Origin of the sequence: Xanthobacter tagetidis, assembly GCF_003667445.1 — a bacterium.
GTDB lineage: Bacteria > Pseudomonadota > Alphaproteobacteria > Rhizobiales > Xanthobacteraceae > Xanthobacter > Xanthobacter tagetidis.
In genome coordinates this window covers 1-56205 of record NZ_RCTF01000004.1, presented here as the reverse complement: position 1 = coordinate 56205, position 56205 = coordinate 1, and the positions used below count along the sequence as shown (strand labels likewise).

The window sequence follows — 56205 nt, the reverse complement described above, 5'->3', positions numbered from 1 at the left end:
TCGGAGCCGGGAAACCAAAGCTCCTCCCCCATCTCCTTCAGCAGGCTGGCGAAGGTTCCGAGCATGAGGACGAGGTTGCTCGGGCTGCCGGTGGCGAAGGCGCACAGGAAATGCGGGCGGATGGTGGACCAGGTCCAGCCGGAGCGCGCGCAACGGCGGATCAGGTCTTCCTGCTGGCGCAAATAGAAACTCGAATCCGCGTGCGCCGGGTCATCTTCCCGCGTGGGAATGCGCACAGGACCGACATGGGTTCCGTACCATTTCAGCCCATGCATCAGCTGCACATGGCGAAGACGCGGGGCGCCGTCGACCAGCGCGTCGAGGAGATTGGCGAGCATCTCGCCGTTCACGTCGACGTTGATTCCATAGCCTTTGGAGAGCTCGCGCGCGCAAAAGAAGACATGGGTGATGTCGGTAAAGGCGTTGGCGTGCGAGAGGCAGTGGTCGTGGGCTTTCAGGTCGAGCGACACGTGCGCTGAGCCGGACACCGTGGGCGGTCGGCGGGACAGGGTGGTCAGCTGCCACCCCGGCGTTTCTGCGACCCGTCGGCAAAGATTCTCGCCGAGCAGGCCGGAGGCGCCGACCACCAAAGCGCGCCGCGGCGCCTCCGGCTGGCTCGGCGTGGCCGGGTGAGCGGCGGTGTCCAGCCTCCCATGCGGCGCGGCAAGGGTCGAGATGTCGTTCGCCATGGCTCACGCCCCGACCGGATCGGGATCGTAGTTGGGCATCGGCCCGGCGATGGGCGGCATGTCCCAGCTGCCTGCGGTCATGCGGGCCGCGTCCGCGGAGACCGCCGCGTCGATTACCGTCGGCCCGCCGGCGCGCAGCCCCTCCGCGATCGCCGCGCCGAGGTCGGCCGGCCCTTCCGCCCGCAGTCCCTGCGCTCCCATGGCACGCGCGAGAGCGGCAAAATCGGCGCTCCTGAGGTCGCCGGTGCGCATGTTGCGGAAGCGCGTCAGGAATTCGGCCTGCGGGCCGAGGAAGCCGCGCTGGAGGTCGCGGATGGAGACGTAGCCGCAATTGTTCCACACCACCCAGACGATGGGCAGTTCGTACTCCACGGCTGTGGCGATCGCGCTCGCATGCATCAGCATGCCGCCGTCGCCGACCACCGCGACCACGGGGCGATCCGGCATGGCGAACTGGGCGCCGATGGCGCCGCCCACGCCGAAGCCCATGGTCGCCCCGCCGCCCGATTGCAGGAAGCGCCCGCCGCGCCGCATGGGCATCTGCTGGACGCACCAGGAATGGTGGGCGCCGATGTCGGAGAGGAGCACGGTATGATCCGGAACCGCGGCGGCGATCTCGGCCACGACGCGGGCCGGGTGCATGGGCGCGCGCTCCTCGCTCGCGGCCTGTCCGCGCACGTCCGCCTGCCAGCGCGCCTTCCAGAATTGGGCGCGCTCGCGCCAGGCGCGGCGGGCGGGGCTATCGGCAATGGGGCGGACCAGGGCGCGCTCACGCAACAGGCGGCAGAACAGCGCCGCGTCGGCCACCACGCCGAGGCTGGTGGGATAGTTGCGGCCCAGCGCGGCCGGGTCGCAATCCACGTGGATCAGGCGCGCCGGCGGGAAATCGTGGGTCACGCCGGCGTGCCAGCTGCTTGTGCCGCGGTCGCCGAAGCGGGTGCCGATGGCGAGCACGAGGTCCGCCTCGCGGGCGGCGCGGTTGGCGGGATAGACGCCGTCGCGCCCGGTGGGGCCGAGATGGAGCGCCTCGTCGTCGGGCAGGACGCCCTTGCCCTGAGGCGTGGTGGCGACCGACACGTCCAGCATCCGCACCAGTGCCGCGAGCTCGGCGCCGGCGCCGCCGGTGAGGCTGCCGTGGCCGGCCAGGATCAGCGGGCGCTCGGACGCCTCCAGGAGGTCGAGCGCCCGGTCAAGCGCTTCCGGCGGCGGCGCCGAGCGCACGTCGACGCCGCCGCGCCAGGCCTGCATGTCAGGCGTGGCGGCGGGCGCGGTCTCCAGGAACACGTTGAACGGCACGTCGAGATGCACCGGTCCTGGCCGTCCCGCCAGCATGGTCCCGAAGGCGTGGCGCATCATGGAGGGCAGCATGTCAGGCCGCGTCGCCTGATAGCTGCGCTTCACGTAAGGGCGCATGGCCGAGACGAAATCCGCCTGGTGGTGGTGACCGAACTCCTGGAACGGTCCCTTGTTGAACTGCTGGGTGGGGATGTTGCCGGTGATGGCGAGCACGGCGGAGGAATCGAACATGGCGTTGGCGATCGCCATCTGGATGTTCACCGAACCCGGACCGCACGAGGTGAAGGTGGCGCCGGGGCGGCCGGTGAGCCGGTAATAGGCGTCCGCCGCGAAGCCTGCGATCTGCTCGTTGTGCACGGTGATGGTGGCGATGCGGTCGGACCGCGTCCGGGCCGCCTCCATCAGGCCGACGATGCCGTGGCCGCAGAGGCCGAAAAGGTAGGGCACCTGCTCAGCGATGAGGTGCTCGACGATGATCTCGGCACCGTTGCGCTCTGCCAGATTGAGGTCAGCCATGGACCCACTCCTCGGATGTGTCTTGATCGGACGATGACGAAAGTTCGACCGCGTGCGCCGCCAGCGCTTCGAGCGAGAAGAACACCTCGGCGCCGGCGGCTTCCAGGTGCTTGCGCTTGGACTGCAGGGTCCCGGCCGCGCCGAAGGTGAGGGCGCCGGCATGGCCCATCGCGACGCCCTGCTTGCTCTCGCGGCCGGCGAGCAGCGCCAGCACCGGCTTCGGGAAGCTTTGGCGGATGAGGGCGTCGGCGAACTCCTCCTCTTCGGTGCCGCCGACCTCGCCCACGAGCAGGATGCCGCGAGTGGCGGGATCCGCAGCCAGCGGCGCCACGAGGTCGGCGAAGCGCACGCCCTTCACCACCTCGCCGCCGACGCCGATCCAGATGCTCTGGCCGAGGCCCCGCGCGGCGAGCCGGTAACCCACTTCATAGGAGAGCGTCCCGCTCTTGGTGAGCATCGCCCAGTCGCCGGGGTGAAGCGAGATGTCCGGCAGGAAGCCGAGCTTGGCTTTTCCCGGCCGCGCCATTCCGGGGGTCGAGGGACCGATCCAAACGGCGTCATTCTCATCGGCGATGGCCTTCAGCTTGAGGGCGTCGTGCACCGGTACGCCCTCGGCGATGGTCACCACCACGCCGATACCCGCGGCAATCGCCTCGCTGGCGGCGTCGAGCACATCTTCTGGCGGCACCATGACCACCGAGGCGCGGGCGCCGGTGGCGGCCACCGCTTCGCCGCAGGTGGCGAAGACAGGCACCGGCATCTCGTCGATGCTGCCGGCGCGGGCCGAGGTTCCGCCGACGATGCGGGTGCCGTAGGCGCGCATGAGCGCAGCGTGGCGGCGACCCATGCGGCCGGTGATGCCTTGGATGATGACCGGGGTCGACCGGTCGATGGCGAACAGATCGGAAATCATTGACGGGAGACCGCAATTACGTGCTGGAGGGCCTGGTCGAGATCGGCATAGGTGGCGAGGTCCGGCCGCACGGCCGCGAGATGCGCGCGCGCGGCGGCCTCGCCGGGGCCGATCAGCCGTGCGACGACGGGAATGTCGGGTCGCGGAAACCGCGCCAGGGCCTCCGTGAGCAGGCGGGCGAACTCGGAAAGGTCGGTGATGCCGGCAAAGATGTTGACGAACAGCACCTTGAGGCCCGGCTTGGCGGCGAGCCAGTCGAGCACCCGGATCAGGCGGTCGGGCCGTCCGCGCATCTGCCCCGTGCGCAGGTCGCAGAAGTTCAAGGGCCGCCCGCCCCGCGCCGTCAACTCGTCGATCAGCATCATCGAAAGGCCAGCGCCTGTGGTGACGAGGCCGATGTCGCCATCGGGATCGAGATCGATGAAGTCGAAACCCTCGTTCATCTTGCGCCACACGTCGGCATAGACTTCGGGGCGTGCCTCGACGAAACGCCGGATCTCGCTCTGCCGCGAAATGGCGTTCGCGTCTACGACCACCTTGGCATCGCCGGCGACAGCGCGCCCGACGTCCAGAAACAGGGGGTTGATCTCCGCGAGCAGCAGCTCGCGCGCGAAGAACAGCTCGGCCAGAGCCGGCGCCACCATGCGCAGGGCGGCCGCGCTCTGCGGCCCGAGTCGCGTGGCGAGGCGCTCGATCCCGACGCCAACGGCCTCGGGATCGGCCACGCAGACCTCGCAGAGCAGCGCTCCGTCGTTGCGCGCCGCGGCCTCCACGTCCACGCCGCCCTGGTCGCTGAAGGACAGCCGCGCCGCTCCCGCGGCGGGATCCACCATCAAGGAGAGATAGGCCTCCGTGCCGCGCGCTGCCTGTTCCACGAGGCAGGCGTGCACCCGGTGGCCCAGGAGCGGCCGGCCGAGCAGGCGTTCGAGCGCCTGGTCGACCGCCTCCTCGGTGGCGCAGAAGACCACGCCCCCAGCCTTGCCACGCCCCCCTGCCGGCACTTGGGCCTTCACGAGCCAAGGACCGCCGCCGGGAAGGGCGGGGCGCTCCCGGCCGGTGACGACGATGCCCTCGGGAACGGGAATGCCGCCGGCCTCGAACAAGGCCTTGCCGTCGCATTCGATCAGCAACATGTCCTGGTCCTCAATGATTGATGACGACGAAGCGCTCTTCCGTCATGTCGCGGATGGCGTAGCGCGGGCCCTCGCGACCGGAGCCGCTGTCCTTGACCCCGCCGTAGGGCGCCTGGTCCGATCGCCAGGTGGAGGTGCCGTTCAGGATCACTCCGCCAACCCTGAGCGCGCGCGCCAGCGACATGCCCACGGCGAGCGAGCCGGTGAAGACGCCCGCCTGGAGCCCGTAGCGCCCCCGGTTGATCCACGAGACCGGCTCGGCGAGGTCGTCATAGGCGATGAGATTCACCACCGGGCCGAAAACCTCCTCGTCGAAGGTGGGGCCTCCTTCCGCGTCGAGCCGCAGCACCGTCGGCTCGACCAGCGCTCCGGTGCGTCCGCCGCCGCGCAGGACCTCGGCTCCGGCCTTCACCGCTGCCTCGATCCGCCGCGCGATGGCCTCGGCCGCCGACACGGAGATCACGGGACCGACGTCGGTCGCCTCGTCGAGGGGATTTCCGACCTTCAGCCGATCCACCTGCGCGAGCACCATCGCCGTGAAGCGATCGAACATCGGCCGCGCGACGCACACGTTCTGCACCGAGATGCAGCTCTGGCCGGCGAGGCGCATGGCATTCGACGCGCACAGGCCGGCCGCGACTTCGAGGTCCGCATCGGCGTGGACGATGGTGAAGCCGTTGCCGCCCAGCTCCAGCACCACCGGCTTCAGCGGCACGGCGGCGCGGATGCGCGCGCCGACAGCGGTCGAGCCGGTGAACGAGACGGCGTCGATGCCAGACGCCTCCACCAGAAGGCGACCGGCGGCGTCGCCATAGATGCTGTTCAGCCAGCCATCCGGAAGCCCGGCCTCGCACAACGCTTCCACCAGTGCCGCGACCGTTGCGGACGCCTGCGGAGCGGGCTTGAGCACCACCGCATTGCCGGCCGCAAGGGCCGGTCCCACCTTGTGGCAGACGAGGTTGAGGGGGGCGTTGTAGGGCGTGATGGCTGCGATCACCCCGAGCGGGAAGCGCAACACCAGGCCGAGCTTGCCTGCGCCGATGTCGGTCGCGTCCATGGGGATGTGGGCGCCTTCGATGCGCACCGCCTCCTCGGCGCATAATTCCAGCGTCTCCGGGCAGCGTGCCACCTCGCGCCGGGCATCGCGGATCGGCTTGCCGGTCTCCAGGGCCATGGTTAGGGCAAGGCTCTCGGCGCGGGTCCTGACGGATTCTGCGGCGCGCCGCAGAAGCGCGGCCCGCGCGCGGGCGGGCGTCGCCGCCACCTTTTGCGCGGCGGCCCGCGCGGCCTTGACTGCGGCCGCGACCTCGCGCGGACCCGCCTGCGCCACCTCGGCGAATGGGGTCTGCCGATAGGGGTCGACGGTTTCAAACACGCCTTCACCCTCGGTAGGACGACCGCCGATCATGGCGCTCACCCGCCGAACGCTCCCGTGAGGAACCGGATTTGGCACTGCGGCGTGCGGCATGGGATCACTCCGCCGGCATGGCGAAGCCCGCCGTCTCGGCCGGGCTGGGCATGCGCTGGCTGGGCGCACTGTAGTTCAGCAGATCATCGCCGAAGGTGGTCGCCTCCATGATCCTTTTGCCGATCAGGTCGCGGAGCGTCTCCGAGGTGCCCCCGCCGAGCGAGCCGTAGCGTGCGCCGCGATAGAAGCGGGAGACCGCATATTCGTCGGTGAAGCCGACGCCGCCGTGCAGCTGGATCGCCTCGCTGGTGACGCGCACCGACATCTCGTTGCAGGTGATCTTTGCCACCGCCGACAGGAAGGGATCGGGGAACGGATTGGCGCTGGCGCAGGCGCGGTAGAGCATAGCGCGGCTGGTCTCGATCTCGCGGTACATGTCGGCAAGCTTCCAGCGCACGCCCTGGAAGTCGCCCACCGCCTTGCCGAACACCGTACGGTCGCGCACGTAGCGGCAGGCCTCCTCGAAGGCCCCCTCGGCGAGCCCGAGCGAGATGGAGGGGTTGAGGCAGCGCTGGGTGTTGAAAGCGGACAGGAGCTTGCGGAAGCCGTCCTCGCGGATGGCGAGGTTCTCGATCGGGAGTTCGCAATCGTTGAACTGCACCTCGTGGAGGTTCTCTCCGCCCATGGTGTGGAAGGTGCCGGTGACCTCGAAGCCGGGCGTTCCGGGCTCCACCAGGACGCAGCCGATGCCCTCGCGGCCGGGCCGTCCGTCGATGCGGGTGAAGACCACGAACATTCCCGCTTCCGGCGCGCGGCTGATCAACGTCTTCACACCGTTGAGCACCACCTTGTCGCCGACCACGCGCGCGTTGGTGCGGTAGTTGGCGACGTCGGTCCCGGCATGGGGCTCGGTCATGCAGATGGCGAGGATGCACTCGCCGGTCACCACCTTCGGCAGGATGCGCTCCCGGATGGACTTCGGAGCGTAGTGGGCGATCACCCGCGTCTGAACGCCCGCCTCCCCGAGCGCCGCCATGGCCGTGACGTAGCAGCCCTTGGCGATCTCTTCGAGCACGAGGGCGCTGTCGAACACCGAGAGGCCGAGACCGCCATATTCCTGCGGGACGGACATGCCCAGCACGCCGATCTCGGCGAGCTTGCGGATGTTCTCCCAGGGGAAGGTGCCGTCCATGTATCGCTGCGCATTCGGCCTGAACTCCGACTGGACGAGGTCCCGGACCGTTGAGACCATCTGCCTTTGTTCGTCACTGAGGTTCGGATGCATGTGGGGGTCCTTGTGCGCCTGGGCGTTCGGCTCTGTGGCCCGTCGGAGTGGCCCATCGGATGGATCGGGGCGGCCCTGCGGGGGATAGGGCGATGCCGCCAGTCCCATTCCAGCAGGGGAACTCAGCCGGAGATTGGGATCGGCATGATAAAAATGCTTCGTATCCGGATGGGCTTGTTGCCTGGGTTTTTATCTTTGAGTGAAGATTTCCGTTGTATATAAATAGTTTGTCGGCGTTTCCGGGATGCGACAAGTTATTTTTCTTCCGGGCACCATGTGAGTGAAACTCATGAGCAGACCGCATCGACGGCTTTTGCCCCTGAACCAGCTTCGGGCGTTCGAGGCGGCGGCGCGCCATTGCAGCTTCACCAAGGCGGCGGAAGAACTCGGCGTCACGCAGGGCGCGGTGAGCCGGCATATCCGTGCCTTGGAGCTGCGGCTCGGCTTCCCGCTCTTCACCCGCACCGCGCAGGGGCTCCAGCTCAGCCACGGCAGCCGGGTCTTCGCCCAGTCGCTGGAGGACGCCTATGTGCGCATTGCTCGGGCTACCGACAACCTGATCGCCACCCACACCCATTCCGTGCTCACCGTGCGCGGCTACACGACTTTCTTCATCCGCTGGCTGATCCCGCGGCTGCCGGAGTTCCAGCGGCGCCACCCCGAGATCGAGGTGCGCCTGGTGGCGGCGTCAGATCCGGTGGATTTCGACCGCGACGCGGTCGACGTCGGCATCCGCTACGGCCGCGGACAGTGGCCTCATTGGAACTGCGACCTCCTCTTCCTCGACGAGCTGTCGCCCATCTGCAGCCCTGACTATTTCGCGCAGCGCGACAGCTCGTCGCCGCAGGCGCTGCTGCGCGGGTCGACCCTTCTGCACCACAATCTGCGCCCATCCGACTGGGCCGAATGGTACCGTTGCGCGAACCTTGCCGAGGAGCAGAAGGACAACCTCTATTTCGAGGACCTCAGCATCGTTTACGAATGCGCGCGGGCCAATCTCGGCATCGCCATCGGCCAGCGCTCATACGTGGAAGATGATCTGCGCAGCGGCCGGTTGGTGGAACCTTTCGGAACGGTGCTGCGGCGTGATCTCGGCTACTACCTCGTCACGCCGCGCGAACGCGCCGATGCGCCCAAGATCCAGGTGTTTCGCGCCTGGCTCGCGCAGGCGTCGCACCGCTCCGTCGGCGCCCTTCCTCAGGCGGAGGTCTCATCCCCGAGCGTGTAGAGGTAATCGGTGTCGAGCGGCTCCAGTGTGGACAGGTCGATGCCTTCCTGCTCCAGCACATGGCGGGCGATCCGGAACATGTCGGTCCCGGTGGGAATGCCGCAATACTGGGCCACGTGCAGCAGCAGCTCGCGCAGCTGCGGCAGCGGCACCTTCGTGCGCACCAGGGCATTGTGGAAGTGGTGCTCGAATTCCTTCATCTGCCCCGAGGCGGCCAGCATGGCGAGATTGATCAGGCTGAGCTGCTGCTGCGGGATGATGTTGCGCGACCAGGTGCCGGCCCAATTGATGTTGGTGACGTACATCTGCCAGGCGCGGTCAAACTCGGTCGTATTCTGCAGATTTCGATCGACCCAGTCCGCACCCAGAACATCGCGGCGGGTATTCGTACCCCGCTCCGACAACAGTGACTTCATTGATGTCCTCCCCATGGCGCCATTTGCGGCGGAATTTATTGGCCTCCGGCGGCGCGCGCGATTGTGGTCCGTCGGGCGCCGCCGATGCAACATCGATCCGCGACGGGGGCCTGCCGGTCCGCAGCCGCCGTCGCGGGTCTTGGCACTTCAGTTCACGCTCGCTCCGGAGATCTTGACCATTTCCGCCCACCGGCCGGTCTCGGTCGCGACAAAGGCGGCGAACTCCGCGCGCGTGTTTCCGGCGGCCTGGGTGCCGAGTTCCAGAAAGCGCTCCTTGACCGCCGGCTCCGCCAGGATCTTGCGCACCTCGGCGGAGAGCTTGTCCAGGATCGGCTCCGGCACGCCCTTCGGCGCGAACAGGCCCTGCCAGGAGATGCCGACGAAGCCGGGAATGGTCTCGGCCATGGTCGGGATGTCGGGAAGGGTCGGCCAGCGCTCCGGGCTCGTCACGGCCAGCGCGCGCAGCTTGCCGGCCTTCACCTGCGCCAGCGCGGTCGGCATGTTGTCGAAGCTCAGTTGAACGTGCCCGGCGGTGAGGTCCACGGTCATCGGCCCGCTGCCCTTGTAGGGCACATGGGTCATCGCGGTGCCGGTCACGGTCTTGAAGCGCTCGGCCAGGAGGTGGACCGAGGTTCCCACCCCGGTCGAGCCATAGCTGTACTGGTTCGGGTGGGCGCGCAGCAGCGTGATCAGCTCTGCGACCGTGGTGGCGGGCACGCTGGGATTGACCACCAGCATGTTGGGGCCCATCGCCACCAGGGAGATCGGCTCGAAATCGCGGATGTTGTCGTAGCGTAGGTTCTTGTAGAGCGAGGCGTTGATGGCATTCGAGCTCACGGTGCCCATGAGAAGCGTGTACCCGTCCGCCGGCGCGCGCGCTGCGGCCTCCGCGCCGAGGGTGCCGCCGGCGCCGACGACATTGTCCACCACCACCTGCTGGCCCCAGTCGCGGGTCATGGACTGGGCGATGAGGCGCGCGACGATGTCGGTGACGCCGCCTGGAGAAAGCGGCACGATCAGGCGGATGGGACGGGTGGGATAGGCCTCCTGCGCGTGCACGGCGGAGCTGATGAGCAGCGTTGCCGTCGCCAGGGCGGCCGCGGACGTCGCGAGCCAGGAGCGGATCATGTTTCCTCCAATGCTTCTTCGTGGGCTCGTGTCGTGGCCCTCGGCTGCCGCGGCCGGCCGCGCTGCGGCCGGCTTTGCGTGCGCCGACTGTGCGCGCGTCCCGGAGCCGCTTCAAACGACCTTTGCGGCGGGTGGGACATGAGTAATTGTAATGGAGAACCTCCGGCGCTCTCGACGATGGCGGGCTTTTCGCCAACGCCCTGCCGAAGGATGGCCCGTCGTAGCCGATAGCGCTGCGAGGTGCTAACAATCAGGTCAAAAGCGAACGCCGTGGGTTCCAGCGGGACGGGCACCGGCTCTTGATGTCGAAGCGCCGGGAAACGGCGTCCAAACGGCGGAGGAATGCATGCTGCGTATCGCCATGGCGGGACTGATGGTCTTCGCCTCCCTTCAGCAGGCGCTCGCCTGCACCGCCGTCGACATCATGGCCGCAGACAAGACGGTCATCGCCGGGCGCACCATGGAATGGGCGTTCGACATGAAGTGGACGCTCAAGAGCCAGCCCAAGGGCACCGAGCTGACTTTGACCGCGCCGGCCGAGCTCGGCCTGCCGCCGGTGAAGGTTGTGACCACGCAGGCGGTGGTGGGCATCAGCGCCGAGATCATTCCCGGCGGCGCCATCCTGGAAGGCCAGAACGCTTCCGGCCTCGGCATGAGCGGCAACTTCCTGCCCGGCTTCACGCAGTACCAGGCGGTGACCAAGGCCGATAAGAGCTACGTCTCCATCCTCGGCTTCGGCGCCTGGGTGCTCGGCATGCATGCGAGCGTCGCCGAGGTGCGCGCGGCGCTGCCGGGCATCAAGGTGTGGGCCGATCCCTCGCTGCCGAGCGGCCCGACGCCGCCGACCATCCACATGGTGTTCACGGACCGCACCGGCGCCGGCATCGTGGTGGAATATGTGGGCGGCGAGCTGCGCATCCACGACAATGTCGCCCATGTGCTGACCAACGCGCCGACCTATGACTGGCACCTCATCAACATTCGCAACTACCTGAACCTCTCCACGGTCGGGGTGTCGGAGCGCAATCTCGGCACGGCGAACGTGACCGCCATCGGCCAGGGCGGCGGCATGCTCGGCATGCCGGGCGACTACTCGCCGCCGGCGCGCTTCGTGCGCGCGGCCTTCCTGCGCCACTTCATCACCGCGCCGAAGACCGGCGCCGAGGCGCGCCAGGCCATCGGCCACATCCTCAATACCGTCGACATCCCCATGGGCATCGCCCAGAGCAAGGACGGCGGCCAGCTGATCTCCGACTACACCCAGTGGGTCTCGATCAAGGACCTGACCAACAACACCCTGACGATCTCCGACTATGCCCATCGGCTGATCTATCTGACCATCGACCTCGCGCCGATCTTCGCGCAGACCGCGCCGAGCGCGAAGCTCGTGACCGATCTACCGTATCCGGCGGTGATCGACGGGACGGCGGCGCTGAAGAACTGAAGCCCGCTCCGGCGTTTTCGGGGCCGGCCCGTCAGCCGCCGGGGCCGCCCGCCGCCGGCCTGACCGTGCCGCACTCGCGGAAGGCGCGCACGGCGCAGGTCGCGCAGATGTCTGGGTCGAGCTTGGCGTGGATCGTGGCGAGCGCCTCGGCCTTCGATTCGAACACGTGGCCCGGCCCCAGATGCTCCTCGAATCCGGTGCGCCGCCACAGCGCCCGCACGTCCGGCCGCGGCTGATGGAAATAGAGGTCGCCGCCGATCTGGCGGCGGGCGAACAGCTCGTGTTCCCACACGTCGGAGCCGGCGAGGTCGATGAAGTTCATGCTCTTCACCATCACCAGCATGTGCTTCTGCGCGCCGCTGCGCATCTCGTGGAGGCGGCGGGTAATGTAGCCGGCGGCGCCGAAATAGACCGAGCCTTCGATGCGCACCAGCTTGAGCTGCGGGCATTCGCGCCCCGCTCCGCCGATCTCCTCCACCGGCTTGAAGGTGCGCCGCTCGGTGCTGGGGTCGGGGGCCAGCGTGCGCACCGCCGGGTGCGCGGTGCGGTTGAGATAGAGCAGCAGCGACAGCGCGCTGCCGATGATGATCGCCTGCTGGAACGGCAGGAACAGCATGCCGCCGAAGGTGACGAGCGCGACGCCGAGATCGGCGCGGTGGTGCCGCGCCAGCCGGCGGAAGCCGCCCACGTCCACCAGCCCGTAGGCGATATAGACCAGCAGCGCGCCGATGGCCGCCATGGGCAGCCGCTCCAGCAGCGGGCGGGAGACGAAGGCGAGCGCCACCAGGAACAGCGCGGACAGCACCGCCGCCATGGGCGTCTTCGCGCCGGCAAGGTAGTTCGGCAGCGAGCGGTTCAGCGAGCCGCACGAGACGTAGGAGGAGAAGAAGCTGCCGGCGATGTTGGACAGGCCCTGGCCGACGAATTCCCGGTCCACGTCCAGGTGCTGGCCCGAGCGCTGGGCGATCGCCTTGGCGATGGACACCGACTGGCCGAGCGCGACGATGGAAAGCGCCCCGGCGATGGAGATGAATTGCGGCAGCATCGCCGGCTCGATCCACGGCACCGAGAAGGGCGGCAGCACCGAGGGGATGTCGCCGATGCGCGCCACCTTCTGCCAGGCGGGAAACAGCGCGAGCAGTTCGGCCATGCCGAAGCCGGCCACGATGCCCATCAGCATGTAGGGCAGGCGGCGCGACACCTTCGCCAGCGCGAAGCTGACCAGCAGCGTGGTGGCGCCGACCAGGCAGGCGCTCAGATTGATCTGGTCGAGGTGCGCGCCAAGCTTGGTGAGAAGGCCGATGACGCCGCCGCCGGCCTCGATGGTGATGCCGAGGAAATCCGGCAGGGCATAGAGGCCGATGAGGATGGCGGCGCCGCTGGTGAAGCCGATCAGCACCGCCGGCGAGATGAAGTCCGCCACCCAGCCGAGCTTGAAGCCGCCCACCGCCAGCTGCATCAGGCCCACCAGCGCCGTCACCGCGAGCGCGAACGCGATGTATTGCGCCGATCCCGGGATGGCGAGCGGGCTCAGGGCCGCGAACAGCGCCAGCGAATTGGCGTTGGTGGGGCCGGAGACCACATGGCGGCTCGACCCAAACATCGCCGCAACGATGCACGGCACGACGGCGGTGTAGATGCCGTATTCCGGCGGCAGGCCGGCGAGCGTGCCGAAGGCGATGCCCTGGGGCAGCGAGAGCACGGCGCCGAGCAGGCCCGCGAGCACGTCGGCCCGCAGTGTCGCCCCGGTGAGGGGGAAGTTCAGCACCGGGAACTTGCCTGCCGACAGGAACGCCATCAGTCGCGGCCGTAATAGAGGGTGACGGTGTGCTTGGCCTCGGCGAAGAACAGCCAGCGTTCGACCATTAGGCCTGCAAGCTGGCTCGCCGCCGCCAGCACCGACACGAACGCCGCCGCCGGGCCGCCGCGCAGCAGGAGCGCGATCACCAGCAGCGCGCCGGGCAGCGCGAAGGCGAGGATGACGGCGATGAGGCGCAGCCGCGCGGCGTGCTTGCGCGCGACGCGGTAGCCCATCTCCTTCAGGAGATAATTGTCCTCGGTGTGCGGCCATTCCACCGAGCGCACGGTGCCGCCCTTGAGGCCGGTGGCGGAATTGAGCGTCGCCGGCATGCCGAGCGCGTCGTTGTGGCGCCAGACGGCGACCTTGAGGACCCAGGCGAGCGCGGTGAAGACGAGCGCGGCGGCCAGCCACGGCACGGAGGGGCGTCCGAACACCTGCATCAGCGCGTTCAGCAGCACGAGGCCGCTGGTGGCGGCGAACAGCAGGTAGGACGGCAGCGTGAAGCGGCTGTGCCACTGGGCGATCGGCTTCAGCGAGGCATAGATCATCGCCGTGGAGCACACGGTGACGACGGCGCACGCCGCAGCCAAAAGCCCGCATATGGCGATCCAGGCGCCGGAGCGGCCCATCACCGCCCATCCGAGCGCCAGGAGGCCCGCCGGCACGAAGGTGACGACCGCCGCCACGCCCTCGCGCGAGAGCCAGGAGGAGCGCCACTGCGAGAAGGCGCGCCACGCCCGCTCCGGCCGGCCGAGATGGCCGGTGGAGGACAAAAGCCCGCCGCCGATCAGCGCGAAGGCGAGGCCGAAGCTCACGAGGCCCGGCACCAGCGACGGCGGCGTTGCGCCCGTGGCGGCCAGCAGCCCGAGCAGGGCCAGCAGGCCGTAGCCCGCGCCGGTGGCGGTGGTGAAGACGATGACGGAATAAGCGGGATGCATGGCTCGGCCCGTCCTCAGCGCGACAGAACGCGGTCGACCCAGCCGAAGAAGCCGCCGGCATCGCCGACGCTCTCCAGCGCGGGGGCCGCCACCTTCGGGCCGCGGCCGGTATTGGCGCGCGGCGGCAGATAGCGGTTGGTGGGGGCGTAGCCCAATTCCGGCATCAGCGCGGTGCCGCCGCGGGCGGCCACAAGCTGCGACACGGGAGACGTGGCATCGCCGAGGTCGCCGAAGTGGCGTGCGCCGGACGGGCAGGCGGCGACGCAGGCCGGCACCCGGTCCTCTTCCTTGAGGTTCTCGTTGTAGATGCGGTCGACGCACAGCGTGCACTTCTTCATCACGCCCACGTCCACGTCGAACTCGCGCGCGCCGTAGGGGCAGGCCCAGCTGCACAGCTTGCAGCCGATGCACTTGTCCTCGTCCACCAGCACGATGCCGTCCGAGGTGCGCTTGTAGGAGGCGCCGGTGGGGCAGACGGTGACGCAGGCCGGGGTCTCGCAATGCAGGCACGAGCGCGGGAAGTGCACCGTGCGGCTCGCCCCGTCCACCTCATGCTCATAGGTGTGGACGCGGTTGAACCACACGCCGTCCGCCGTGCCGCCATAGGGGTTCTGATCGGTGAGCGGGGCCATGTGGCCGCCGGTGTTCCACTCCTTGCAGGAGGTGACGCAGGCCTGGCAGCCGACGCAGGTGTCGAGGTCGATGACGAGCCCCAGGCTCTTTTCGGTCTTGGCGGGCAGGCAGGTCATCGCGCCGCCTCCTTGAACTGGGCGCCGAAGCGGAGCACGTCGGGCGCGGGCTGGAGATTGGGCGGCAGAGGCAGCCGGGCGAATTGCGGCTCGGTGAAGCCGGCTTCCTCGGGGGCGCACTTGCGCAGCCGCACCCGGAGGTCGAACCAGGCCGCCTGGCCGGTGATGGGGTCGGAGTTGGAATAGCGCTTGCCGTTCACGTCCGGCGGCAAGAGGTCGCCGATGGCGTGGTTCAGCAGGAAGCCGCGGTTGCTCTCGGCCGCGTCGTCCTTCAGCGCCCAGGCGCCCCGGCGCTTGCCGATGGCGTTCCAGGTCCACACGGTCGCCTTCTCCACCCCGTCCACGAGGCGGATCTGGCCCTTCACCTTGCCGTTGATGCTCTCGATCCAGACCCAGTCGTCGTCGGCGAGGCCGAGTTCGGCAGCGAGCTCGCGGTGCACGAACAGCCGGTTCTGGCTGGTGATCTGGCGCAGCCACGCATTCTGCGAGCCCCAGGAATGGTACATGTGCATGGGGCGCTGGGTGAGCGCGTGGATGGGATAGTCGGCGGTGGCGATGGCCGCCTCCTCCAGCGGCGCATACCAGAAGGGCAGGGGATCGAAATAGGCCTCGATCCGGGCGCGGTCGCCTTCCGGCGGCACCACCGGCCCGTGCCCGCGCGCGGCGAGGCGGAAGCGCTGGAGCGGCTCGGAATAGAGCTGGAACACGATCGGGTCGGCCTTCGGCACGAAGCCCATGTGCACGGCGAAATCGAGATAGGAGCGGTTCGCCATCTTGTAGTAGCGCTGGTCCGGCGAAAGCTCGTGATGCCAGAAGCCGCCATTCTCGATGTAGCGGTCGAGCTGGCCCTCATTGGTCTCGCCGCGGCCGATCTTCTCGCCCTGCGTGCCGCGCCACCCCGCGAGCGGGCCGATGCCCGGCGCGCGCTCGTGGTGGACGATGTAGTCGGCATAGTCCTTGTACTTGGCCGCGCCGTCCTCGTTCACGAAGCCCGGCAGGCCGAGCCGGGCGCCCAGCTCGATCAGCACGCTCTGGAACGGGCGCACGTCGCGGTCCGGCGTGACGACGGGATGGCGGATGGCGTCGCCCGGGCCGTCCGCATGGCTGATGGGCCGGTCGAGCAGGCTGATGCAGTCGTGCCGCTCCAGATAGGTGGTGTCCGGCAGCACCAGGTCGGCATAGGGCACGGTCTCGGAGAAATAGGCGTCCGAATAGATGATGAAGGGGATGCGGTAGTCGCCCTTCTCGTCCTTGTCGGTCAGCATGGCGATGGTCTCGTCGGTGTTCATCGACGAGTTCCAGGCCATGTTGGCCATGTACATCATCAGCGTGTCGATCTTGTACGGGTCGCCCTTCCACGCATTGCGGATCACCATGTGCATCATGCCGTGGGCCGCGAGCGGCGCGTCCCAGGAATAGGCCTTGTCGATGCGCACCGGGCCGCCGTCCGCGTCCACCAGCAGGTCCTCGGGACCGGAGACGAAGCCGAGCGGCATGCCGGACAGCGGCGTCATGGGCTTGCCGCCGTCCTTGCCGGCAGGCTTGGGGCCGGGCGGGATCGGCTTCGGGAACGGCGGCTTGAAGCGCCAGCCGCCGGGCACGTCCACCGAGCCGAGCAGCACCTGCAGCACGTGGATCGCGCGGCAGGTCTGGAAGCCGTTGGAATGGGCCGAGATGCCGCGCATGGCGTGCATGGCGATGGGCCGGCCGGTCATGGTCTCGTGGCGCCGGCCGGCGGTGTCGGTCCAGGCCACCGGCAGCTCGATCGCCTGCTCGAACGCCACATGCGCGAGTTCCGCGGCGATGCGGCGGATGGTGTCCGCCGGCACGCCGCAGCGCTCGGAGGCCGCCTCGGGGGAATAAGAGGGGTCGAGATAGCGCTCGGCGAACACCTGGAACACGGGGGTCGCGGTGCGCCCCTCCACCTCGAACGTGCCGGACAGAGCCGGGCTGAGGTCGGGATCGTCGGCGGGCTTCGGGCCGCCGGTCGCCTTGTCGAAGGCGAGGATGCGCCCTTCCGCGTCGCGCAGGAGGAGGCCGTCCTCCGCCGTGCCGGGCGCCTTGATGACCAGCGCCGGGGCGTTGGTGTGGCGCGCCAGATAGGGCACGTCGATCTTTCCGGCGCGCAGAAGCTCGTGGATCAGCGCCATCACGAACAGGCCGTCCGTGCCGGGGCGGATGCCCACCCATTCGTCGGCGATGGCGTTGTAGCCGGTGCGCGCCGGATTGACCGAGACGAACTTCGCCCCACGCGCCTTCAGCCGCCCAAGGCCGATCTTGATGGGGTTGGAATCGTGGTCCTCGGCGACGCCGAACAGCAGGAAGTACTTGGCGTGCTCCCAGTCCGGCTCGCCGAACTCCCAGAACGCCCCGCCCACCGTATAGAGGCCGCCCACCGCCATGTTGACGGAGCAGAAGCCGCCATGGGCGGCGAAATTGGGGGTGCCGAACTTCGAGGCCCACCAGCCGGTGAGCGACTGCGACTGGTCGCGCCCGGTGAAGAAGGCGAGCTTCTTGGGCTCGGTCGCGCGGATGTTGCCGAGCCGCTCGGCGGCGATGGAAAGCGCTTCGTCCCACTCGATCTCGCGGAATTCGCCGGAACCGCGCTCGCCGGTGCGCAGCAGCGGCTTCTTCAGCCGCGCCGGGCTGTAGTGCTGCATGATGCCGGCGCTGCCCTTGCCGCACAGCACGCCGCGATTGACCGGGTGGTCCTTGTTGCCGTTGATGTAGCGCACCTTGCCGTCGCGCAGATGCACCTCGATGCCGCAGCGGCAGGCGCACATGTAGCAGGTGGTCTTTGCCACCTGGTCGCCGATCTTCGGCGAGGTCTCCACATTGTCCGGCTCGGCCGGCGCGTGGGGGTGGGGGAGGGGCTGCTGCGTGGGCGCGGAATTCGCCCCTCGATAACCGTTGTGCATCATGTGAAATAGATGGACCCCGCCGCGCGGCAGGGTCCAATCGATGTTTTAGATCAATTCCATCTTGCAATGAGATTGATCGCGCCCCGCCTTGGGGCGCGACGGCCGGTCAGCGCAGGGGGAAGCCCAGCTCCTGGAGAATGCCGGCAAGCCGGTCGCGCCCGCTGAGCGACTTCGGTCCGCGCACCCGGTTGAGCGCCGTGGAGGTCCACCCCACTTGCGCCATTCCCTCCGCCTGCTGGAAGGCGGCAAGCGTCGCGTCATAGCCCGCGACCGCGGCGGCGGGCAGGCTCGGGTCGTAGCGCTCGCGGTGCAGCACGAGGTCCTGCGGCAGGCGCGGCTTCACCCGCGCCGGGCGGGCGGGGTCCGGGTGGCCGACGCACAGGCCGAACACGGCCACCACATGGGGCGGCAGGCCGAGCAGATCGGCCACCTCCCGCGGGCGGTTGCGCAGGGCGCCGATATAGCAGCTTCCGAGCCCAAGGGATTCCAGCGCCACCACGGCGTTCTGCGCCGCGAGCGCGGCGTCGATCACCGCCACCAGCAGCATCTCCAGATAGTCCAGTCCCTCGGTGGGCGCGCTCTGGCGCCGGCCGAGTTCCGTGAGGCGCGAAAGGTCCGCGAGCCAGACCATCACCAGCGGCGCCTGCGCCACATGCGCCTGGCCGCCGGCCAGCTCGGCCAAAGCGCGGCGCGTGCCGGCATCCTCCACCGCGATCACGCTGAGCGCCTGGAGGTTGGAGGACGAGGCCGCGGACTGGGCGGCCGCCGCCAGCGTCTCGACAGTGCCGGGCGGCAGCGGGCGGTCGGCGAAGGCGCGCACGGTGCGGTGGGCGAGAAGGCCGGCGATGACGTCGTTCAGCCGGATATCCACGCTCGCGCCAGCCGCGCCGTAGCGGGCTTCGAGCAGCGAGGCCATTTCGGCAGCAAGATCGCGGGTGGCGTGTTCGCGGGCGGCAAGATCGCGGGCGGCGGAATCAGCGGGGAGGGTGGACACGGAACGGCTCCTTGGGCCGGGCATCGACGCAGGCGCATCGACACGGGGATATCGATCAGCGACGCGTCGAGAGGGTCTCGCCTGGCGCGGTCGATGGCGCGGGTAACGGGACATGAGGTCGCGGCGGGTGCCCCGCAAGGGTACAGGCTCCTGACCTGCTGCCAATAGGCGCGGAGCCGAACCGGCCGCGACTTTCGCCGCGCCTGTCGCCGCACTTGTCGCCGCATTGGCCATGCCCGTCGCGACGCTCGCGCGCGCAGCCCAGGCCCGCGCTCACCTCAGGTGGACATCCGATCGGAGCCTGTGCATGTTAGCGCCGCCCTCGCCGGGGGTCCTGGGAGGACCGGACGGCGGGCGTGGCGTGGAGGTGTCGCGGTGCTGGATGTCGAGGCGCGCAAGAGGCAGGTTCTGGAAATCATCGCGGAAGAAGCCGCCGTCGATCCGTCCATGGTGGACGCGGACACCACCGTCTCCGACCTCGGCATCGGCTCGCTGGACCTTGTGGAGCTGATCTTCAAGATCGAGGATCGGTTCCAGATCGAAATTCCCTCCGAAGGGCCGCTGGAGAGCACCGACGTGCCGGTCTTCGCGCTGGTCGACCACGTGATCGCGCTGGTGGACGCCAAGGCCGGACGCCCTTCCGCCTCGTCCGCCGGCTGAGCGCAAAGCGGGACCATTCCATGAGCCGGCGCGTCGTCATCACGGGCCTCGGGGCGGTTTCGTCCATCGGCGCGAACGTGGCCGAGCACCTCGCCAGCCTGAAGGCCGGCAAGGTGGGCATCGGCCCGACCCGCCTCATGGACGGCACGCAGCTGCGGGTGAAATGCTTCGCCGAGGCGGCCGACTTCAATCCCGACGCCTTCCTCGAACCGCGCCAGCGCGGCCTCATGGACCGCAATTCCGAGCTGGCCCTCGCCGCCGCGCGCGAGGCGGTGGCTCAGGCGGGCGACCCGCTCGACGGCGTGGCGCCGGAGAAGGCGGGCGTGATCTACGGGGCTTCGGTCGGCTTCCAGTCCATCGAGGACGGCTATCACCGGCTGAACGCCACCCCGCCCGGCCGGCCGCACCCCTTCACCGTGCCGCGCTCCATGCCGTCGTCGTCGGCGAGCCAGATCTCCATGGCCCACCGGGTGCTGGGGCCGTCCTTCTCGGTGGCCTCCGCCTGCTCCTCGGCGAGCCACGCCATCGGCCTGTCATTCCATATGATCCGCTCCGGCCTGCTCGACGTGGCGCTCTCCGGCGGCAGCGAGGCGCCCCACACGCTGGGTTTCCTCAAGGCCTGGGAGGCGCTGCGGGTGCTGAGCCCGGACGGCTGCCGCCCGTTCTCCGCCGACCGCAACGGCCTCGTCCTCGGCGAGGCGGGCGGCGTGGTGGTGCTGGAGGAGCTGGAGCGCGCGCGCGGGCGCGGCGCGCCGATCCTCGCCGAGGTGGTGGGCTTCGGCATGAGCGCCGACGGCAACGACCTCACCGCCCCCGACGGCACCAGCACCGCGCGCGCCATGCGGCTCGCTCTGGCCGATGCCGGGCTTGCGCCCGAGGCGATCGACTATGTGAGCGCCCACGGCACCGGCACGGTGCTCAACGACAAGACCGAGACGGCGGCGCTGCGCACGGTGTTCGGCGCCAAGCTCGACACGATGCCCGTGTCATCCACCAAGTCCATGCACGGCCACTGCCTGGGCGCGGCCGGCGCGCTGGGCGTGATCGGCACCGTGCTCGCCATGCGCGAGGGGTTCGTGCCGCCCACCATGGGCTACCGGGTGCCGGACCCCGACTGCGCGCTCGACTGCGTGCCCAACGCCGCGCGCGACCACGCGGTGGGCCATGCGCTGGTGAACGCCTTCGCCTTCGGCGGCCTCAACGCGGTGCTGGCGCTGAAGGCCTGGCATTGAGCGAAGCACCGTTCGCGGTCGATTTCCGCCGGCCGCTCCTGGCGGCGCGCTTCGACGCGCCGCAGCACATGCTCTCCTGGTCCATCGGCCGGCCCGGCTTCGTCACCGCGCAGGCGGCGGCGATCCTCGAAGTGCGCGACGCGGACCTGCCGCCGGACGTGGACCCGCGCGCTCTGCTCGCCGGCCGGCTCGCGGCCGCCGGGCTCGCCGACGCGGTGGGCCTGATGACCTCGCGCGACATCGCCTGCCACCACCACGCGACGGCGCAGGTGGAGGGGGTGAGCGCGGCGGCCCTCGTCACGCTCGGGCTCAACAATGGCGAGCGCGTGGGCGCCCGCGCCGCGGCGCCGGAGCGCCTCGGCACGGTGAACATCATTGCCGCGGTCTCGGTGCCGCTCACCCCGGCGGCGCTGGTGGAGGCGCTCTCCCTCGTCGTCGAGGCGCGCACTTTGGCGATCCTGGAGGCGGGCTATTGCCGGCAGGGGCAGGACGCGCCGGTGACGGGCACAGGCACCGACTGCGTGGTCATGAGCGCGCCCGCCGGCCTGCCGGGCGCGGCGCCGCACGACTATGCGGGGCTGCACACGGCGGTCGGCGAGGCGCTGGGCGCGGCCGTCCTGGCGGCGACCCGGGAGGCGGCGGCGCGCTGGCTCGCGGACCAGTCCGCCCCCTGAGCGGCGTCAGCCGATGGTGAGGCGGATCTCGCCCACATTCTCCACTCCGCCTTCCAGCACGTCGCTGCGCGCGATGGCGCCGACGCCGGCCGGGGTGCCGGCGAAGATCAGGTCGCCGGGCGCGAGGCGGAACAGGGTGGAGAGGATCGCGATCATCTCCGGCACCTTCCAGATCATCATGTTGAGATCGCCGTCCTGGCGCGTCTCGCCGTTGACCTTCAGGAAGATGCGGCCCTTGTCCGGATGGCCGCAGATGCTGGTCGGCACGATGGCGCTGCAGGGGGCGGATTCCTCGAACGCCTTGGCCACCTCCCACGGGCGGCCGGCCTTCTTCGCCTCGGCCTGGAGGTCGCGCCGGGTCAGGTCGATGCCCACCGCATAGCCGAACACGTGGTCGAGCGCGCGCGCGACCGGGATGTCCTCGCCGCCTTCCTTCAGCGCGACCACGAGTTCGACCTCGTGGTGCACGTCGTTGGTGCGCTTGGGATAGGGGATGGTGGCGCCGGAATGGACCAGGGTGTCCGGGTTCTTCTGGAAGAAGAAGGGCGCCTCCTTGGAGGGGTCGCCGCCCATCTCGATGGCGTGGTCGGCGAAGTTGCGGCCGACGCAGTAGATGCGGTGCACCGGGAACAGGGTATCCCTGCCGACGATGGGCAAAGTGGGCACTGCAAGGGGCGGGAAGGCATAGGCGGACATGGCGGCCTCCGGGGGGCGTGATCGCCCCTCCATAGGCCGCCCGGCGGCGGGAGGAAAGGGCGGCCGCGCCGGGCCGGAAAGGAAAAAGCCGGGCGCGCGGCCCGGCTCTCCCAACGTTATTCGGCGGCCACGCCGGTGCCGATCTGGCAGGCGACGCCGGTGCCCCCGAGCCCGCAATAGCCGTGCGGGTTCTTCGCCAGATACTGCTGGTGGTAGTCCTCGGCGAAGTAGAACGGCGCCGCCGCGGCGATCTCGGTGGTGATCGGGCCGAAGCCCTTCGCCTTCAGCGCCGGCTCATAGGCGGCCTTGGCCGCCGCGGCGCGGGCGAGATCGGCGGGATCGTCCACATAGATGCCGGAACGGTACTGGGTGCCAATGTCGTTGCCCTGGCGCATGCCCTGGGTGGGGTCGTGCGCCTCGAAGAACACCTTCAGCAGCTGGTCGAACGACACCGCTGCCGGATCATAGGCCACCAGCACGCCCTCGGTGTGGCCGGTGCGGCCGGAGCACACCTCCTCGTAGGTCGGGTTCGGCGTGTGTCCGCCAATGTAGCCCACCGCCGTCACGTAGACGCCCGGCAGCTGCCAGAACTTGCGCTCGGCGCCCCAGAAGCAGCCGAGGGCGAACACCGCGGTCTTCACGCCGTCGGGATAGGGCCCCTTCAGCGGATGGCCGTTGACGACGTGTGCGCGCGCGGTGGGGATGGCGCCCTCGCGGCCCTTCAGCGCCTCCTCACGGGTGGGAAGCTCCAGCGACTTGCGGAAAAAGAGCATGGCACGGCTCCTTGCGCACGGTCCCGCGCCCGGAAGCAAGCGGCGGATCGGCGCATCATGAGACAGGACTTTTGGCGCGGCCAGTCCAAACAAAAGGGACCAAACACAAGGGACCATGGCCGGCCAGGACCCCAGATATGGGGTTCCGGATGCCATTGCGCGAGGGGGGGAGGGCTCAGCCCGCCTCGAAGCGCGAGCGCTCCCGCACCCGGCCGAGCGTCATCAGCACGATGCCGAGGACCAGGAGCAGCAGGAAGGCGGGCACCGACAGGACCGAGGTGATGCCGCTGTCCCACAGGGCGGGCGACCTCGCCCGCGCCCAGGCCTCCAAGGCTGCGAGGGTGCCCGGCGAGACGGCGAACCAGGCGTCGCCCGCCGACATCAGCAGCAGCGAGGAAGCGGCGATGGAGCGCGTGCCGTCGACGATCAAGGCGACGAAGCCGGCGGCGAGCAGCCAGAAGCCGGTGAAGCGCAGGAAGAAGCGGATCATGAGCGCAAAGCGGGCCTTCGAGTTTCGCCGCGGGCGCTTGCGTCCCGCGGTGGGTCTTGGCTCCTTATGTCACGGGCCGGCGCCCGCATGTAGCCCTTCGTGCGCGCGGCGGGCCTGCGCTGCGCGCCGTGATTGCCCCGGTGCGGCGGCGGGGCGCCAGTCTGGAATTGGTGCATCGCCGCGCGATGCCACTTGATGGGCGGCGCGGGGTTTGCTTCCATCGGGGCATGAGCACGGGCCTGATCGAAATCCGCAGGGCGAAGCCCGCCGACGCGACCGCTGTCGCGGCGGTGCACGACGCGGCGTGGCGCACGGCCTATCGCGGCCTGATCCCCGGTTTGGAACTGGAACGCATGGTGGAGCGGCGCGGCCCCAAATGGTGGGACGCCGCGATCCGGCGCGGCAGCCGCATCTCCGTGCTGCTGGTGGGCGACGACGTCGCCGGCTACGTGAACTATGGCGGCAACCGCGCGAAGAGCCTGCCCTATGGCGGCGAGATCTACGAGATTTACCTCCAGCCGCTCTATCAGGGCCTTGGCTTCGGCCAGCGCCTGTTCGCGGCGGCGCGGCGCGATCTGGCCATGGCGCGGCTTGAGGGCCTTGTGGTGTGGGCGCTGGCCGACAACGAGAACGCGGTCGGCTTCTACAAGGCGCTGGGGGGGCATGAGGTCGCATCCTCCACCGAGCAGTTCGGCACGAAATCGCTGGACAAGGTGGCCTTCGCTTGGCAGCGGTAGCCCGGCATGGGCGCGGGCGCCGATCCTGCCGCAGGCGGCGCCATGCGCCGATCAGCTAGCTTTGCAAGCGGCGCGCCGCGTGCTCTAGCTCATGCGCCCCTGGAGCGCGATCCGGGCGGGTCGAGCCGATCTGCCTGGCGAATCGCCCTCTGAATTTCAGGGAGACCGCGCGTTTCCATCGGCCGGCCACGCCGGCCGGCGGGCGTGCGATCTCGGCCCATATGCGAGTGTGACATGCGCATCGATGCGATCCCGATCGGCAAGAACCCGCCCGGTGAAGTCAACGTGGTGATCGAGGTTCCGATCGGCGGCGAGCCCATCAAGTACGAGATGGACAAGGCCGCGGGGACCCTGTTCGTCGACCGCTTCCTCTATACCGCCATGCGCTATCCGGGGAATTACGGCTTCATCCCGCATACCCTCTCCGGCGACGGCGACCCGTGCGACGTGCTGGTGGCCAACACCCGCGCCATCGTGCCGGGCGCCTATATCAGCGTGCGGCCGGTGGGCGTGCTGCTGATGGAGGACGAGGGCGGCCAGGACGAGAAGATCATCGCCGTGCCCTCCTCCAAGCTCACCCAGCGCTACGACCGGGTGCGGAACTATTCCGACCTGCCGGACATCACGCTGAAGCAGATCGAGCATTTCTTCGAGCACTACAAGGATCTGGAGCCCAACAAGTGGGTCAAGATCGTGCGCTGGGGCGATGCCGCCGAGGCGCAGAAGCTGATCCTCGAAGGCATCGAGCGGGCGAAGAAGGAAGGCTGAGGCCGCCTTCGGCCGAATGCGTGGCGGGAGGCGGCACAGGGCGCCGCCTCCCGCCGCCCCCGGCCCCCCCAGCCGGGGACCTCAGGCCGCGACATCGGCCTTCGGTCGGGGCGCGGGCGCTTCCAGAGATGCCCGCGAAAGCAGCGTGCGGATTTCCGGCACGCAGGAGCCGCAATTGGTGCCGGCCCTGAGGGCGCGGCCCACCGCCGCGATGTCCGCGCAGCCGGCGCCGATGGCGGCCGCGATCTCGCCTTGCGACACGCCGAAGCAGGCGCACACCAGGGGGCCACCGGCCGCCTCGCGCCCCGCGCGCCGGCCCGCCAGCAGCACGCGGCGGTCGTCCGGCGCGACCGGATCGGCGCCGAGGAGGCCCTTCAGCGCGTCCACGTTCGGCCGCGCCCCGGCCGGGGCGACGAAGAGGGCGGCGACGAGCCGCCCCGCGGCATCGAACGCCGCCGCCCGGTAGGCGCCGCCCGCCGGATCGCTCATCTCGATGATGTCGGAACTGCCGAGGCCGGCGAACCAGGCGGCCCAGGCCTGCGGGGCGAGGGTGCCCGCGAGCCGCCAGCCGAACCCGCCCGAAAGCGCCGCGCGCGCCCACCAGGCGCCGTCCGGCAGCGTCAGCCCCTGCCGCGCCAGCAGCACCCCCTCGAACGGCGCCGGCTCGGGCGCGAGCGCGACCGGCGTGGCCTTGGAATCCGGCTGGCCGGAGAGCGGGTCGGTGCGCGCCTGCACCAATTGGCCGATGGGCCCGTGCGACGCATTGGCGAAGCTCCAGTGGATCGGCGCGAAGGCGGTGCCCGGCGGCTGGCGCGGATCGGCGCGCACCTCCAGCACCGTGGCGCCCTGCGCGCTCGTCACCCGCGCGAGGCCGCCATGGGCGAGGCCGAGGCGCGCCGCGTCGTCCGGATGAACCGCGACGAACGGCACCGGCTCGTGCGCGGCAAGCCGCGGCGAGAGGCCGGTGCGGGTCATGGTGTGCCACTGGTCGCGCAGGCGGCCGGTGTTGAGCAGCAGCGGGAAGCCCTCCGCCCCCAGCGGCGGCGCCACCGGCGCCGGCACGATGAAGCGCGCGCGCCGGTCGGCGGTGAAGAAGCCGCCGTCCGCGAACAGGCGCGCCGTGCCCGGCGTCGCGCCCGCTCCGGCGCCCGCCCCCGCGTCCTTGGGCACCGGCCACTGCACTGGCTGGAGCGCGTCATAGGCGGCGTCGGACAGCGTCGCGAGGCCGGAGATGTCGAAGTCGCGCGCGCCGTCATTCTCGAAGCCCGAGAGCGCGGCGTGCTCGCGGAAGATGGCGGCGGCCGAGGTCCAGGCGAAGGCGTCTGCGAAGCCGAGCCGGCGCGCCACCTCGGCGAGCGGCCACCAGCCGTGCTTGACCTCGCCCGGCAGCGGCAGGAAGGCGCGCTGGCGCGAGATGCGGCGCTCGGAATTGGTCACCGTGCCGTCCTTCTCGCCCCAGGCGGCGGCGGGCAGCATCACGTGCGGGCGGCAGGCGGCGGTGTCGTTGGCGGCGACGTTCTCCGACAGCACGAACAGGTCGAGCTTCTCCAGCGCGGCGCGCACCGCGCCGGTCTGCGGCAGGCTGACGGCCGGGTTGGTGCCCATCACCCACAGCGCTTTGATCTCGCCGGCGCCGATGGCGGCGAACATGTCCACCGCCTTCAGCCCCTCGCGCTCCGCCATGCGGGGCGCGGACCAGAAGCGGCGCACGCGGTCCACCTCGGCCGGCGAGAAGCCCATGTGCGCGGCAAGCTGGTTGGCGAGCCCGCCCACCTCGCGCCCGCCCATGGCGTTGGGCTGGCCGGTGAGGGAGAAGGGCCCCATGCCCTCGCGCCCGATGCGCCCGGTGGCGAGGTGGCAATTGACGATGGCGCCCACCTTGTCGGTGCCCTGGGCCGACTGGTTGACCCCCTGCGAATAGCCGGTGACCACCTTCCCGGTGGCGGCGAACAGGGCGAAGAAGGCGGCCACGTCCGCCGCGCCGAGGCCGCAGGCGCGGGCGGTGGCGGCGGCATCGGGGGCGATCGCGCGCGCCGCCGCAAGCGCTTCGGCAAAGCCCTGCGTGTGCCGGCCGAGGAAGGCGGCGTCGAGCCGCCCGGCATCGGCGAGATACACCAGGAGGCCGGAGAACAGGATCGCGTCGGTGCCGTGGGCGAGCGGCAGCACCATGTCCGCCTCGGCGGCGGTCTCGGTGCCGCGCGGGTCGATGACGACGATCTTCGTGCCGCGCTTCGCCCGCGCCGCCTCCATGCGGCGGAACAGCACCGGGTGGCAGAAGGCGGCGTTGGAGCCCACCAGCACGATCAGGTCCGCCGCCTCCAGGTCCGCGTAGCAGCCGGGCACGGTGTCGGAGCCGAAGGCGCGCTTGTGGCCGGCGACCGAGGAAGCCATGCACAGCCGCGAATTGGTGTCCACATGGGCGGTGCCGAGGAAGCCCTTCGCCAGCTTGTTGGCGACGTAATAGTCCTCGGTGAGCAATTGCCCCGACAGATAGAAGGCGGCCGATCCCGGCCCGTGGCTGTCGATCACGGCGGCAAGGTCGCGCGCCACCCGGTCGAGCGCGACGTCCCAGCTCGTGCGCGCCAGCGGGCCGTCGCCGGTGCGCATCATGGGGTAAAGGAGGCGCGTTTCGAGGCCGAGCGTCTCGCCCAGCGCCGCGCCCTTGGAGCACAGCCGGCCGAAATTGGCGGGATGGGCCTTGTCGCCCTCCACATGGGCGCCGCCCGCGGCGTCCGGCACCACGGCGACGCCGCATCCGACGCCGCAATAGGGGCAGGTGGTCTTCACCGGAGGGGGTGAGGGGAGGGGGGCGTTCATGCCGGTCTTGCCCGAGGCTTGGCCCTGATCGATCTCCACAGGGCGTCGTTTAACACCAGACCTGTCATCCCCCGGCTTGTCCGGGGGATCCTCGCCGGGACCGGGCCCGCTCCCGGCCGTCGCGCGCACGGCTTGCGGCCGGGTGGATGCCCCGGACAAGCCGGGCCATGACGGCGCGCCAATGAGGGCGGGCTGGAGTGCGCAGATGAACCATCGCAGGCCTCGCTCAATAGACGTCCGCCTGGAAGCGCCCCGCCTTCTTCAGGTCGGCGAGGAAGGCCGCCGCCGCGTGCGGGCCGAGCCCGCCATGGGCCGCCGCCACGTCGGCGAGCGCGGCTTCCACGTCCTTGGCCATGCGCTTGGCATCGCCGCAAATATAGACGTGCGCGCCGCCGTTCAGCCAGGCCCAAAGCTCGGCCCCGGCGGCGCGGATCCTGTCCTGGACATAGACCTTCTGCGCGCCGTCGCGGGACCAGGCGGTGTCGAGGCGGGTGAGCACGCCCTGCGCCTGGAAGGCGGCCAGCTCCTCCTCGTAGAAGAAATCCGTCTCGCGCCGCTGGTGGCCGAAGAACAGCCAGTTGCCGCCCGGCGCCCGCGTGGCGGCCCGCTCGTGCAGGAAGGCGCGGAACGGGGCGATGCCGGTGCCCGGCCCGACCATGACGACGCTTTTCGCCGGGTCCTGCGGCAGGCCGAAGCCGTGCGCCTTCTGGATATAGGCCTTGAGCTTCGTGCCCTCGGGAATGCCCGCGCCGAGGAAGGTGGAGGCCACCCCGCGCCGCTCGCGGCCGAACGCCTCAAAGCGCACCTTGTCTACGGTGAGCGACAAAAGGCCGGGCGTCGCCGCGGGACTGGAGGAGATGGAATAAAGGCGCGGCTGGAGCGGCTCCAGGCATTCGATGAAGGCCTCCGGATCGGGCCTGATGCCGGGGAATTTCTCCAGCGCCGCCAGCACGTCGAGCAGCGCCGCGTCGCCGTCCGGGTCCTCGCCGGCGGCGAGGCGCTTCGCCGTCTCCTTGCGCGCGCCGCCGACCAGATACGAGACGAGCTGGAACAGCGCGTCGGGCGGCGTCTTCAGGCACACCTCGTGGGTCAGCACCGCGCGCAGCGTCTTGCCGGCGATGGGGAAGTCCTCCGACGCGTGGATCGCGGCGATCACCTGGTCCACCAGCGCCGGATCGTTGGCCGGGAAGATGCCGAAGCTGTCGCCCGCCGCATAGTCGAGCCCCGAGCCTTCGAGGTCCAAGTCGATGTGGAAGGTCTCCTTCTCGGAGCCCTCCTTGTTGAGCCGCCGCCGGCCGAGGAAGGTGACGGTGCCGGGATTGTCGCGGGTGCCGGGCGGCGCGGGCGCGGTCTTTGCCTCCGCAGCCGCGGGAGCGGCGGGCGCCGGCGCGGCGCCCGCGCTCTCGGTGAGCTGCTTCAGCATGCGCAGCGTCTCCTTGCCGCCGGGGGCGCAGAGATTGAGCTTCGGCTCGGCGCCGGCGGCGATGGCGGCGGCATAGGTCTCGCAGACATAGCCGCACTGGCCGCAATCCTGCTGCGCCATGGCCGCCATCAGCCGGCGCGGCAGCGCCTTGCCTTCGGCGAGCGCCATGCGCTCGGCCATGGGCATGGAGGGGTCGTGCCAGGGCGCGTTGTCGTCTTCCGGCGCATCGGCCTTGAGTTCGGGCATCAAAGCGGCGGCGTCGCCCGCCGAGAGCGCGGTGGCGCCGGCCGGCGCGTCGCCGCTGAAGATGCCGGCGAAGAAGCCGTTCAGCCAGGCGCGCTGCTCCGCCGTGAACGGCGCGCTTTCGGGCAGGAAGGGCACGAGGGGCGGGCGGGACTGGAGGCTCATGGGCGGATCTCGATGATGGCGCGCGCCTTTGGCGCGCAAGTCTTGCGCTGGGTCCCGGCTCTCCTTCCACTGCGCTTCGCTTCGTTGCAGTCGGCCGGGAAGCCGAACTGCCCTCGCGCCCCGGACGCATGGAGCGCCAGCGGAATGCGAGCCGGGGCCCAGCGCAAAAGGTCGCGAAGCGGCTGAATGGACCGGGTTCGGGTGCTCATGCCGCCTCCGCCAGCGCCTTCAGCGCATCGGGGTCGAGGCGGCGGGTGAAGGCGGCGAAGGTCTCGCCCGCGGCGCGGTGGTCGAGCCAGCTCTTCAGCAGGCGCTCCACCACAAGCGGGGCATCCTCCGCCTTCACGTGCTGGTAGAGCTCGCGGGCGATGGCGGCCGCGCTGCCGAAGCCGCCGCCGACAAGGATGTGATAGCCGTCCACCGTGTCGCCGTCGTCATTGACGGGCACCCGCGCGCCGATCAGGCCGATGTCGCCGATATAATGCTGGGCGCAGGAATTGTGGCAGCCGGTGACATGGATGTTCACCGGCCCGTCGAGGGCGAGGCGGCTCTCGCAATAAGCCTGGATGGCGCGCGCGGTGCCCTTGGTGTCGGCGGCGGCGAAGCGGCAGCCCTTCGCGCCGGTGCAGGCGACGAGGCCGGCCTGGAGCGGGCTCGCGGCGATGGAGAGCCCAAGCGCTTCGATGGCCGCGGTCGCTGCCGCCACGGACGCATCCGGAACGCCGGAGATCAGCAGGTTCTGCCAGACCGTGAGGCGGATGTCGCCGTCGCCAAGGCGGACCGCGATGTCGGCGAGGCCCTGCATCTGGGAAACGCTCATGCGCCCTACCGGCAGGCCGACGCCGATATAGTTCAGCCCCGCCTGCTTCTGCGGGTGGATGCCGAGATGGGCGAGCCGGTCCGGCTCGGCGCGCGGCGCCACGGCGGCGGCAGGCACGCGGGTGAGCGGCGCGCCGAGCTTCTCCTCCACCTTCGCCAGGAAGCCGTCGAAGCCCATGGCGTCGAGCACGTATTTGAGCCGCGCCTTCTTGCGATCGGAACGGTCGCCGGTGTCGATGAACACCCGCACGATCGCGGCCGAGACGGCGGTGGCGTCGTCGGGACGCACGATCACCCCGGTGTCGCGGGCGAAGTCCCTGTGGCCGGTGATGCCGCCCAGCGCGAGGCGATACCAGACGCCGGGCGCGACGCCGAAGCCGTCCTTCACCTCCACCGCCTGGAAGCCGATGTCGTTGGTGTCCTCCAGCGCGCCGATGGTGCCGGCACCGTCGAAGGCCACGTTGAACTTGCGCGGCAGTCCGTACATGTCGCGGGCGTTCAGGATGTAGTGGTGCCAGGCGCGGGCATGGGGCCGGGTGTCGAGCAGCTCCACCGGGTCGATGCCGGCGGTGGGGGTTCCGGTGACGTTGCGGATGTTGTCGGCGCCCGAACCCTTGGCGGTGAGGCCGAGCGCCACGAGGCCCTCCAGCACATCGAGGGCGGAGGTCGCCGGAATTTCGCGGATCTGCAGGTTGGCCCGGGTGGTGATGTCGCTGTAGCCGCCGCCGTGCGCCTGCGCGATGTCGGCGACGCCGCGCATCTGCCAGTGGCTGAGGATACCGTTCGGGATGCGCAGGCGGCACATGTAGCTGTCCTGCGCCGGGGCGACATAGAACAGGCCGTGATACTTCCAGCGCAGCATGTCCTGCCCCTTGGGGAAGACGCCGTCGCGCGCGTGGCTCCTGATCCTGTCGTAGGAATCGAGGCCCAGCTCGTCGCGCTTGGCCTTCTCTTCGGGAGTCAGCTTGCGCCCTTGCGCCTCCTGGCGCGCCATGGCGCGATGGCTCGCGGCATCGGGGCCGGTCATCTCGGCGACCGGCGCGGTGGATGGGGCGGGCGCGCCGCGGGCGATCTGCACCGCCTTGGCGCCGGAGACGAAGCCTTCCAGATAGCGCTTCTGGTCGGTGGTGAAATCGGCGCCCATGGGGTTTCCTTTCTTCTTCTTGTCAGGCAGCGGCGGCCACCGCATCGCGGCCGAACGCAAGTTCGGTGCGCATGGCGGCGATGGGGGTGCGGCGGGTGATGAGGTCGAGGTAGAACAGGCCATCCGCCGTGTCGCCGAACAGAACGGCGCCGGCCAGAACGCCGTCCTTCACGATGAGCCGGCGGTAGATGCCGAGGCCGCGATCGGTGAGCACGATGTCTTCCGTGCCCGCGCCGCCGGTGACGTCGCCGGCGGAGAAGACGGGCACGCCCGACACCTTGAGATTGGTGGAAACCACCGAACCCTCGTAACGCGCATCCTCCCCGGCGAGGCGGCGGGCGAGGATGCCGGCCTGCTCATAGGCCGGAGCGACGAGGCCGTAGGTCATGCCGCGATGCTCGGCGCATTCGCCGATGGCGAAGATGTCGGGATCGGAGGAGGCGAGGGTGTCGTCCACCACGATGCCACGCTTCACCTCCAGCCCCGCCCCACGGGCGAGGTCCGCATTGGGGATGACGCCGCAGGCCACCACCAGAATGTCGGCGGGGAGGATGCGGCCGTCCTTCAGGCGCAGGCCGGTGACGCGGCTCTCGCCCTCGATGGCTTCGCTCGCGGCGCCGAGCAGCACCTCGATGCCCTTGGCCTCCACCGCGCGCTTGAGGAAGCCACCGGCCGCGACGTCCAGCTGGCGTTCCATCAGCCGGTCCATGAGGTGGACGAGGCGGGTCTCGACGCCCGCGCCGGCAAGCCCGGCTGCCGCCTCGATGCCCAGCAGCCCGCCGCCGATGACCACGGCGCGCGTGCCGGGCACGGCGGCGGCGGCGAGCAGGGCTTCCACATCCTTCAGATCGCGGAAGGTGTGCACGCCGGGCAGCGCCATGCCGGGCAGCGGCAGGCGGATGGGGTGGGAGCCGGTGGCCAGCACCAGCTTGCCGAAGGGCAGGCGGCGGCCGTCCGCCAGCACCACCTCGCGCGAAGCGCGGTCGAGCGCGGCGGCGGGGGTGCCGTATTGCAGGGTCACGCCCCGTTCGCGCCACCATTGCGCGGGCTTCATCTCCGCCTCGGCGGCGCTCATGTGGCCGGCGAGCACTTCGGAGAGCAGCACGCGGTTATAGGCAAGGTGCGGCTCCGCCCCGATCACCGCCACGGCGTGGCGGCCCAGCGCGCGCCGCGTCAGCTCCTCGCAGAGCTTCGCGGCGGCCATGCCGTTGCCGATGACGAGAAGGGGCTCGCTCACGCCTGCCTCCTCACTCAGCCGCAACCGGCGCCTTGGCGGAGGCGGCGATCATGACCGAGGAGAGGATGCCGTAGGCTTCCCCCCAGGCTGCCTTGGTCTCGGGCGTGAAGTCCGGGCCGAGGCCGCGCTCCAGCGTCCAGATGAGCGCGGCGCCGACCGGGGCGTAGTGCGCGTCCTTCACGCCATAGGCCACATGCTTGCGGGCGAGGCTCTCGGCGGCGGGGACGATCTTGCCGAGATCGCTGAGGCCGGCGACCACCATGCCCAGCGTCGCCATGAGTTTCGCGCCCTGAAGGCTCATGTCGCCCTTGAACAGGGGCTTTACCTCCGGCGCGATCTCGAACAGGCGGGCGTAGAACAAAGCGGCGGCGGTGTCGGCGATGGGCGCTACCTTGCGGAACGAGCCCTGGATCAGCTCGATCTGGTGCGGGGTCAGGCTCATGGTGCAACTCCTGGCGCAACTCCTGGCGCAATTCCGGAAGAAGGGCGCACGGACCCGCGCGCCGGTTTGGCGCGTGAGATCGACGCCCGGTGTGGGCGGCGCGGGGCGGACCCGCGCCTGCTGATCGTGCTTGGACGGCGCGGGCAGGCCCGCGCCTTTGCGTCAGGCCGCCTCGACGAAGCGGTGGCGCTCGTGGAGGAATTTCAGCACCGCCTCGCGGGCCTTGAGGTAGGTGGCGTTGGTCACCAGATCGAGGCGCTTCCTCGGCCGGGCGAGCTTCACCTCCAGCACCTCGCCGATGCGGGCGGAGGGGCCGTTGGTCATCATCACGATGCGGTCGGAGAGCAGCACCGCCTCGTCCACGTCGTGGGTGATCATGAGGATGGTGTTGCCCAGCGCCGCGTGGATCTGCATCACGCTGTCCTGGAGATGGGCGCGGGTGAGCGCGTCGAGCGCGCCGAACGGCTCGTCGAGCAGAAGCACCTTCGGCTCCATGGCGAGCGCGCGGGCGATGCCGACGCGCTGCTTCATGCCGCCGGAAATCTCCGAGGGGCGCTTGTCCTTGGCGTGGCCCATCTGCACGAGGTCGAGATTGTGCAGGGTCCAGCTGTGCCGCTCGGCCTTGGAGCGGGTGCCGGAGAACACCTTGTCCACCGCGAGGCGCACGTTCTCGTAGACCGTGAGCCAGGGCAGCAGCGAGTGGTTCTGGAACACGACGGCGCGGTCCGGGCCGGGCGAGTTCACCTCCCGCCCGTCGAGGATCACGCCCCCGGCGCTGGCGCCGGTGAGGCCGGCGACGATGTTGAGCAAGGTGGACTTGCCGCAGCCGGAATGGCCGATGATGGAGACGTACTCGCCCTTCTCGATGTCGAGCGTCACCTCCTTCAGCACGTTGGTGGAGGCCGACCCGCGGGTGAAGGTCTTGTCGATGTGATCGAGCTTCAGATAGGCGCCCATGTCGGCCTCCTCAGGAAGCGGCGGTGCCGCGGGTGACGAAGGCGCCGACGGCGGCAATGATGCGGTCGAGCACGAAGCCGACGATGCCGACATAGATGAGCGCCACGATGATGTCGCCGATGAGCGACGAGTTCCAGGCATCCCAGATGAAAAAGCCGATTCCGACGCCGCCGATCAGCATCTCCGCCGCGATGATCGCGAGCCAGGAGAGGCCGATGCCGATGCGAAGACCGGTGAAGATGTAGGGTGCCGCCGCCGGGATCATGATCTTCAGGAAGAATTCGATCGGATTGAGCCGCAGCACCGCCGCGACGTTGCGGTAATCCTGCGGGATGTTGCGGATGCCCACCGCGGTGTTGATGATGATCGGCCAGATTGCGGTGATGAAGATCACGAACACGGCGGCCGGCTGGCCGTCGCGAAAGGCGGCGAGCGAGAGCGGTAGCCAGGCGAGCGGCGGCACCGTGCGCAGCACCTGGAACAGCGGGTCGAGCCCGCGCATGGCCCAGGTCGACTGGCCGATGAGAGTGCCGAGCGCGACCCCCACCACGGCGGCGAGGCTGTAGCCCACCGCCACGCGCTGGAGCGAAGCGAGGATGTGCCAGAACAGGCCCTTGTCGAGCCCGCCGCGGTCGTAGAACGGATCGGCGATCAGCTCCCAGGAATTCTTGATGATCGCGGAGGGCGGCGGCAGCGAGGCGCCAGGGGCGCTGCACAGCATCTCCCACAGCGCCACCAGAAACAGGATGACGAGCAGAGGCGGGATCACGTTCGCGGCGACCATCTTGCAATAGGCCAGCAGCTTTTCGCCCGCCGGCGCGCGCTTCGGCGCGGGGAGCGCGACCACGGCGGCGGGGACGGCAGGGGCTGCGGCGGCGGGTGCCCCCTCATGCAGTTTGCGGACGGTCATGTTCATCGGGCTCGCTCCGTGCGGCGAAGGGGAGGAGGGGGCCGCCCCGCGGGGCGGCCCGGCTGTCACGCGATGCGCTTGATGTCGAGCGAGGCGAGGTAGGCGGCGGGGTTCTCGGGGTCGAACACCTTGCCGTCGAAGAAGGTCTCCTTGCCGCGCGAGGTGGAGGTGGGGATCTCCGCCGCCGGCACCGACAGCTCTTTCGCCGCCTCGCGCCACAGGTCCTCGCGGTTGACCTTGCGGATCAGCGCCTTGGCGTCGAGGTCGGCCTCGAACTTGTTCCAGCGCTGGTCCTCGGTGATGAACCACAGGTCGTGGCTCTGGAACGGATAGGAGGCGTGGTCGGCCCAGTACTTCATGATGTGCGGCGAATTCTTCACCACCTTGCCGGTGCCGTAGTCGAAGTCGCCCTTCATGCGGTCCACCACGTCGGCGACCGGCACGTTGATCCACTGGCGCTTGGCGCAGATGGCCGCGACTTCCGCGCGGTTCTCCATCTTCTCGCACCACATCTGCGCTTCCATCACCGCCTTCAGCAGCGCCTTGGCGGCCTTGGGGTTCTTGTCCACATAGGCGGCGCGCATGCCGAAGGCCTTCTCGGGATGCTTGTTCCAGAGTTCGCCGGTGGTGAGCGCGGTGTAGCCGATCTTCTGGTGCACCAGCTGCTCGTTCCACGGCTCGCAGACGCAGAAGCAGTCCATGGTGCCCACCTTCATGTTGGCCACCATCTGGGCCGGCGGGACGACGATGGTCTCGATGTCCTTGTCGGGATCGATGCCGCCGGCGGCGAGCCAGTAGCGGATCCACAGGTCATGGGTGCCGCCCGGAAAGGTCATGGCTGCCTTGACGGGCTTGCCGGAGGCCTTCTTCTTCTCCAGCGCCTCCTTGAAGGGCTTGGTGTCGAGGCCGATCTTGAGGTCGATATATTCCTGGCCCACCGAGATGCACTGGCTGTCCAGATTGAGGCGCGCCAGGATGTACATGGGGGTGGGCACGTTGTTCTGCGTCACCTTGCCGGCCGAGATCAGATACGGCATCGGCGTGAGGATGTGGGCGCCGTCGATGCCGTTGCCTTCGGAGCCGAGCACCAGATTGTCGCGCGTGGTGCCCCAGGAGGCCTGCTTGGCGACGTTCACGTCCGTCATGCCGTATTTGTCGAACAGCCCCTTCTCCTTGGCGACGAACAGCGGCGCCGCGTCGGTCAGGGCGATGAAGCCCAGCGTCGCCTTGGTGGTCTCCGGCGCCTCGGCGGCGTGGGCGTAGGGCACGCCGCCCGGGAACGCCATGCGGATGCTCTCGAACAGAGCGGTGGTGCCGAGCGCCGCGGCCGAGCCCTTCAGTAGAGAGCGGCGGGAGACGCCGGCGGTGGTGGCGGAAGCGGACTGGACCTTCGTGTCGTCGCTCATTTACTTCCCCTCTGGATGGGCTGGCGATCGCGGGACCCGAAACGAAAAAAGCCGCGGACATCACGACGGCCTGCGGCCATCGGTGTCAGCGGCTCTGCTGCGGGTCCCGTCATTGGGACGAATTTGGCGGCGCGGTCGTCGTTGACCGCGCTCAGGCCTCTTCATTCAAGAGGCGTGCCAAGGGGGTGTCTGGGGTCAAACCCTTGGAATTTATCCATTTCACGGATGATGAATTTCTAGGCTGTAGCATCTGCTGCATATTTCGACGGCGCAGCTTGTCGCCAAGTGGCGCCGGATTGTGCGCTGCGCAATGCGGCCACCGACGCGCCGGCCGGGCGATGGGGTCGCGCGGACGGCAACGGCGGTGGAAGAACGTCCGAGGCGCCCAACCGGCACCGGAGGGCGCGGGAGGGGTCAGGCCGGCGGACGCGCAGCCGGCGGGGCGGCGGTGGCGGCGAGGCGGGCGAAGAGGCCGTCCGGGTCGGCGTCGAATGCCGCGCGCGTGTGTTCGAGGGCGCTGAGGCCGCCCTCCCGGTGCCCCGCACCGCCGATGTGGAACCAGCCGTCGAGCAGCATGCTGGCGCGTCGCGCCTGCGCGCCGCCCGGCACCGGGAACGCATCGGCCAGATAGACGCTGCGCACCTTGGCGCGCCGCAGGCCGGCGAGGTCGAGGCGGCCATAGAGCACGCCCCAGTTCTGCCCGCCGGTGTCGAGGCCGAGCGGCGTGTCGGTGCCGAAGTCGAGCGGCAGGTCGCCGACAGCCGCGAAGTCGAACACGCTGAAGCCGGGCCACAGATACCAGGCCGGCGAGCCCGGCTGGTCGGAGCGGCGCACATGGCCGTAGCAGGGCTGGCCGTGCACCAGCGCGGCAAGGTCCGCCGGGGCGAGGGGCACGAGGTCGTGGTCGAGCACCGCGAACACGCCGGGCGCGGCCGGCCGCACCAGATTGTGGAACACCCAGTTGAGCGCCACCGCATGGGAGCGCGAGCCGTTGCGCGCTCCGCGATAGGGGGCGGGCGGCAGCGGGCAATAGGCCAGGCCCCGTTCCGCGCACAAGCGGGCGATGGCGGCGCGCGCCGCCGGATCGGTGGAATTGTCGCACACCACCAGCCCCGTCGCGGGCACGAAGCGCGCCATGGCGTCGGCCAGCAGCGCCACCGCGCCGGGCTGGTTGAACGCGATGGTGAAGGCGAGCGTGGCGCGCCCTTCAAGGGCCGCCACCAGCCCGTCCTGGCCTTCGGCCCGGCGCCGGCGATAGAGCCGGTCCACCGCAAGGTTGCGCGCGCGCCTGAGGCGCTGGGCCAGCGGCACGCCGGTGAGCCAGTCGCGGACCGTATAGTCGGCGAGCGCGCGCATCGGCTCAGCCTCCCGCCCCGGCGGCGAGGCGCTGGCGGAGTGTCGCCGCGTCGGGCCGCGGGGCGCCGGAGACCGCATAGAGGCGCACCTCGCCGCCGCCGTCGGGGCGCGGATAGGTGCCGACCAGCCGGAAGCGGTCGGGATGCGCCGCCACCGCCGCTTCCGCCGCCAGGATGGCGCTCTGGACCGCCGGCAGGGCGCGCGCGCCCGGCGTCGCCTCGATCACCAGAAAGGACGCGCCCAGCGCGGCGATGTCCGCCATCAGCGCGTCGGGCGTGGCGCCGGCCGCGCGCCGCGCCAGCGGCACCACGAAGGCGGTGCGGGCGCGATCGCGCTGGGCGGTGGCGGCGATCAGCGCGCCTTCCCCTCCGGGGCTTGCCGCCACCAGGACCACCGGCAGATCCTGCTTCTTCGCGATCACCGCCTCGGCCACCTCGTCCATGCCGATGGCGCGCTTGCGCACCGGCTCCAGAAGCGCCGGCATGGCGGCGAGCAGCAGCACCAGCGCCACGGCGAGGCCGAACACCGTGTCCCAGCCGGTGGACAGCAGGCGCAGCAGGCTGATGGCGCCATAGGCGGAGAGGATCGCGGCGGGAGCGGCGAGCGGCAGCGCGCGGACGGGATCGACCGGCGCGCCGGATAGCGCAAGCCCGGCCAGAAGGCATGCGGCGAGCGCCGTCACCGCAGCCATCGGCCGCGCCGCGGGGATGCCGCGCCAGGCGTTCACCACCGCCGCGAGCGCACCGACCGCCGCGAGGACCAGGAAGGCGTCGCCGAGCCCGGCCCTGAGCGCCGCGGCCGCGGCCAGGAGGGCGGCCTGCGCCTGGTCGAGGGTCGGCGCGGCGAGCCCGCGCGCGGCCGGAAACACCAGCAGCCAGAGGCCGGCGAGAAGTGCGATCGGCAGCAGCGGCAGCCAGAAGGCGCGCCGCAGGAGAAGCCCCGGCCGGCCGCCGAGCGCAAGCGCGAGGAACGGGAGGCCGAGCAGCGCCGCGCCCTGCGGCGCCGTGAGCACCGCTGCGATGGCGGCCGCCGCATAGAGCAGCATGAACCGCATCTGGCCGGCGGCGAGAAAGCCCGCCACCGCGAGCGCGGCGCCGAGCGCCAGCAGCGCGAGCGGCAGATCCAGCCCGACGGTGATGGCCGCGGCGCGCAGCGGGACGGCCGCCATCAGCACCGCGCCCACTGCGACGCCCGGAAGCGGCCCGGTGGCGCGGGCCGCGACCCAGCCGGCCCCGACCGTCAGCAGCGCGGCGAGGAAGGCCGGCAGAAGCAGCACCGCTGGGGTGCCCGGCCCGAGCGCGGCGATCCACAGCCCCTGCGCCAGGGGATGGAGCGCCGCCCCGGCGGCAAGGCCCGGCGCGGGCAGGCGCAGGGCGTGATCGGCGAAGAAGCGGCCGGGCGCGGGCAGGCCGGCGGCGATCCAGTCCGCCACCCGCATGCCGGCCAGCACATGGGGGGCCTCGGCGGGATCGGTGGCCGAGAATTCCGCCACATAGGCCCCGGAGCCGCGCTGCTGCACCACCACGATGGTGGCGGCGAGCGCCGTGAGGATGAGGAAGGTCAGCACCCGCAGCGATGCGGCCCCGAGGCTGGGACGACCTTCTGCCTGCACCTGACCGCCTCCCGCCGCAGCTTGCCTCGAACCCGTCCCGCCGGCGGGCGGGCCGCCGCCGTTCTAAAGCGCGATCCGGCCAAATTGAAAGAGCCCCCGCGGGAATTCGTCCCTCCGCACCCCGGAAAGGGCGATCCACCCCCCGTTCCCCGGCCCAGCGACGGCGCAGCCGGAGCGCCGAGCCGGGGTCCAGGGGAAAGTCCCGCGCAGCGGGTAATACTCATGTGTCCTCCCGCCTGCGGCGGAAGCTGCCGCCTGCGGCGGACTCTTGCGCTGGGCCCCGGCTCTCCTTCCGCTGACGCTCCAGTCGGCCGGGGCACGAGGGCGGTTCCCTTGCCCCGCGAAGGCGTCAGCCGTCGCCGTTCCCCGGCCCAGCGACGGCACAGCCGGAGCGCCGAGCCGGGGTCCAGGGGAGACTCCGGCGCAGCCGGCAATACCTTGGCCGGTGGCTGAGAGTTCGAAGCGCCTTCGGCGGTCTTTTGCGCTGGGTCCCGGCTCTCCTTCCACTGCGCTTTGCTCCGTTGCAGTCGGCCGGGACGCGGGGGGTGGGCGCCGCTCGGCGGCGGCTGTCCCATTGCTGCGACGGCGCAGCCGTCGTTCCCCGGCCCAGCGACGGCACAGCCGGAGCGCCGAGCCGGGGTCCAGGGGAGACTGCCGCGCAGCGGGCAATACCCACGTCCCTCCGCCTGCGGCGGGAACTGCCGCCTGCGGCGTCTCCTTGCGCAGCCCCCCGGCTTTCCGTCCGCTGACGCTCCAGTCGGGCGGGGCGCGGGGGTGTGCGGCCAGAGAAACGGCTTGACCGCGACCGACCGCGCGCGCGAGGAGTGAGGGGACGCGCCGGCGCGCCGCGGGGAGGCAGACCCTGGGCGCGCGCCTTCCGGTTGGTGCGATCCTTGCCTTAAGGGTGGGGCCAGAACCTGGGACAGTCATGGCCAGCGACCTCACCTTGCGCATCGTGATCGTCGACGAGAGCCCCGTGCGCGCGGCCATCCTGGAGGAGGGGCTGCGCGAGGCGGGGTTCGAGAACGTGCTGCGCATCCAGGGCCGGCACAACCTCCTGGAGCGCATCTACGCCATCGATCCAGACGTGATCCTGATCGACCTCGAAGACCCCTCCCGCGACACCATCGAGCAGATGTTCCAGGTCAGCCGCGAGGTGAAGCGGCCGGTGGCCATGTTCGTCGACCAGTCCGACCGGAGCACCATCGAGGCGGCGATCGAGGCGGGCGTCGCCTCCTACGTGGTGGACGGGCTCAGGAAGGACCGGGTGAAGCCGATCCTGGAGACCACCATCTCGCGCTTCCGCGCCTTCGCCCGCCTCAAGGCGGAGCTGGAGGAGGCGAAGAGCCAGCTGGAGGAGCGCAAGCTGGTGGACCGCGCCAAGATGATCCTCATGAAGCTCAAGGGCATCGACGAGGAGGCCGCCTACGGCCTGCTGCGCCGCACCGCGATGAACGAGAAGAAGCGCATCGCCGACATCGCCCAGTCCATCATCACCGCGTCGGAGCTCCTGCGATGAGACGGCTCGCCATCGGCTTCATCCCCCTCACCGATGCCGCCGTGCTGATCGCCGCCGCGGAGCGCGGCTTCGCCATGGCCGAGGGCATCGAGATCGACCTGCACCGGGAGGTGTCGTGGGCCAACATCCGCGACAAGGTGAATATCGGCCTGCTGGACGGCGCCCACATGCTGGGGCCGCTGGCCATCGCCTCCTCGCTCGGCCTCGGCCACGTGCGGGTGCCGCTGGTGGTGCCGTTCGCGCTCAATCTCAACGGCAGCGCCATCACCATCGACAAGCACGTCTATGCCGCCATGGGCGAGGTGGGCGAGGACCTCGCCAGCGCGCCCGGCGCCGCCCGTGCGCTCGGCAAGGTGGTGCGCCAGCGCCGCGCCGAGGGGCGCGACCCGCTGACCTTCGCGGCGGTCTACGCCTTCTCCACCCACACCTATCTCATCCGCCACTTCCTGAAGGGCGGTGGGGTGGACCCGGACCGCGACGTGCGGCTCGTTGTGGTGCCCCCGCCTTTCATGGTGGAGAGCCTGCGCGGCGGGCTGATCCACTCCTTCTCGGTGGGCTCGCCCTGGAACTCGGTGGCGGTGGACGCGGACGTGGGCCGCATCGCCGTGCTCGGGGCGGAGGTGTTCGGCTGGGTGCCGGAGAAGGTGCTGGGCGTGCACGCCCGCTTCGCCAATGCCGAGCCGGAGGTGCTGCACCGCCTGGTGCGCGCGCTGCACGCCGCCGCCTTCTGGTGCGAGGACCCCGCCAACCACGAGGACCTCGCCCGGCTGCTGGGCGAGCCGCGCCACCTGAACCTGCCCGCAGACGTGCTGCGCCGGACCCTGGACGGGCGCCTGCATTCCGCCCCCGGCGGGGCGCGCCGCTCGCACCCGGACTATCTGGTGCTGAACCGCGACGGCGCCAACCGGCCCTCCATCGACCATGCGCTGTGGATCTATTCGCAGATCGTCGAGGCCGGCCAGGGCGAGTTCTCGCCCGACGCCGCGCGCGAGGCCATGAGCGTCTACCGGCCCGACATCTTCGACGCCGCGGTCGGCCCGGTGCCGGTGTTCCGGCCGCAGCCCGACTGCGTCGGCACGCAGTTCGGCGCGGTGTTCGACCAGGACGCCTTCCTCGCCCGCAAGGCGTGAGGTCCGGCGCGCGGGACACCCTCACCGTCATGCCCGGCTTGACCGGAGCATCCATGACACCTCCCAGCCTCGCGCCCGGCCGCAGGATGGGCCCTCCGATCAAGTCGGAGGGCGACGGCGGGGAAGGTGTCGTCGTCCCCTCTGTTCGCGCCTCTTGCCCCTTGCGGGAGAGGGGAGATGCGCCTGGCTCAAAGCAGCCGAAGCAGCCCAGCCGTATCGCGCCCCTAGCCGCCGGCATCCCCCGGCTTGTCCGGGGGATCCACCCAACGGCTCGTCCGGCGCTTCGTTCTCCGGGCACCACGCCAGCGGCCCGGTGGATGCCCCGGACAAGCCGGAGCATGACGGCGGGGAGGGGGCGGCCGACGGACTTCCGGCACAAAGCGGGGCTGGACAGGCGCATATGTTCACTTTATGTTCCATTCAGCATAGGCCAGGGAGAATGCCGGTGAAGCTCTATTGGGCGCCCCATACGCGGGCACTTCGTGTGCTGTGGCTGCTGGAGGAGGCGGGCATCGCCTATGAGCGCGAGCTGGTGGACATCCGCACCGGCGGGCAGGACACGCCGGAGTTCCGCGCCATCAATCCCATGGGCAAAGTGCCGGCGCTGACCGACGGCGCGGCGCGGATCGCCGAGAGCGGCGCCATCTGCGCCTATGTGGCCGACAAGGTGCCGCAGGCGCGCCTCGCCCCGGCGCCGGGAGACCCTGCGCGCGGGCGCTACCTGCAATATCTCTTCTTCTCGGCGGGCTGCATGGAGCCGGCCTTCGTGCAGAAGATGATGGGCGTCAACCTGCCCAAGTCCAGCGCCGGATGGGGCAGCTTCGACCTCGCGATGGAGGTGGTGGACGCGGCGCTCAAGCCCGGTCCCTATCTGCTCGGCGAGCAGTTCACCGCCGCCGACGTGATGCTGGGCTCCGATTTGTGGTTCGGCATCGGCCTGCTCAAGGTGATCGCGCCGACCCCGGCCATGTCGGCCTATGTGGAGCGCCTCACCACGCGTCCCGCCTTCCTGCGCGCGAAGGAGATCGAGGCCGCGGCGCTCGCCGGCGCCGCAGGCTGAGCCGGCGGCGGCGCGGTCCGGCACCGCGGATGGCGCCTGCGTCCAGGCGGCGGATGGGCTAAGCTTGCCGCATGCTTGGCCTCATTCCCCTGATCCGCCGGGTGCGCCACGGCATGACGCTCGGCGTGCGCGTCATGGCTGTGGACCCGGCCGGCCGCCTGCTGCTGGTGCGCCACTCCTATCTGCCGGGCTGGCACCTGCCCGGCGGCGGCGTCGATTTCGGCGAGACCGCCGAGATGGCCGCGCGCCGCGAGCTGAAGGAGGAGGCGAACGTGGAGGCGCAGGGGCCGCTCGCGATGGCGGGCGTGTTCTTCAATCCCCGCGTCGGCGGGAGGGACCATGTGGTTCTGTTCCGCGCCGGGCGTATCGCCATCGGCCCGCGCCCGTCGCGCAACCTCGAAATCCTCGCCGCGGAGTTCTTCCCGCCCGATGCGCTGCCTGGCGACATCTCGCCCGCGACCCTGCGGCGCATCGCCGAGCAGGACGGCCGGGCGCCCGCCTCCGACATGTGGTGAGAGCGGTCGGAATGACGCAACGGTGCCGCTCGCGCTTGCCAAGGACGGGTCCGCCCGCTTAAGTCCGCACCGCGCGGGCGCCGCCGCCGCACCCCTCCCGGCATCGGGCCGGGCCGGGCTGCGGTTCCGGGGGCGCCGTCTGGAGTTTCCGCCATGTCCCTCGACGCCGATCAGATCGTCGAACGCCGCCGCCTCAGGCGCAAGGTCACCTTCTGGCGCACGCTCGGCGTGCTGGCCGCCGTGGGGGCGCTGGCGGTCGCGGTCTCGACCTTCGCCGGCAATACCCTCTCGCCCTCCACGCCGCACGTGGCACGGGTGGTGATCGGCGGCGTGATCCGCAACGACCGCGAGCGGGTGAAGATGCTCGACGAGATCGCCGATTCGCGCGCCGCGGCGGTGATCTTGTCCATCGACAGCCCCGGCGGCACCGTTACCGGCGCCGAGCAGCTCTATGACGCGCTCCAGCGCCTCGCGAAGAAGAAGCCGGTGGTCGCCGTGGTGGAGGGCCTCGCGGCCTCCGGCGGCTATATCGCCGCCATCGGCGCCGACCACATCGTCGCCCGGCGCAACGCGCTGGTGGGCTCGGTGGGCGTGATCTTCCAGTTCCCCAACGTCTATGAATTGCTCAAGAGCGTCGGCATCGCCGTGGAGGACATCAAGTCCTCGCCGCTGAAGGCCGCCCCCAACGGCTACACCCCCACCTCGCCCGAGGCGCGCGCCGCCATCGACGCTCTGGTGGTGGACACCTACGCCTGGTTCAAGGCGCTGGTCGGCGATCGCCGCAAGCTCACCGACGCCCAGCTCGCCACCGTCGCGGACGGGCGCGTCTTCACCGGCCACCAGGGCCTCGGCCTGCAGTTGGTCGACGAACTGGGCGACGAGACCACGGCGCGCGCCTGGCTCGCCCGCGAGAAGGGCGTGTCCGAGGACCTCAAGGTGCGCACCTGGCGCACCGGGCAGCGCAGCAGCGAGTTCGGCTGGCTCTCGGGCGCGGTGGGCGGCATCGCCGGGGCGCTCGGCTTCCCGCAGCTCGCGGCCATCCTGTCGCAGGCCACGGGCGCTGCGCTGGAGCGGGCTCAGCTTGACGGCCTATTGGCCCTCTGGCACCCTCAAATCAACAGGTGAACGGTGCTTGAGAACCGCCCGAGTTCCGGCCCGCGCATCTGCTCCGTCCCCGTCCGGACGGGGGCAGATGGTGCGGCTCGTCCTGTGGGTCGGCGGCGCTCTGGATCGATCCTGGGGGAGACGAAGCGGTCATGATCAAGTCCGAACTGGTTCAGAAGATCGCTGAAGCCAATCCCCACCTCTACCAGCGCGACGTCGAGAACATCGTCAACGCCATCCTGGAGCAGATCGTCTCCGCTCTGGAGCGCGGCGACCGCGTCGAGCTGCGCGGCTTCGGCGCCTTCTCGGTGAAGAAGCGCGACGCCCGCGTCGGCCGCAATCCGCGCACCGGCAAGCAGGTCGAGGTGAGCGAGAAGAGCGTGCCCTATTTCAAGACCGGCAAGGAGATGCGCGAGCGTCTCAACGACGGGCGGTGAGCCTGTGAGCCGCCTCGTCTCGCTCCTGATCGTCATTCCGCTCTCCATTCTCGGCGTGGCGTTGGCGGTGGCGAACCGCAAGCCTGTGACCGTCTCGCTCGATCCCTTCTCGCCCGCCGCCCCGGCCTTCTCGGTGACGGTGCCGCTGTTCGCGGTGATCTTCGCCGCCCTCATCGCCGGCGTGGTGCTGGGCGGGGTCGTCACCTGGGTGCGCCAGGGCCGCTTCCGCCGCGAGGCGCGGCTCGCCCGCCGCGAGACACGGCGCGAGGCAGGTCGCGAGGCAGGTCGCGAGGCAGGTCGCGAGGCAGGTCGCGATAACCGCCGTGCCGATGCGGGCCGGGATGCCGGCGCACGCGCCTTGTCGCTGCCGTCGCCGCGCAACTGATCCAGCCCGCTCCCGCTGAGACCGTCGCAACCGTTCCATCCGCCTGTTCCGTCCGGCGGCTGCCGCCGCGCGGGCGGCGTCCCGCAGCACCCGTTCCGGTGGTGCCGAAAATGGGCTAAGTCATTACGTTACGGAACTATTTTCTCGCTGCGCAATGGTTCGGTTCAAGCTAGGTTCGTCTGTCTGAGGCTATCGTCGCGACGCCTCAAGGACAGAGAGACAAGCGCCATGTCCGTTACCCGCCGCAGCTTCCTTTCCGGCCTGGCCGCGTGCCCGCTGTGCGCCGCCGTCGCCCGCGCCGAGACCGGCCATCCCCACTGGACCTATGAGGGCCATGGCGGCCCCAAGGAATGGGGGGCGCTCTCCGCCGATTTCCAGGCCTGCGCGCTGGGCAGCCAGCAATCGCCGGTGGACCTCGATGGCGCGGTGGAGACGGCGCAGAAGCCGCTGGCGATCACCTGGACGGCGCAGCCCTTCAAGGTGGTCAATAACGGCCACACCATCCAGGCCGATGCGCTCACCGGTGCCAACAGCGTCGCTCTCGCCGGCAAGGCCTACGAGCTGAAGCAGTTCCATTTCCATGCGCCGAGCGAGCACGCGATCGGCGGCGTGCGCACGGCCATGGAGGTGCATTTCGTCCACGCCCGGCCGGAAGGCGGGCTCGCCGTGGTGGGCGTGTTCATGACCCCCGGCGTCTCCAATGCCGCCTTCGCAGCGGTGATGGCGGCGGCGCCGAAGGCCGAGGGCGTGGCGGCGGCGCAGCCGGTCATCGACATTTCCACCCTCCTGCCGGCCTCCCGCCGCCTCTACCGCTACGAGGGCTCGCTCACCACGCCGCCCTGCGCGGAGGTGGTGGACTGGAACGTGTTCGCGGCGCCCATGGCGGTGGCGCAGGCGGACATCGACGCCTTCCGCGCCATCTTCCCCATGAACGCCCGCCCGCTCCAGGCGATCAACCGCCGCTTCCTGCTGCAGATGAACTGAGCAACGCGGGGCGGCCCTTCTTTTGGCCGCCCCGCTCCCCTATCGCCGTGGGGAGAGGAATTTAGTCCTTGACAGCGCGACGCTGCCCGGCTAGGGTTGCGGCACGTTCGAGATGTGCGCCCGGCGCGCCGCGATCTTCCGGTCCGGCCTTCGCCGGGGACGCGCCCCGGATGGCAAAGGCTGGCCGCGAGCTGCTGCCCGACGCGCACCCGGTTGGCCCGACATCACGCCTTCGCCGGATCGTTATTCGCCTGATCCTTTGTCCGCCTGATCCCTTCGCGGGACTAAGCGCGGCCTTCGCCCGACCTTCGTTCGCCCTTGCCGCCCGCCGACCCTGCGGCGGCCGATCCGTGGTGCCGGATCGGCTGCGCCGCGGCCGCGCGCCCAGCCGGAATTGCCGCCATGCCCAAACCGCGATCCCGTCCGACGGCAGGCGCCTTTGCACCACCGCCGCTGGCAGGCGTGTCTGCGCCAACGGCGCCCGCAGGCGCATCCGAGACCACGCAGCCGCACGGCGCTCCGGAGCCTGCGGAGGATGGGCCAGCCGCGCTTCGGCTGCCGGTCCAGGCGGCGCTCTTACGCCAGCTCTACGCGGCCGGCGTGCCGCTCGCGGAGATCGTCCGGCGCACCGGCCATGGGCGCAAGACGCTCTATCGCTGGCTCGACCACGACATCGCCCCGGACGGCTCGGCGGTGTTCTCCCCGGTGCCGCGCCGGCGCCCCAGGGTGCCTGCTTTGCATCGGGCCGCCCGGGCCGGCACCGCGCCGGCGCGGGCGCAGCTTCTGGCCCGCCTGTGGAGCGCAGCCGAGCGGCAGGTGGCGCAGATCGAGGCCCGCATCGCGGCGCTCGGCGCCGACGGTGTCGGCGACAGCGAGAAGGATGCCCGCGCCCTCGCCGTGCTGGCGCGCACCCTGCGCGAGCTGACCGCGCTCGAGACCGCGCCGCGCCCCCGCCGGCCGGGCGCCGGCGGCACGGCAGCGCCGGGCGTGCCACCAGCTTCGGAAGGGGAAGGCGATGGCGCCGCATTCCGCGATCTCGACGCCTTCCGCAGCGAGCTTGCGCGCCGCCTTGACGGCCTGCGCGCAGACGGGGCTGGCGCAGACCCTGCTGAAGGGCCTGCCTGACGCCGGCATCCATGCGCTGCTCGCCGACTGGGAGCTGTGGGCGCGACCCGACCAGATGCCGCCCGCCGCCACCCTCTCCGGCGCGCCGTGGCACACCTGGCTGCTCATGGGCGGCCGCGGCGCCGGCAAGACGCGCGCCGGCGCCGAATGGGTGCGCGGCCTCGCGCTCGGCCGGCCGCCCTTTGCCGACGCGCCGGTGGGGCGCATCGCGCTCCTGGGCGAGAGCCTGTCGGATCTGCGCGAGGTGATGGTGGAGGGCGTCTCCGGCATCCTCGCGGTCCATCCGCCCGGCGAGCGCCCGGCCTGGGAGCCGAGCCGCCGCCGCCTCCAATGGCCCAACGGCGCGGTGGCGCAGGGCTTCTCGGCGGACGATCCGGAAAGCCTGCGCGGCCCCCAGTTCGGCGCCGCCTGGCTCGACGAACTGGCGAAGTGGAAGCGCGCCGAGGCGGCGTTCGACATGCTGCAGTTCGGGCTTCGGCTCGGCGTCCGGCCGCGCCAGATGGTCACCACCACGCCGCGCCCCACCGCGCTGCTGCGGCGCCTCATGGGCGACCCGCGCAGCGCGGTGACGCGCGCCGGCACCCGCGCCAACGCCTTCCACCTCGCGCCCTCCTTCCTGTCGGAGGTGATCGCCCGCTATGGCGGCACGCGGCTCGGCCGGCAGGAGCTGGACGGGGAGGTCATCGAGGATCGGCCCGACGCCTTGTGGACCCGCGCCGCCATCGAGGCCGCGCGCGAGCCTGCGGCGCCGCCGCTCGCCCGGGTGGTGGTGGCGGTGGACCCGCCCGCCTCCGCCCGTGCTGGAGCGGACGCCTGCGGCCTCGTCGCCGCCGGCATCGACGCCGCGGGGCTGGTGCATGTGCTCGCCGACGAGAGCGCGGCCGGCCTGCGCCCGGCGCAGTGGGCGGCGCGCGCGGTGGCGCTGTTCCGCCGGCTTCAGGCCGACCAGGTGGTGGTGGAGGTGAACCAGGGCGGCGACATGGTGCGCGCGGTCCTCGCCGAGGTGGACCCGGACGTGCCCGTCACCGAGGTCCGGGCGACGCGCGGCAAGTATCTGCGCGCCGAGCCGGTGGCCGCGCTCTACGAGCAGGGCCGGGTGCGCCATGCGGGCGCCTTCCCGCTGCTGGAGGACGAGATGGCCGACTTCGGCACCGACGGCCTGTCCTCCGGCCGCTCGCCGGACCGGCTCGACGCGCTGGTCTGGGCCGTCACCGCCTTGTCGCTGGGGCCGAAGCCGGCGGCGCCGCGGGTGCGGGGGCTGTGACGGGCGGGCGCCGGCTGCGCTGCCGCGTATTGCCCGCTGCGCGGGAGTCTTGCGCTGGGCCCCGGCTCTGCACTCCGGCTGCGCCGTCGCTGGTCCGGGGCACGGCGCCGGCTGGCGCCGTCGCATCCGCCGGAAACCGCCTTCGCGCCCGGACGCATGGAGCGTCAGCGGAATGCGAGCCGGGGCCCAGCGCAAGAGACCGCCGCAGGCGCTTCTGAAATTCTGGGGCTTCGGGGCGCCGGGCGCTCTTAGGTATTGCCCGCTGCGTGGGCGTTTCCCCTGGACCCCGGCTCGGCACTCCGGCTGCGCCGTCGCATCGCTGAGCCCTTGACCTGGCATCCAGAATACGTGCAGTGTGATGCCTACAAATGAGGCTGCATGACAACGACGTGTGCAGACATTTGCTCTTCAATCATCCTCTCTGCCCGTTCAGGTGCCATGAGATCGCATTGGAAAGCATTCTTCACGCGCCATGAGCCGTCGTGCGGGTCGTTCCTGATCGGAATGAAGTCCGGCGCCGGCGGCATGCTGGGCATGGGGCTGGTGGCGGGGCTCGCCGCCTTCACCGAACTGCCGTTCCTGATCGCCCCGTTCGGGGCGAGTGCCGTGCTGCTGTTCGCCCATCCCGCGACGCCGCTCGCCCAGCCCGCCAACGTGGTGGGCGGCTATGCGCTCGCGGCCATGGTGGGCCTGGTGCTCACGCTGCTGTTTCCCGCCGCCGTGTGGGCCGCCGCGCTCGGCGTCGGGCTCGCCATCGCGCTCATGCTGGCGTTCCGCGTCTCCCATCCGCCGGCCGGCGCGGTGCCGATCCTGATGGTGCTGTCGCCGGGCGACCCCATGGCGCTGTCGGGCGTGGTGGTGACCGGTAGCCTCGCTCTGGTGGCGCTGGCGATCCTCTATCACCGGGTGCCGCCGCGCCACGATTATCCGCGCCGCCCCGCCTGAGCGGGCGCCGTCCGCCGTCTCGACCTGATCGCTGGAACGCCGCCCCCGCGGCGGCCCCGTCCGCGCGAAACGCGAACGGGGCCGGCCGGCATACGCATGACCTGTTGCCGGTCCGTGAGACGGAGCCGGTCTCCTAGCGGCCGAATGTGCGCCCTTCGCGGCCGGATCGGGCGGGAAGGGCACCATTTCGTGGCGCCGCCATGTCGGCGGCTTCCGCCGCGCACCGGCGGTCTGCCGGCCGTTTCCGCCGCCTTGACCCTGCCTCATCTGCGGAGCCCTCCATGCTCGACGCCCTGCTCGCCCCGTTCCGGGCGCATCTTCGTGCGCCCCCCGCCCGGCCCGAGGCCAAGGCGAGCCGCACCGCCGCGCTGGTGGCGGTGCTGTCCGCCGGCCGCCCGGTCTGGAGCCCGCGCGACACGGCGAGCCTCGCCTGCGAGGGCTTCGCGAAGAACGCCATCGCCTACCGCGCCGTGCGGCTGATCGGCGAGGCGGCGGCGAGCGTACCGCTGGTGCTCATGTCGGGCACCGAGGAACTCACCGAACACCCGCTGCTGCGGCTGATGGCGCGGCCCAATCCGCGCCTCGGCGGCGCCGCCTTCATGGAGGCGCTGTGCAGCCACCTGCTGGTGGCGGGCAACGCCTATGTGGAGGCGGTAGCGCTGGAGGGCCGGGTGCGCGAGCTGCACCTGCTGCGCCCCGACCGGGTGCGCGTGGTGCCCGGCGCCGACGGCTGGCCGGAGGCGTTCGACTACACGCTCGCCGGCCGCACGGTGCGGATCGCCCAGGAGACGCTGGTCGCCGGCGCCGACGTGCCGCCGGTGCTTCACCTCGCGGTGTTCAACCCGGTGGACGACCATTACGGCTTCGCCCCGCTGGAGGCCGCCGCCCAGGCGCTCGACCTCCACAATGCCTCCGGCGCCTGGAACAAGGCGCTGATCGACAATGCCGCGCGGCCTTCCGGCGCGCTGGTCTATGGCGGCACGGGCACGCTCACGGAGGAGCAGTTCGAGCGTCTGAAGGGCGAGCTGGAGGCCTCGTTCCAGGGCGCCGCCAATGCCGGCCGCCCGCTGCTGCTGGAGGGCGGGCTGGAATGGCGCGCGCTCTCGCTCTCGCCCAAGGACATGGACTTCGAGGCCGCCCGCAACGGCGCGGCGCGCGAGATCGCGCTCGCCATCGGCGTGCCGCCGCTGCTGCTGGGCATTCCCGGCGACAACACCTACGCCAATTATGCCGAGGCCAACCGGGCGCTGTGGCGCCAGAGCGTGGTGCCGCTGGTGCGGCGCGTGGCGGACGAAGTGTCCGCCTGGCTCGCCCCGGCCTTCGGCGCGGACCTGCGCCTCGTGCCCGACCTCGACCAGGTGGAGGCGCTCGCCGCCGAACGCTCCGAGCTGTGGAAGCGCATCGGCAGCGCCGACTTCCTCACCGATGCCGAGAAACGCGCCGCCGTGGGCTACGGGGAAACGGGGCGGCAATAGGGAGCGGCGGGAGAAGCGCGCGTCACTTCCCGCAAAACCCGCCGTCATGCTCCGGCTGACCAGGGCATCCATGGCACCTTCGCGCGCCGCGCCCGGCCGCGGGATGGGCCCTCCGATCAAGTCGGAGGGAGACGGCGGGGAAGGACGGTGTGGGTGGGGAAATCTCACCGCCGTCATGCCCCGGCTTGTCCGGGGCATCCACTTGGCCGCCAACGTGGCGCAAGGACAACGAAACGCCGCGCGAGCCGCTGCGTGGATCCCCCGGATAAACCGGGGGATGACGGCGGTGAAGCACGTCGGCGGGCGGCGGACGGGAGCAGTGATGACGGCTACGAGCGCGCCGCATCCCGCCAAACCCACCGTCATGCCCCGGCGCGCCCGGAGCATCCACTCCCGCTGCCGTCCCCGCTCCAGGAGCCCCCATGGACGCGCTCATCCGCGCCGTCGCCGAGCGCGGCGATCTTGCCCATGTGGCGCTGGCGCTGTGGGCCATTGGCGCCTCGCTCGCCTTCTGGCGTGCCTTCGCCGAGGTGGCGCGGGCGCACCGGCGCTTCGACGATTTCGTGCGCGAGCTGGCGCGCTTCAATGCCCGGCACGGCAGCCGGGAGTGAGCCCGGCCGGCCCGCACGTCCCGACACCACCCACCGGAGACATCCCCATGCGCGCCCCGTTCCAGAAGGCGCCCGCGCCGCGCATCCGCGCGCTGACGGGCGCGCCCTCCCGTCCCAAGGCGCAGGCCGCGCCGCAGAGCGTGTTCCGCGACTTCGTGGCGACGCTGGAGCGCCTGGAGAAGGGGCGTCGCAAGAAGCGGCCGGCCGAGAAGCCCGCCCCCGGCGGGCGGGAGGCGTGAGCATGGCGGACGGACCGCTCATCGAGGGCTATGCCTGCCTGTTCGGCGTCGTCGATCTCGGCCGCGACATGGTGCTGCCCGGCGCGTTCCGCGAGAGCCTCGCGCGGCGCGGCGCCGCCGGCGTGCGGATGCTCTACCAGCACGACCCCGCCGAGCCGATCGGCGTGTGGAGCGCGATCGCCGAGGACGCGCGCGGCCTTCATGTGCGCGGGCGCCTCTCGGCCGGCGTGACGCGGGCGCGCGAATGCGCCGCGCTGCTCAAGGAGGGCGCGCTCGACGGCCTCTCCATCGGCTTCAAGGCGGTGGAGGCGCGCGCCGATCCGCGCAGCCGCGTGCGACGCATCTCCCGCATCGATCTGTGGGAGGTCTCCATCGTCACCTTCCCCATGCAGCCCGGCGCGCGGGTCGCGCTCGGGCCGCCCGATCCCGCTGCGGATGCCCGCGCCGATCCCGCTGCCGTGCCCGCGCACGCTCTGCGCGAGGCCGCCGCGCGCCTGCGTCAGGCGACCCGAACCCCCGTCACCATCTGAGGACCGATCCCATGCCGAACCCCCACCGCGCCCCCGAGACCAAGGTGGCCAAGCCCGAGACCCACGAGGAGCGCGCCGCCGCCGCCGAGTTCCTTGCCGCCTTCGAGAGCTACAAGGAGGCGAACGAGACGCGTCTCGCCGAGATCGAGCGCCGCGGCGCCGATCCGCTCACCGCCGAGAAGATGGCGCGCATCGATGCCGCGCTCGACGCGCACCAGGCGCGGCTCGACGCCCTCGCCACCAAGGCGCGCCGGCCGGCGCTCGGCGGCGCGCCCGAGCGCAGCGCGAGCGAGGCGGCCCATGCCGGCGCGTTCGACGCCTATGTGCGCCACGGCGAGGCCGGCGGCCTCAAGGCCATGGAGGCGAAGGCGCTCACCGCCGGCACCGGCGCGGACGGCGGCTACCTCGTGCCGTTCGAAGCCGAGGTCGAGATCGGCCGCCGCCTCGCCGTGCTCTCGCCGGTGCGGGCGCTCGCCAGCGTGCGCACCATCGGCGCCGGCACCTACCGCAAGCCCTTCATGACCTCAGGCCCGGTCGCCGGCTGGGCGGCGGAGACCGCGGCACGGCCGCAGACCGACAGCCCGGTGCTGGCCGAGCTCGCCTTCCCCGCCATGGAGCTCTACGCCATGCCGGCGGCCACCACCGCGCTGCTGGAGGATGCGCGGGTGAACGTGGAGGAGTGGCTGGCCGGCGAGGTGGAGCAGAGCTTCGCTTCCCAGGAGGGCACCGCCTTCGTCTCCGGCGACGGCGTCGGCAAGCCCACCGGCTTCCTCTCCTACACCAAGGCTGCCGAGAGCGCCTGGAGCTGGGGCAAGGTGGGCGTCATCGCCACCGGCGCGGCGGGCGCGTTCCCGAGCGCGACGCCGGCGGATCCGCTGATCGATCTCGTCTATGCGCTCAAGGCGCCCTACCGCCAGAACGCCACCTTCCTCATGAACCGCCGCACCCAGGCGGCGGCGCGCAAGCTGAAGGACGAGAACGGCAACTATCTCTGGGCGCCGCCCCCCGGCGCGGGCCAGAGCGCGAGCCTCATGGGCTTCCCGGTGGCCGAGAGCGAGGACATGCCGGACATCGCCGCCGACGCCCATGCCATCGCGTTCGGCGACTTCCGCCGCTTCTACCTGGTGGTGGACCGCGCCGGCGTGCGGGTGCTGCGCGACCCGTATTCCGCCAAGCCCTACGTGCTGTTCTACACCACCAAGCGCGTGGGCGGCGGGGTGCAGGACTTCGACGCCGCGAAGCTGCTGAAGTTCGCCGCCTGAGGGGGACGGCCTGGACGTGCGGGCGAAAGCAGCGCTCCCGCGCGCGTTCGCGCCGCCTCTCCCGCGTGCGGGGGAGGATAGGGCCGGCGGCGCTTGCCGCGGGCGCGACGCCGCGAGCGCGCGCCCGGCCATGCCCCCTCCCAACCCTCCCCCGCATGCGGGGGAGGGCTTTGCGTCGAGGCATGACGGCAGTTTGGGGGACGCGGCGCCCTCTCCCTCTTTGACCACCGTCATCCCCCGGCTTGTCCGGGGGATCCACCCCGCGGCCTTGCTGGCGTTCCGGATCGAGGCTCTGTGCAAACGGCAAAGTGGATGCCCCGGACAAGCCGGGGCATGACGGCGGTGAGAGGTTTCAGCGCCGTCGCCCCATTCTCCGCCCTCGCTCTATCCCCGCGCCGTCGCCCTCTCACTACCGTCGCCCTCCGGCTTGACCGGAGGGCCCATGCGGCGGCTGGGCGCGATGCGGGAAGGGGGCGTGGATGCTCCGGTCAAGCCGGAGCATGACGGCGGCTATTTTGGCGCGAGGCGGGCGCCCGTCCCGCCCCCGCCTCACCGCCCGGCGAGCGCCTTCAGCGTGGCGTCGATCCAGTCGCGGTGGAGCGAGACCAGGGTGACGCCGGTGACGCCGCCGCAGCCGCGGGCGTTGCCCAAGGCGGTGGCCCAGCCGATCACGCCGGCCACCGCGCCGTCGCGGAAGGCGGGGCCGCCGGAATCCCCGGTGCAGGCGCCCGCGCCGCCCTCGGCGCGCGACAGGCGCACCATGATGCCGCCGGTGGAGCCGATGTTCGGCAGCGCGACCGTGCGCAGCGTCCCGGCGCTCTTCGAGGCGCCGTCCGCCGTGACGCCGAAGCCGGCGATGGTGAAGCCGTCGCCCTTGGGCGGCAGCCCGCCCGCCGGCGCGAGGCGCGCCGGGCGCAGCGATGCCGGCAGCGGCTCGGCGAGCTTCACCAGAGCGAGATCCGGCGTCGGCCGCCGGGTGCGGAACTGGTCGGCGCTGAAGCCCGGATGGAGCGCGATGCGCGTGACCGGGATCAGCTTCGGCGCCGCGCCCGAGATCAGCGCCACCGCATAGTCCGCCGCCGGCTCGACGCAGTGCGCGGCGGTGAGCACCACGTCCGGCGCCAGCACGGTGCCGGTGCAGCTCGCCCCGCGCGTCGAGACCAGCATCACCGCATGCGCCGCCACCTCCGGCCCCGCCGGCGCGCCGCCGACGATGGCGCGCGCGGGCGCCGCCGCGCCGGCCAGGAGCGCGAGGGCGAGGAGGACGGACGGCGCGCGGCGCGAGGCAGGAATTTTCATGCCGGTCTTCTGCCGGGGGCCGGCCGCGCCGTCAACGGGCGCCGCCGGCGCGCCGGCCAGCCCTCACTCCAGGAGCGCACGCATGCCCGAACCCCTCGCCGGCCCCGCAGCCGAGCCTTTGACGCGCGCCGAGGCGAAGGCCTTCCTGCGCATCGACCACGATGCGGAGGACGCTCTTCTCGACGCTTTGATCCCCGCCGCGCGGCGGCTGATCGAGGCGGCGAGCGGGCGCATCCTGGCGGACCAGGAGTTCGCGCTTCACCGCGACGCCTGGCCGGCGAGCGGCGTCATCGCGCTGCCGGTGGCGCCGGTCTCGGCGATCCTTTCCGCCACCGTCACCGATGCCAGCGGCACCGAGGCCGCCGTGCCGGACGGCGCGCTGACCTTGCGGGGCGAGCGCGCGCCCGCGCTGATCCATGTGGACGGCACCCGCGTGCCGCGCCCCGGCAAGCGCCATGACGGCATCCTCATCACCGTCCGCGCCGGCTACGGCGCGGCGGCGGACGTGCCGGCGGACCTCGTCCAGGCGGTGCGGCTCGCGGTGGCGCATTTCTACGAACTGCGCGACGGCGCGGGCGGCGCGACCGAGCTGCCGGCCGCCGTGATGGCGCTGATCGCGCCCTATCGCGTGGTGCGGCTGTGAGCGCCATCGGCGCGCTGCGCCAGCGCCTCGCGCACCAGACCTATGTGGACCTGCCGGACGGCGCCGGCGGCATCGCCCGCACCTTCCTCACCGTGGACCAGCTGTGGGGCCGGGTGGAGATGCTGGCCGACGATTTCGGCGTCACGGCCGAGCGCCCGCAGGCCGGGCACCGCGCCCGGGTTACGCTGCGCGCGCCCAACACGGTGGCGCCGGGCGACCGGCTGCTGCTCGGCGCCCGCATCTTCCATGTGGAGGCGG

52 protein-coding genes (1 of these 52 only partly in view) are annotated in these 56205 nt (G+C 71.1%); 25 read left to right on the top strand and 27 right to left on the bottom strand.

The window, feature by feature from the left end; genetic code table 11:
* The 6 genes from D9R14_RS23055 to D9R14_RS06325 form a co-directional block, all read right to left on the bottom strand.
* Positions 1-689, bottom strand: the 5' portion of a protein-coding gene (locus tag D9R14_RS23055; protein ID WP_170168527.1) for an SDR family oxidoreductase. It extends 445 nt beyond the left edge of the window; the window shows 689 of its 1134 coding nt (coding positions 1-689); it begins with the start codon at positions 687-689; the stop codon falls past the left edge of the window.
* A gap of 3 nt (positions 690-692) precedes the next feature.
* Positions 693-2501 carry a thiamine pyrophosphate-binding protein gene (locus D9R14_RS06345; RefSeq protein WP_170168526.1) on the bottom strand — a complete coding sequence of 603 codons (1809 nt, stop codon included), beginning with the start codon at positions 2499-2501 and terminating at the stop codon, positions 693-695.
* Positions 2494-3414, bottom strand: coding sequence for a succinate--CoA ligase subunit alpha (locus tag D9R14_RS06340; protein ID WP_121622478.1), 921 nt, complete (start codon positions 3412-3414; stop codon positions 2494-2496). Before D9R14_RS06340 ends, D9R14_RS06345 begins: the two co-directional genes overlap by 8 nt.
* Positions 3411-4547 carry an ATP-grasp domain-containing protein gene (locus tag D9R14_RS06335; RefSeq protein ID WP_121622477.1) on the bottom strand — a complete coding sequence of 379 codons (1137 nt, stop codon included), beginning with the start codon at positions 4545-4547 and terminating at the stop codon, positions 3411-3413. The genes D9R14_RS06340 and D9R14_RS06335 overlap by 4 nt, the downstream gene beginning before the upstream one ends.
* A 10-nt stretch (positions 4548-4557) precedes the next feature.
* Positions 4558-5922 (bottom strand): aldehyde dehydrogenase family protein, encoded by a 1365-nt coding sequence (locus D9R14_RS06330; RefSeq protein WP_210210820.1) that lies wholly within the window; start codon positions 5920-5922, stop codon positions 4558-4560.
* Between the two features lie 97 nt (positions 5923-6019).
* A complete protein-coding gene (locus D9R14_RS06325; RefSeq protein WP_121622475.1) occupies positions 6020-7240 on the bottom strand; it encodes an acyl-CoA dehydrogenase family protein in 1221 nt (406 codons plus the stop codon).
* 289 nt (positions 7241-7529) lie between these two features.
* Between D9R14_RS06325 and gcvA the strand changes: the two genes are divergently transcribed.
* Positions 7530-8468: a transcriptional regulator GcvA gene (gene gcvA, locus D9R14_RS06320; protein ID WP_121622474.1), complete on the top strand. Its 939-nt coding sequence runs from the start codon at positions 7530-7532 to the stop codon at positions 8466-8468.
* On the opposite strand, the gene D9R14_RS06315 is transcribed toward gcvA, so the two are convergent.
* Together D9R14_RS06315 and D9R14_RS06310 are read right to left on the bottom strand one after the other, a co-directional pair.
* Positions 8438-8884 (bottom strand): carboxymuconolactone decarboxylase family protein, encoded by a 447-nt coding sequence (locus D9R14_RS06315; RefSeq protein WP_170168525.1) that lies wholly within the window; start codon positions 8882-8884, stop codon positions 8438-8440. The two genes, gcvA and D9R14_RS06315, sit on opposite strands and share 31 nt — an antisense overlap.
* Before the next feature lie 147 nt (positions 8885-9031).
* On the bottom strand, positions 9032-10012 hold the full coding sequence (locus D9R14_RS06310) for a Bug family tripartite tricarboxylate transporter substrate binding protein (RefSeq protein WP_121622472.1): 981 nt from the start codon (positions 10010-10012) through the stop codon (positions 9032-9034).
* Positions 10013-10358: 346 nt separating this feature from the next.
* Between D9R14_RS06310 and D9R14_RS06305 the strand changes: the two genes are divergently transcribed.
* Entirely contained in the window at positions 10359-11456 is a 1098-nt protein-coding gene (locus D9R14_RS06305; RefSeq protein ID WP_121622471.1) for a choloylglycine hydrolase family protein, read from the top strand.
* Between the two features lie 31 nt (positions 11457-11487).
* Here the strand turns inward: D9R14_RS06305 and D9R14_RS06300 are convergent, their stop codons facing one another.
* The 5 genes from D9R14_RS06300 to D9R14_RS06280 form a co-directional block, all read right to left on the bottom strand.
* Positions 11488-13254, bottom strand: coding sequence for a SulP family inorganic anion transporter (locus D9R14_RS06300; RefSeq protein ID WP_121622470.1), 1767 nt, complete (start codon positions 13252-13254; stop codon positions 11488-11490).
* The gene (locus D9R14_RS06295; RefSeq protein WP_121622469.1) at positions 13254-14195 is read right to left on the bottom strand and encodes a dimethyl sulfoxide reductase anchor subunit family protein; all 942 of its coding nucleotides are present in this window, start codon (positions 14193-14195) and stop codon (positions 13254-13256) included. Before D9R14_RS06295 ends, D9R14_RS06300 begins: the two co-directional genes overlap by 1 nt.
* 14 nt (positions 14196-14209) lie before the next feature.
* Positions 14210-14944: a 4Fe-4S dicluster domain-containing protein gene (locus D9R14_RS06290; protein ID WP_121622468.1), complete on the bottom strand. Its 735-nt coding sequence runs from the start codon at positions 14942-14944 to the stop codon at positions 14210-14212.
* On the bottom strand, positions 14941-17865 hold the full coding sequence (locus tag D9R14_RS06285) for a molybdopterin oxidoreductase family protein (RefSeq protein ID WP_121622467.1): 2925 nt from the start codon (positions 17863-17865) through the stop codon (positions 14941-14943). The genes D9R14_RS06290 and D9R14_RS06285 overlap by 4 nt, the downstream gene beginning before the upstream one ends.
* 106 nt (positions 17866-17971) lie before the next feature.
* Positions 17972-18781, bottom strand: a complete 810-nt coding sequence (locus D9R14_RS06280) for an NADPH-dependent oxidoreductase (protein ID WP_121622466.1) — start codon at positions 18779-18781, stop codon at positions 17972-17974.
* Between the two features lie 453 nt (positions 18782-19234).
* Between D9R14_RS06280 and D9R14_RS06275 the strand changes: the two genes are divergently transcribed.
* The 3 genes from D9R14_RS06275 to D9R14_RS06265 are packed head-to-tail and all read left to right on the top strand — an operon-like array spanning position 19235 to position 21425.
* Entirely contained in the window at positions 19235-19519 is a 285-nt protein-coding gene (locus D9R14_RS06275) for an acyl carrier protein (protein WP_170168524.1), read from the top strand.
* A 20-nt stretch (positions 19520-19539) separates the two neighbouring features.
* Positions 19540-20751, top strand: a complete 1212-nt coding sequence (locus D9R14_RS06270; RefSeq protein ID WP_121622464.1) for a beta-ketoacyl-[acyl-carrier-protein] synthase family protein — start codon at positions 19540-19542, stop codon at positions 20749-20751.
* The gene (locus tag D9R14_RS06265) at positions 20748-21425 is read left to right on the top strand and encodes an adenosylcobinamide amidohydrolase (protein WP_210210818.1); all 678 of its coding nucleotides are present in this window, start codon (positions 20748-20750) and stop codon (positions 21423-21425) included. Before D9R14_RS06270 ends, D9R14_RS06265 begins: the two co-directional genes overlap by 4 nt.
* A gap of 6 nt (positions 21426-21431) precedes the next feature.
* Here D9R14_RS06265 and D9R14_RS06260 read toward each other — a convergent pair whose 3' ends face one another.
* The 3 genes from D9R14_RS06260 to D9R14_RS06250 form a co-directional block, all read right to left on the bottom strand.
* Complete coding sequence (locus tag D9R14_RS06260; RefSeq protein ID WP_121622463.1) at positions 21432-22121, bottom strand: fumarylacetoacetate hydrolase family protein; 690 nt, start codon at positions 22119-22121, stop codon at positions 21432-21434.
* A gap of 116 nt (positions 22122-22237) precedes the next feature.
* Positions 22238-22894, bottom strand: coding sequence for a peptide-methionine (S)-S-oxide reductase MsrA (msrA, locus tag D9R14_RS06255; protein WP_121622462.1), 657 nt, complete (start codon positions 22892-22894; stop codon positions 22238-22240).
* 175 nt (positions 22895-23069) lie between these two features.
* Complete coding sequence (locus tag D9R14_RS06250) at positions 23070-23384, bottom strand: hypothetical protein (RefSeq protein WP_121622461.1); 315 nt, start codon at positions 23382-23384, stop codon at positions 23070-23072.
* 227 nt (positions 23385-23611) lie between these two features.
* Between D9R14_RS06250 and D9R14_RS06245 the strand changes: the two genes are divergently transcribed.
* A complete protein-coding gene (locus D9R14_RS06245; RefSeq protein ID WP_170168523.1) occupies positions 23612-24121 on the top strand; it encodes a GNAT family N-acetyltransferase in 510 nt (169 codons plus the stop codon).
* A gap of 234 nt (positions 24122-24355) precedes the next feature.
* Positions 24356-24889: an inorganic diphosphatase gene (gene ppa / locus D9R14_RS06240; RefSeq protein ID WP_121622459.1), complete on the top strand. Its 534-nt coding sequence runs from the start codon at positions 24356-24358 to the stop codon at positions 24887-24889.
* An 81-nt stretch (positions 24890-24970) separates the two neighbouring features.
* Here ppa and D9R14_RS06235 read toward each other — a convergent pair whose 3' ends face one another.
* From D9R14_RS06235 to D9R14_RS06190, 10 genes are all read right to left on the bottom strand, one after another.
* Entirely contained in the window at positions 24971-27706 is a 2736-nt protein-coding gene (locus tag D9R14_RS06235; protein WP_121622669.1) for a molybdopterin-dependent oxidoreductase, read from the bottom strand.
* Between the two features lie 226 nt (positions 27707-27932).
* Positions 27933-29537, bottom strand: coding sequence for a sulfite reductase subunit alpha (locus D9R14_RS06230; RefSeq protein ID WP_121622458.1), 1605 nt, complete (start codon positions 29535-29537; stop codon positions 27933-27935).
* Positions 29538-29742: 205 nt separating this feature from the next.
* Positions 29743-31500 (bottom strand): NirA family protein, encoded by a 1758-nt coding sequence (locus tag D9R14_RS06225; protein WP_121622668.1) that lies wholly within the window; start codon positions 31498-31500, stop codon positions 29743-29745.
* Between the two features lie 22 nt (positions 31501-31522).
* Positions 31523-32737: an NAD(P)/FAD-dependent oxidoreductase gene (locus D9R14_RS06220; RefSeq protein ID WP_121622457.1), complete on the bottom strand. Its 1215-nt coding sequence runs from the start codon at positions 32735-32737 to the stop codon at positions 31523-31525.
* A 10-nt stretch (positions 32738-32747) separates the two neighbouring features.
* Positions 32748-33173, bottom strand: coding sequence for a globin family protein (locus tag D9R14_RS06215; RefSeq protein ID WP_121622667.1), 426 nt, complete (start codon positions 33171-33173; stop codon positions 32748-32750).
* A 168-nt stretch (positions 33174-33341) separates the two neighbouring features.
* Positions 33342-34136 carry an ABC transporter ATP-binding protein gene (locus D9R14_RS06210; protein ID WP_121622456.1) on the bottom strand — a complete coding sequence of 265 codons (795 nt, stop codon included), beginning with the start codon at positions 34134-34136 and terminating at the stop codon, positions 33342-33344.
* A gap of 10 nt (positions 34137-34146) precedes the next feature.
* A complete protein-coding gene (gene ntrB / locus D9R14_RS06205; RefSeq protein WP_245420596.1) occupies positions 34147-35052 on the bottom strand; it encodes a nitrate ABC transporter permease in 906 nt (301 codons plus the stop codon).
* A 59-nt stretch (positions 35053-35111) separates the two neighbouring features.
* On the bottom strand, positions 35112-36452 hold the full coding sequence (locus D9R14_RS06200; protein ID WP_121622455.1) for a CmpA/NrtA family ABC transporter substrate-binding protein: 1341 nt from the start codon (positions 36450-36452) through the stop codon (positions 35112-35114).
* A 414-nt stretch (positions 36453-36866) separates the two neighbouring features.
* The gene (locus D9R14_RS06195; protein ID WP_121622454.1) at positions 36867-37808 is read right to left on the bottom strand and encodes a hypothetical protein; all 942 of its coding nucleotides are present in this window, start codon (positions 37806-37808) and stop codon (positions 36867-36869) included.
* A gap of 4 nt (positions 37809-37812) precedes the next feature.
* A complete protein-coding gene (locus D9R14_RS06190; RefSeq protein ID WP_147452970.1) occupies positions 37813-39420 on the bottom strand; it encodes a hypothetical protein in 1608 nt (535 codons plus the stop codon).
* 928 nt (positions 39421-40348) lie between these two features.
* Between D9R14_RS06190 and D9R14_RS06185 the strand changes: the two genes are divergently transcribed.
* The 16 genes from D9R14_RS06185 to D9R14_RS06110 all read left to right on the top strand — a co-directional run bounded on the left by D9R14_RS06185 (position 40349) and on the right by D9R14_RS06110 (position 54005).
* Positions 40349-40939 carry an ANTAR domain-containing response regulator gene (locus tag D9R14_RS06185; RefSeq protein ID WP_121622452.1) on the top strand — a complete coding sequence of 197 codons (591 nt, stop codon included), beginning with the start codon at positions 40349-40351 and terminating at the stop codon, positions 40937-40939.
* Entirely contained in the window at positions 40936-42069 is a 1134-nt protein-coding gene (locus D9R14_RS06180) for a CmpA/NrtA family ABC transporter substrate-binding protein (protein WP_121622451.1), read from the top strand. The genes D9R14_RS06185 and D9R14_RS06180 overlap by 4 nt, the downstream gene beginning before the upstream one ends.
* Positions 42070-42514: 445 nt before the next feature.
* A complete protein-coding gene (locus D9R14_RS06175) occupies positions 42515-43129 on the top strand; it encodes a glutathione S-transferase family protein (protein WP_121622450.1) in 615 nt (204 codons plus the stop codon).
* Positions 43130-43200: 71 nt separating this feature from the next.
* Positions 43201-43644 carry an NUDIX domain-containing protein gene (locus tag D9R14_RS06170; RefSeq protein WP_121622449.1) on the top strand — a complete coding sequence of 148 codons (444 nt, stop codon included), beginning with the start codon at positions 43201-43203 and terminating at the stop codon, positions 43642-43644.
* A 153-nt stretch (positions 43645-43797) separates the two neighbouring features.
* The gene (sppA, locus tag D9R14_RS06165) at positions 43798-44769 is read left to right on the top strand and encodes a signal peptide peptidase SppA (RefSeq protein WP_121622448.1); all 972 of its coding nucleotides are present in this window, start codon (positions 43798-43800) and stop codon (positions 44767-44769) included.
* A gap of 131 nt (positions 44770-44900) precedes the next feature.
* Positions 44901-45185, top strand: coding sequence for an integration host factor subunit beta (gene ihfB, locus D9R14_RS06160; RefSeq protein WP_121622447.1), 285 nt, complete (start codon positions 44901-44903; stop codon positions 45183-45185).
* 4 nt (positions 45186-45189) lie between these two features.
* Positions 45190-45570 (top strand): lipopolysaccharide assembly protein LapA domain-containing protein, encoded by a 381-nt coding sequence (locus tag D9R14_RS06155; RefSeq protein ID WP_121622446.1) that lies wholly within the window; start codon positions 45190-45192, stop codon positions 45568-45570.
* A gap of 228 nt (positions 45571-45798) precedes the next feature.
* Complete coding sequence (locus D9R14_RS06150; protein ID WP_121622445.1) at positions 45799-46554, top strand: carbonic anhydrase; 756 nt, start codon at positions 45799-45801, stop codon at positions 46552-46554.
* A 600-nt stretch (positions 46555-47154) separates the two neighbouring features.
* Entirely contained in the window at positions 47155-47679 is a 525-nt protein-coding gene (locus D9R14_RS06145) for a hypothetical protein (RefSeq protein WP_121622444.1), read from the top strand.
* Positions 47570-48943, top strand: a complete 1374-nt coding sequence (locus D9R14_RS06140) for a DNA-packaging protein (protein ID WP_454432749.1) — start codon at positions 47570-47572, stop codon at positions 48941-48943. The genes D9R14_RS06145 and D9R14_RS06140 overlap by 110 nt, the downstream gene beginning before the upstream one ends.
* Before the next feature lie 438 nt (positions 48944-49381).
* The gene (locus D9R14_RS06135; protein WP_170168521.1) at positions 49382-49888 is read left to right on the top strand and encodes an HPP family protein; all 507 of its coding nucleotides are present in this window, start codon (positions 49382-49384) and stop codon (positions 49886-49888) included.
* 281 nt (positions 49889-50169) lie between these two features.
* Entirely contained in the window at positions 50170-51363 is a 1194-nt protein-coding gene (locus D9R14_RS06130) for a phage portal protein (protein ID WP_121622442.1), read from the top strand.
* A 422-nt stretch (positions 51364-51785) separates the two neighbouring features.
* The gene (locus D9R14_RS06125) at positions 51786-51974 is read left to right on the top strand and encodes a hypothetical protein (protein ID WP_121622441.1); all 189 of its coding nucleotides are present in this window, start codon (positions 51786-51788) and stop codon (positions 51972-51974) included.
* 47 nt (positions 51975-52021) lie between these two features.
* Entirely contained in the window at positions 52022-52213 is a 192-nt protein-coding gene (locus tag D9R14_RS06120) for a hypothetical protein (RefSeq protein WP_121622440.1), read from the top strand.
* 2 nt (positions 52214-52215) lie between these two features.
* Complete coding sequence (locus D9R14_RS06115) at positions 52216-52743, top strand: HK97 family phage prohead protease (RefSeq protein ID WP_121622439.1); 528 nt, start codon at positions 52216-52218, stop codon at positions 52741-52743.
* A gap of 11 nt (positions 52744-52754) precedes the next feature.
* Positions 52755-54005, top strand: a complete 1251-nt coding sequence (locus D9R14_RS06110) for a phage major capsid protein (RefSeq protein ID WP_121622438.1) — start codon at positions 52755-52757, stop codon at positions 54003-54005.
* 549 nt (positions 54006-54554) lie between these two features.
* On the opposite strand, the gene D9R14_RS06105 is transcribed toward D9R14_RS06110, so the two are convergent.
* Positions 54555-55304 carry a S1 family peptidase gene (locus D9R14_RS06105; protein ID WP_121622437.1) on the bottom strand — a complete coding sequence of 250 codons (750 nt, stop codon included), beginning with the start codon at positions 55302-55304 and terminating at the stop codon, positions 54555-54557.
* A gap of 82 nt (positions 55305-55386) precedes the next feature.
* On the opposite strand from D9R14_RS06105, the gene D9R14_RS06100 reads away from it, so the two are divergent.
* Both D9R14_RS06100 and D9R14_RS06095 read left to right on the top strand, forming a co-directional pair.
* Positions 55387-55947: a head-tail connector protein gene (locus tag D9R14_RS06100; RefSeq protein WP_121622436.1), complete on the top strand. Its 561-nt coding sequence runs from the start codon at positions 55387-55389 to the stop codon at positions 55945-55947.
* Positions 55944-56205, top strand: a 262-nt coding sequence (locus D9R14_RS06095) for a head-tail adaptor protein (RefSeq protein WP_147452968.1), incomplete at its 3' end; no start/stop codon positions are given. The genes D9R14_RS06100 and D9R14_RS06095, both read left to right, overlap by 4 nt.

Bases quoted from the DNA above. Each gene is read 5' to 3' on its own strand.
- D9R14_RS06345 (WP_170168526.1), bottom strand. From the start codon at position 2,501: ATGGCTGACCTCAATCTGGCAGAGCGCAACGGTGCCGAGATCATCGTC.
- D9R14_RS06340 (WP_121622478.1), bottom strand. From the start codon at position 3,414: ATGATTTCCGATCTGTTCGCCATCGACCGGTCGACCCCGGTCATCATC.
- D9R14_RS06335 (WP_121622477.1), bottom strand. From the start codon at position 4,547: ATGTTGCTGATCGAATGCGACGGCAAGGCCTTGTTCGAGGCCGGCGGC.
- D9R14_RS06325 (WP_121622475.1), bottom strand. From the start codon at position 7,240: ATGCATCCGAACCTCAGTGACGAACAAAGGCAGATGGTCTCAACGGTC.
- gcvA (WP_121622474.1), top strand. From the start codon at position 7,530: ATGAGCAGACCGCATCGACGGCTTTTGCCCCTGAACCAGCTTCGGGCG.
- D9R14_RS06315 (WP_170168525.1), bottom strand. From the start codon at position 8,884: ATGAAGTCACTGTTGTCGGAGCGGGGTACGAATACCCGCCGCGATGTT.
- D9R14_RS06310 (WP_121622472.1), bottom strand. From the start codon at position 10,012: ATGATCCGCTCCTGGCTCGCGACGTCCGCGGCCGCCCTGGCGACGGCA.
- D9R14_RS06305 (WP_121622471.1), top strand. From the start codon at position 10,359: ATGCTGCGTATCGCCATGGCGGGACTGATGGTCTTCGCCTCCCTTCAG.
- D9R14_RS06300 (WP_121622470.1), bottom strand. From the start codon at position 13,254: ATGGCGTTCCTGTCGGCAGGCAAGTTCCCGGTGCTGAACTTCCCCCTC.
- D9R14_RS06295 (WP_121622469.1), bottom strand. From the start codon at position 14,195: ATGCATCCCGCTTATTCCGTCATCGTCTTCACCACCGCCACCGGCGCG.
- D9R14_RS06290 (WP_121622468.1), bottom strand. From the start codon at position 14,944: ATGACCTGCCTGCCCGCCAAGACCGAAAAGAGCCTGGGGCTCGTCATC.
- D9R14_RS06285 (WP_121622467.1), bottom strand. From the start codon at position 17,865: ATGATGCACAACGGTTATCGAGGGGCGAATTCCGCGCCCACGCAGCAG.
- D9R14_RS06280 (WP_121622466.1), bottom strand. From the start codon at position 18,781: ATGGCCTCGCTGCTCGAAGCCCGCTACGGCGCGGCTGGCGCGAGCGTG.
- D9R14_RS06270 (WP_121622464.1), top strand. From the start codon at position 19,540: ATGAGCCGGCGCGTCGTCATCACGGGCCTCGGGGCGGTTTCGTCCATC.
- D9R14_RS06260 (WP_121622463.1), bottom strand. From the start codon at position 22,121: ATGTCCGCCTATGCCTTCCCGCCCCTTGCAGTGCCCACTTTGCCCATC.
- msrA (WP_121622462.1), bottom strand. From the start codon at position 22,894: ATGCTCTTTTTCCGCAAGTCGCTGGAGCTTCCCACCCGTGAGGAGGCG.
- D9R14_RS06250 (WP_121622461.1), bottom strand. From the start codon at position 23,384: ATGATCCGCTTCTTCCTGCGCTTCACCGGCTTCTGGCTGCTCGCCGCC.
- D9R14_RS06245 (WP_170168523.1), top strand. From the start codon at position 23,612: ATGAGCACGGGCCTGATCGAAATCCGCAGGGCGAAGCCCGCCGACGCG.
- ppa (WP_121622459.1), top strand. From the start codon at position 24,356: ATGCGCATCGATGCGATCCCGATCGGCAAGAACCCGCCCGGTGAAGTC.
- D9R14_RS06235 (WP_121622669.1), bottom strand. From the start codon at position 27,706: ATGAACGCCCCCCTCCCCTCACCCCCTCCGGTGAAGACCACCTGCCCC.
- D9R14_RS06230 (WP_121622458.1), bottom strand. From the start codon at position 29,537: ATGAGCCTCCAGTCCCGCCCGCCCCTCGTGCCCTTCCTGCCCGAAAGC.
- D9R14_RS06225 (WP_121622668.1), bottom strand. From the start codon at position 31,500: ATGGGCGCCGATTTCACCACCGACCAGAAGCGCTATCTGGAAGGCTTC.
- D9R14_RS06210 (WP_121622456.1), bottom strand. From the start codon at position 34,136: ATGGGCGCCTATCTGAAGCTCGATCACATCGACAAGACCTTCACCCGC.
- ntrB (WP_245420596.1), bottom strand. From the start codon at position 35,052: ATGAACATGACCGTCCGCAAACTGCATGAGGGGGCACCCGCCGCCGCA.
- D9R14_RS06200 (WP_121622455.1), bottom strand. From the start codon at position 36,452: ATGAGCGACGACACGAAGGTCCAGTCCGCTTCCGCCACCACCGCCGGC.
- D9R14_RS06195 (WP_121622454.1), bottom strand. From the start codon at position 37,808: ATGCGCGCGCTCGCCGACTATACGGTCCGCGACTGGCTCACCGGCGTG.
- D9R14_RS06185 (WP_121622452.1), top strand. From the start codon at position 40,349: ATGGCCAGCGACCTCACCTTGCGCATCGTGATCGTCGACGAGAGCCCC.
- D9R14_RS06180 (WP_121622451.1), top strand. From the start codon at position 40,936: ATGAGACGGCTCGCCATCGGCTTCATCCCCCTCACCGATGCCGCCGTG.
- D9R14_RS06170 (WP_121622449.1), top strand. From the start codon at position 43,201: ATGCTTGGCCTCATTCCCCTGATCCGCCGGGTGCGCCACGGCATGACG.
- sppA (WP_121622448.1), top strand. From the start codon at position 43,798: ATGTCCCTCGACGCCGATCAGATCGTCGAACGCCGCCGCCTCAGGCGC.
- ihfB (WP_121622447.1), top strand. From the start codon at position 44,901: ATGATCAAGTCCGAACTGGTTCAGAAGATCGCTGAAGCCAATCCCCAC.
- D9R14_RS06150 (WP_121622445.1), top strand. From the start codon at position 45,799: ATGTCCGTTACCCGCCGCAGCTTCCTTTCCGGCCTGGCCGCGTGCCCG.
- D9R14_RS06140 (WP_454432749.1), top strand. From the start codon at position 47,570: ATGGCGCCGCATTCCGCGATCTCGACGCCTTCCGCAGCGAGCTTGCGC.
- D9R14_RS06135 (WP_170168521.1), top strand. From the start codon at position 49,382: ATGAGATCGCATTGGAAAGCATTCTTCACGCGCCATGAGCCGTCGTGC.
- D9R14_RS06130 (WP_121622442.1), top strand. From the start codon at position 50,170: ATGCTCGACGCCCTGCTCGCCCCGTTCCGGGCGCATCTTCGTGCGCCC.
- D9R14_RS06125 (WP_121622441.1), top strand. From the start codon at position 51,786: ATGGACGCGCTCATCCGCGCCGTCGCCGAGCGCGGCGATCTTGCCCAT.
- D9R14_RS06120 (WP_121622440.1), top strand. From the start codon at position 52,022: ATGCGCGCCCCGTTCCAGAAGGCGCCCGCGCCGCGCATCCGCGCGCTG.
- D9R14_RS06115 (WP_121622439.1), top strand. From the start codon at position 52,216: ATGGCGGACGGACCGCTCATCGAGGGCTATGCCTGCCTGTTCGGCGTC.
- D9R14_RS06110 (WP_121622438.1), top strand. From the start codon at position 52,755: ATGCCGAACCCCCACCGCGCCCCCGAGACCAAGGTGGCCAAGCCCGAG.
- D9R14_RS06105 (WP_121622437.1), bottom strand. From the start codon at position 55,304: ATGAAAATTCCTGCCTCGCGCCGCGCGCCGTCCGTCCTCCTCGCCCTC.
- D9R14_RS06100 (WP_121622436.1), top strand. From the start codon at position 55,387: ATGCCCGAACCCCTCGCCGGCCCCGCAGCCGAGCCTTTGACGCGCGCC.